Genomic DNA, 57,227 nt, shown 5'->3' with positions numbered 1-57,227 from the left:
AGGCGTATCGGCTTGCGCCACCTGTGACGGTTTTTTCTACCGCAACAAGCCGGTCGCCGTGATCGGCGGCGGCAATACCGCGGTCGAAGAAGCCTTGTACCTTGCCAATATCGCCTCGGAAGTCATCGTCGTCCATCGCCGCGATAAATTCCGTTCCGAGAAAATCCTGTCCGACAAATTGATCGAGAAATCAAAATCCGGCAACGTCCGCATCGAATGGAACCACGAGCTGGACGAAGTGTTGGGCGACGAGATGGGCGTCACCGGCCTGCGCATCAAAAGCACCCAGGACGGCGCGACCAAAGAACTGGACGTGCACGGCGTATTTATCGCCATCGGCCATACGCCGAACACCGATATTTTTGCCGGCCAACTGGAAATGGACCACGGCTACATCGTGGTTAAAAGCGGCATCCACGGTAACGCCACCGCCACCAGCGTACCGGGCGTCTTCGCCGCCGGCGACGTGATGGACTCGCATTACAAACAAGCCATCACCTCCGCCGGTGCCGGCTGCATGGCGGCATTGGACGCCGAAAAATATCTGGACGATTTGTTCGGTTAACTCGCCTTAGCGTTGCGGCAGCGAGCCGCAACGCTACCACTGGGTTTTCAAGTCGATTCGGCAACGATGCTCCGGCACAACCCCACCATTTCTGATGCCCGCAACATGACGTCTATAAATGCGGCTGAAAATATCCGGCCGATAAATACCGGGCGCATTCTTCAGTATATCCATGGCAGCAAGCGCCAACGACGGTTCCGATAGTCGCGGTAACAGTCGCCGAATTGTTGTTCCAGCATGCGTTCCTCAATCTCTATCCGGTGCGCCAGAGCCCAGCCCGAACACAGCAAAAGACTGAGCAGCGCCAGGCCATCGCCCATTGCCAATCCGGCGGCAGCCAACGCCATCAACAAGCCGGTATAGGCCGGATGCCGCAACAAACGATAGGGTCCGTCCTCGATCAAGCGATGCCCGTTCAAAATCGCCACATGGGTCGTAAAAAACCGGCCCAAACCGATCACCGCCGTATAACGCAGATACAAGCCACCGGCAAAAATTGCCAGAGCCAATATCTGCCGCGGCAGATAGGCCAGCGGAATCGGCAGCAACGCCAATTGTTTGCACAGCAGCGCCAATACCAGCCCGAGCGTGATGAACAACCATAGCCGGCCTTGCGAATGGTGCTCGTCGCAGGCGATTTCGCCATCCGCCGCCCGCTGCCGTCGAGCCAGACCGATCTCGGCGCCGACCCAAACCAGGCAAACCAAAAACCAAAAAATCCTCACCCATGTCATCGCTTGCCCTCCTCCGGCTAACGGCATAATCCTTTGCCTCGCGTCTCGTTACCTCGTGTAACATACCCCAATTTAGCGAGCGCCATGCAGCCCATTATCGAACTGAATCAGGTCTACAAGGATTACCCGCAAGCCGGCGGCCGGCAAACGGTATTGCACGGCATCGATTTGCGCATTGCCACCGGCGAATTCGTCGCGATTGTCGGCCCGTCCGGCAACGGTAAATCCACCCTATTGAACCTGATCGCCGGCATCGACCATCCCAGCCGCGGCGAAATCGTCGTCGCCGGCCACGCCCTGCAAAACCTCGGCAACGAACGCCTGGCAAGCTGGCGCGGCGAGCATGTCGGCATCGTGTTTCAGTTCTTCCAACTGCTACCGGCGCTGAGCCTGCTGCAAAACGTGATTCTGCCGATGGACTTTCTCGGCCGATTGAGCAAAACGCAACGCCGCGAGCGGGCGCTGCAATTACTGGACAGCGTGGGCTTGAGCGGCGCAGCCGACCGCCTGCCGAGCCAGGTATCCGGCGGCCAACAGCAACGGGCCGCCATCGCCCGCGCCCTGGCCAACGATCCGCCGTTGATCGTCGCCGACGAACCGACCGGCAATCTGGACAGCGCCAGCGCCGATGCCGTGTTCGATTTGTTCAGCCATCTGCGCGACCGCGGCAAAACCCTGCTGATGGTCACCCATAACGAGGCGCTGGCCGATGCCGCCAGCCGCAAACTGGAAATCCGCGACGGCCGGCTGCACGCCGATAGCCACTGGGAGCCGCGTTGAGCGCGCTGGCTTATAAATTCCGCGCCGATTTGTGGCGTCACAAAGGCCGCAGCCTATTGGCGGTCGCCAGCATCGCCATCGGCTTGTTCGGCGTCGGCACCATATTCGGCATGATCGATTTGTTGCTGGCGAAAATGGATGCCGCCCACCGCTTATCGCAGCCTTCGCACCTGAATCTGATATTACGTAGCGATGCCGATCCCGGCGTGTTACAGCAAATCGCGGCACTACCCGATGTTGCCGGGATCGAAGCGCTGAACCAATTGAATTTGCGGTTCCGGCCAACGCCGGAAAGCGCCTGGCAGAACGGCAGCCTGATCATCCGCAGCGATTACACCCGCCAGCTTTACGACAAGTCCGCTTTGGTCGCCGGCAACTGGCCCGTATCGGGCAAGCTCGCTATCGAAAACCTGTCGGCACAAAACAGCGGCCTCGGCCTTGGCGGCAACGTACAATTACAAACCGAACGTGGGGTGCTCAGCTTCCCGCTGGACGGCATCGTCCGCCATCCCTTCGTCAAACCGCCCAAATTCGGCGGCCAGGCCGTATTCTTCGGCTCGGTCGCGGATGCAAAACTATTCGGACTAGCCCCTCACGGTTTTCGCCAACTACTGATACGGATTCGGCAACCTTACAGCGAGGACAAGGCCCGTGCCGCCGCCGTCCAGATCCGCACCCTGCTCGCCGAACACGGCGTCGCCGCCAACGCTACATTACTGCAAGACCCGGACCGGCATTGGGGTCGGCCATTTCTGGCCGGTATCAACGGTGTGTTGGAAATCATGGCCTTGGCCGCGTTGGCACTGTCCGCCAGCCTGATCGTCAACACCGTCTCGGCCCATATCGCCCAACAAACCAGCCAGATCGGCGTGATGAAGGCGATCGGCGGCAGCCATCTCGCCGTCGCCGGTTTGTACCTGAGCGAAACCCTGTTGCTGGCGTTTGTGTCCATCCTGGTCGCCGCGCCGCCGGCGGCACTGGCCGCTGATCTGGGCTCGTGCCGGCTGCTGGCTATTTTCAATATCGACTGCGGCGGATTCGAACTCCCCTACCGTGCGCTGGCGTATCTGGTGGCCGGCGGTTTGCTGGTGCCGCTGCTGGCCGCAGCCGGGCCAGTATGGCGCGGAGCGACGATCACCGTACGCGATGCGATTGCCAGCTACGGCCTGGGCGCGGATTTCGGCAACGCCCGAATCGACCGCTGGCTACAAGGTTTGGCGGGCCGCTGGTTGCCTACCGTTTACGCCGCCGCGCTCGGCAATCTGTTCCGCCGCAAAACCCGACTGTTGTTGACCCAAATCGTCTTGGTCGTGGCCGGCGCGGCGTTTTTGAGCCTGACCAGTCTGATCGCCTCGGTCAACCTGACCTTGGACAACGAAATGGCCCGCAGCCGCTATTCCTTGAAATTGGGCTTCGTCAACGACCAACCCAAGCCAATGCTGCAAGAAGCGATCAAAGCCGCCGATCCGGACTGCACGATCGAAACTTGGCGCCGCCTGCCACTGGAACTCGGCCACGACCGCGGCATGTTCCGCCAAAAAGGCAGTATGGGCCTGCAATTGCTTGCACTACCGGCCGCTAGCGAAAACTACCGCCCCCGGATCGAGAGCGGCCGCTGGCTGCAGGCCGACGACGCCGGCCGGGCCGTACTGGTGCTGAATGCCGAAACAGCGGCCTTGAACGGCATCCAACCAGGCGACACCGTCGAAGCGACGATCGGCAGACATCGCCAAACTTGGCAAGTCGTGGGTTTGTATCGCTGGCTGGCCGGCAGCCAATATGCCGTGGAACCGGTCTACGCGCCGCTGGAGACCGTCGAAAAATCGGTTGGCGACGGTTCCGCATCGTTGGCGCTGGTGTCTGCACCCGTCGGGACGCGGGAGGAGGAATCCGGCCGCTTGCGCCTGCTCAGCGAAATGTTGCAGCAGCGCGGCGTCGTACTGGATATTTACAACACTCATGGCCGGCAGGAACAACGTGAATTCGCCCGCCACCAATTTCAACCCGTAATCGGTGCATTATCCGGCTTGGCGGCGATGCTGGCCGCGGTCGGCGGTATCGGCCTTTCCGGCGCGTTGGCCATCGGCGTGTTGCAACGCAGCCGGGAAATCGGCGTGTTGAGAGCGATCGGCGCGCCGTCGCCGACCTTGTTCCGGCTGTTCATGCTGGAAGGTCTGTTCCACGCCATTCTGGCTTGGCTGATCAGCTTGCCGCTCGGCTACTGGGCTGGCGAACCACTTGCCAAACAACTTGGCGAAACCATGCTCGGCGTCAGCCTGGACTATCAATTCGCTGCGGCGGCGGCTTGGTCATGGCTGGGCTTGATCCTGCTATTGGCTGCGGTGGCCTCTTATTTCCCGGCTCGGAAAGCAGCCACAATGGCAATCCACGACTGTTTGTCGCATTAAAAGCCGCCTTGGCGCCGAATCAGCTCGCATTTAACCGCATATTAGAATAAATTAAATCACTTGACCGAAGTCACTAAGCCGAATCGATTTACACCGGCCAGCGCAAGCGAAAAATCAAGCTAAACCCTAATCTGCTAGCCTTTAACCGATAGCTGGTGCAGAAAACGGCAGAGCGGACCATACTGGTTACGGCACCCTGCCCGATCCGTAGGATTGAATAGAACCCGTTTTTAAAAACATCACCTCGTTACCACCCACTTCCGAACTATGTTTTCCATATTTACCCGCAAACGCGAAATCGAAGAGTTGCAGCAACACCTGGCCAAAGCCAATCAACGTGTCGAGCGACAGGATAACGAGCTCGAACAACTGCGTCGGCGTTTACAAGCGGCCGACAATACCAACGCCGAACTGGAACAGCAGTTGCGCAGCCAGGCCGGTACGGTGCGGCATCTGCAAAACTTCGGCCAATCTTTAATCACGATGCAAGGCAGTTTGCTGACGCTGGCAAACCGCCTGCGCGACGAGAAAGACAATGCCGTCGAAGCGCAAGGCATCTCCCTGAACAGCAGCAACGCCATCGAGCGCATTTCCAAAAACCTGGCCAATCTGGCCGACGCCTCCAGCACTGCCGCAAAGCAAGCCGGGTCGCTGGATCAGAGCTCGCGGGAAATCATCGGCGTCGTCAAGTTGATCCACGATATCGCCGATCAAACCAATTTGCTGGCGTTAAACGCGTCGATCGAATCGGCCCGTGCCGGCGAACAGGGGCGCGGTTTTGCCGTCGTCGCCGACGAGGTGCGGACCCTGGCGCAAAGAACCGCCGAGGCCACCAATAAAATCGCCAAACTCGCCGAATCGATCCGGATTGCCAGCGGCGGCACCCGCGACCAGATGAACTCGCTGGCGGAACAGTCGCTCAGCTTCAGCGAAGACGGCCAGCGCGCCACCGGCACGATGCGCGAGCTGCTCGATTTTTCGGTAACGATGGAACAAGTGGTGGCCGCGTCGTCGTTACGCAGTTTTTGCGAGCTGGCAAAACTGGACCATCTGATTTACAAGTTCGAGCTGTACAAAGTGCTGTTCCATTTATCGCAAAAATCGGTGCACGATTTTGCGCAACACACCGAATGCCGCTTGGGCAAATGGTATTACCAGGGCGAGGGCAAGGCCTGTTTTTCGCAATTACCCGGTTACCACGACATCGAGCAACCGCATATTTCGGTGCACGCCAGTGCCATCAACGCACTAAAAGCGCATGCTGCCGGCGATAACGAAACCATGCTGCGCGAGGTCGGGAATATGGAAGACGCCAGCCTGCAAGTGCTGGCAAATTTGGAAAAGATGGCACATAGCGCGGAGCTGAACAGCAATTTGCTGTGTCAGGCCAAACACGCCTGATCGTGCCGGTCCCGCCCCGCTACGGAGCTTGAGCCAGCGGTTATACCACTGGCTCGGGAGCGAAAAAAATATTCGATAAATCGATAAAAATTTCGATGCGGTCGCCGCGCCGACGTTCCTGCCGTCTTTGCTCGCTTGCTACCTGAGCGTTGGCGCTGCGTCGGCGATCGTTCAAATAATCCCGGAAGTTATAGGGTCTTACCTGGATTTCACTACCGTTGAAGGGCTTACCGTTCAGTCGTTCGATGACCTTTAAGCCGAACTGTTCCGAGTTGATCATGGTCAAGCCATGGTATTCCAGCGCGTTAGTCCGTTTGTCCCGAATCACCATGACTTCGGCTTTCAACACCTCGCCGCTGTCCGCTTCACCGCCAACGGCCGAGGCTATCAGGCTGTACAATTCGTTGGGTCGGGAGTTAACCGGAATATCCTTGAAAAATAAGATCATAAAATTGCTCGAAACATTAACGGCAGGCTCTAATGCTCTCCGGCTCGACGTCGAACCCGGCCGAACCGGAAATCATTTTAGTCCGTAGCCGGGCTAACGCAACACGCCCATATCCGCCAAGATTTTGTCCCGCACCAATTGCCCCGACAACGTCACCATCGGCATGCCGCCACCCGGATTGACGCTGCCGCCGACGAAATACAAATTCGGCAACTGGCCGCTGCGTTGCGGCGCTTTGAAGCCCAGATTTTTGTTGCGGTCGGCCACGACGCCGTAGATGGAGCCCAGATTCGAGTAATAGCGGGCCTCAATATCCAGCGGCGTCCAGTATTCTTCGGTGACGATGTGCCGGCGCAGATCGGTCAGTCCCATCCGTTCCAGCTTCAGCAATACCCGTTCGCGTAGAGCCAAGTAATCCTCGGCGCTTAACGGTTTCTCCGGGTCCAAATGCGGAATGTGCGGCAGAATCTTGATGATTTCGCAACCGGCCGGGGCCTGCGCCGGGTCGGTTTTGCAGGGTGCGACCAAGTAGATGGTGGGGTCGTCGGATAATCGGTGGCTGTGAAACACCGCGTCGAAATGCGCCCGCGAATCGGCGGAATAAAAGAAATTGTGGTGGGCCAATTGCGGATAAATCCGGTCCACGCCCAGGTGCAATACCAGTCCGGAACAGCTCGGTTCGAAGCGCTGCATTGGTTTCAGCTCGGCCGGGGTGCTGTTTAGCAACTTCTGCATCGCCGGGATCACTTCCATGTTCGAAACCACGATGTCGGCCGGCAACCGTTCGCCATCGGCCAGACGCACGCCGGTCGCCCGGCCGTTTTGGCGTTCGATTTCGGTGACTTCGACATTCACGCGTATCGTCACGCCCAGTTCCAACGCCAGTCGTTCCATGGCCTGGGCCAGACCGTACATACCGCCTTTGACGTACCACAAGCCGTAGCCGTACTGGATATAAGGCATCAGATTCATCAGGGCCGGCGCGTCGTAGGGCGAGGAACCGACGTACTTGATGAAATAATTCAGAATGTCGACCAGTTTCGGATCCGAGACGAAACGGCGGACCCCTTGGTTCATGGTGCGGAATACGTCGAATTTCAAACTGCGTAGCGGGCCGTAGAATTTCAGCAGCTCCCAAAATCCGTCCAGGCCTTTGGCGAAATAACCGGCTTCGGTTTCTTGGGTGAGTTCTTGCGAATACGCCATGAAACGCTGAAATTCTTGGTAGACCTGCGGACCGAGCTTGTCCAGTTCCCGGCGCTGGTGGTCCGGGTCTTCGCACAAGTCGACGACGGTGCCGTCTTCGAAGAAATTGCGCCAGTGCGGTTCGACTTTTTCGATAGCGACATAATCGGCCATGCGTTTGCCGGCCCGCTCGAACAAGGCTTCGAACACGTGCGGCATGGTCAGGATCGATGGCCCCAAATCGAAGGTAAATCCGGCCTGGGTCATGATATTGAGTTTGCCGCCGACCTTGTCGTTCTTTTCCAGCAACTCGACCTGAAAGCCTTCGCTGGCTAACGAGATTGCCGCAGACAAACCGCCGAGGCCGGCGCCGATCACCACGACTTTTTGATTCCCAAGGTTTTGCTTCATCACTATTTCCTATGCCAAGACAGCAGTAATTTCAGGTTGTGCCAGCGCTGGACCAGATCGAACGCCGAATACTCGCGAAACGCCTGCAAGGCCGGCCAATTGCGTTTTATGCGTTGCCGCAGCGAACCGCCGCCGTGGACGAAATCGAGGTAGCCTTGCAACGCCCGGTAATGTTGCGCCGAATACGGAAACCAGTTGGGTTCCTTCGGCAAATGGCTGCGACTGGTCAACCCCGACACCGGGTAGCTGAACGCCAGCAGGCCTTCCGCACCGTGGTAACGGCCGAAACCGCTACGTTTGACGCCGCCGAACGGCAAGCCGGCATGGCCGATATTCTTGATCACGTCGTTGACCGCCCAGTTGCCGACTTGCAGTTGCTGAGCCACCCGTTCGGCTTTAGCGATATCGCGGCTCCAGACCGAGGCATTCAAACCAAACTCGCTGTCGTTGGCTAGCGCTACCGCATCGGCTTCGCTGTCGAATGCCATCACCGGCAGCAAGGGGCCGAAACTCTCTTCCCGCATCACGCGCATGCCGTGGTGCACATTCCACAACACCAGCGGCCGGACGAAGTTGCCGTCGCAAACCAACGGCCCGGAAGCTACAGCGCCTTGCGCCAGTGCGTCGTCGTAGTGCGCCTTGATCAGTTCGATTTGCCGGCCGGAAACCATCGCCCCCAACTCGACATCGGCACCGGTACCGACCCGCAGTTGTTTGCTGGCGTCGAGCAAGCGCTGCAGAAATTGGTCGTGGCACTGGCGTTGCAGGTACAGGCGTTCCACCGAGACGCAAACCTGACCGCTGTTGCTGAACGCGCCGTAAACCGCGGCAGCGGCGGCCCGATCCAAATCGGCGTCAGCGAACACCAACATCGCGTCCTTGCCGCCCAATTCCAGCAAGACCGGAATCGGATGCTGCGCCGCCTGGCGCATCACCGCCTGCCCACCCGCCAAACTGCCGGTGAAAAACACCAGATCCGGGCCGGCGTCGATCAATTGGGCGCCGACCGAACCATCACCAGGCAACCATTGCACCAAATCCGGCGGCAAATCCAGACGTTGGAACAAATCGACAATCAGTTGGCCGACCGGTAGGCTGAGTTCCGAAGGTTTCAAAATCACGGCATTGCCGGCGAACAAGGCAGTCAACAGCGGCGCCACCGACAATTGAAACGGGTAATTCCACGGCGAAATCACCGCGGCGACGCCGACAGGCCGGTAACAGACCTTGGCAGTGGCGCCGGGAAAAGCGAATGGCGACGTCGCCACGCCGCGTTCGGCCAAAATATCCGGCGCGTGTTTACGGTAATACGCCAGCAAATCCAGCAGCGGATAGATCTCGCCGAGCAAGGCTTCGCAAGCCACCTTGCCGGAGGTCAGCCGCAGGCAATCGACGATGGCGTCGAGTTCGGCCAGGAGCAGTTCTCCGAATTTCGCCAGAATCCGGCAGCGTTGCTTGACCGGCGTTTCGCTCCAAATACTGGCCGCGGCACGGGCGCGCTGCAGGGTCCGGCGGATGTCGTCCTCGGTGGCGACCGGGTATTCGCCGAGCAAGCGGCCGTCCAAGGGCGAAAAAGCCTGTAACGTCGCCACGGCTAGCAAAACCGGTCAGTAAACAAACCTGGCACCCTGCTGTTACGACTTCAGCCAGCGGCTGTGCTGGATCTCGGCAAACGCGGCACCGTGCTTGCGGGAAATCATGTTCGCGGAGATGCGCGCCGATTCGTAAATCGTCGGCAAGCCGCTGCCGGGATGGGTGCCGCCGCCGACCAGGTAGCAATTATCCAGCTCTTCGAAGCGGTTATGCGGCCGCCAGTACAGCATCTGGCTGAATTTATGCGCCAGACTGAAGGTGGCGCCTTTGTAGACGTATTCGTCCCGCTCCCAGCCGCCCGGCGTGATGATTTTTTCGCATTCGATATGGTCGCGAATGTCGGCCAGACCCAAGCGCGCGCCCAGGCTATCCAGTACTTGTTCGCGCACCGTCTGGCAATGGGCTTCCCAATCCAGCCCGCTGTCGTTGTTCGGCATCGGCGCCAACACGTACAGCGCCGATTTTCCGGCCGGGGCGAGACTCGGATCGTTGACGGAGGCGTTTTGCACGTAGAACGACAAATCCGCACTCAAGGTCTTATTGGCGAAAATATTGTCGATGTTGGTCCGGTAGTCCTTGGCGAAGACGATGGTGTGATGCGGCAAGTCGTAACGTTTATCCAGCCCCAGGTAAAGCATGAAAGTGGAGCAGGAGTAATCGAGCTTTTGCAATTTCTCCGGCGCGTATTTTTTCAGGCTGCCGGCCGGCGCCAGCCGGCTCATGGCGTGGGCGAAATCGGCATTCACCACCGTTTCGTCGCCGCGCACCTGGCTGCCGTCGTCCAGGATCACGCCCTTAACGGCACCGTCTTCGACCCATAACGACTTGACGCCGGTCGAGGTATGAATTTCGCCGCCGTTTTCGGTGACGACTTGCGCCATCGCCGCGGCGATGCGGTTCAAGCCGCCGGCCACGTGGTAGATACCGTATTCGTGTTCCAGATAAGGCAACATGGTGAACAGTGCCGGACATTCCCACGGCGACATGCCCAGATATTTGGACTGGAAACAAAAAGCCAGCCGCATTTTTTCCTGCGTGAAATAACGGCCCAGATTGGCGAACACGCTTTTCGGGAACGCCAGCCACGGCAACGCCTTGATCAAATCCGCCGATAAAAACGAACTCAGGTTCGAATAGTCGCGGGTGATACAAGGGTAAAGCGCGTTGAAGCGTTTGCGCTCGAGTTGCAAGAACGCTTCGTAACCGGCCGTACCTTCGTCGAACACCCGGTTCAACTCGGCCCGCATGTTTTCCCGGTCGGAATACACTTCGATCTGACGGTCGTCGTACACCAGTCGGTACATCGGCGACAGCGGTAGAAACTCCAGGTAATCCTCACTCCGCCGTCCGCACAATTCGAACATTTCGTCCAACACGCCTTTCATCAACAAAAAGGTAGGACCGGTATCGAAGGTAAAACCGTCGAGGCGAATCGGCCGATTGCGGCCGCCCACTTCCGGATGCTTGTCGTAAATCGAGACTTTGAAACCGCGCTGGCTCAGGATCATGCCTGCGCACAAGCCTCCCGGACCGGCGCCGACGATGATGATGTGTTTGGATTGGCTCATGTTCAGACTGGGGATTGCTATCGATTTCCTTGAAATATGCCGGTAATGTATCAGCAAAAATCGAAAAAGCGATTTTTGATCGGCCTGGCGCAATCAAAACAAGCTTGCGGTTCGCTCCGGGAACACGGGAATAGCGGGGATTTTTCGGGGGCGGCGGACACGAATCAACCTGTCGCGCCTGGCAGATCCGTTGCCGATGTTGCGCGCATAAAAAAGCCCACCTAAGTGGGCTTCGTCCGGTTCTATTTTTTATGTGTTGGACGCCTGCCGGGTAATCCGACAGTTTAATGGCTCGCGCTTGTTATTGTTGTTCTACCAGCAAGCTGGTCGCTTTCCTCCCTCCCCCATATGGCAGGCTCCGGCTCTTGCGAAGCGGGTTACCTACTCAAGGTGGGCGCATTGTAGGGGATAAAAAAACCGTTGTCCAGAAAAACTGCGACGTTTTGTCGCACGCGGCGCCAGCCCTTGTCTGGCGTGGCCTCCCGCCGCTCGGAACCGACGAATTTACCGACGCCAACGCAAAAAAAAGCCCCGAAACAACGGGGCCGAAGTTAAAGAGGGGGAACTGTGCTTCCAACTGGGCCAGGTATTCGCTCCGGAACCCTATCGCCCAGCCAATGCTCATAGTTCGGGGTTAGTTATAGAAGCAGCCGGGACCAAAAACCTTGACCGCAATCACAGATGCCATAATGTTTAGCAGTACAAACCGAAAAATTAACGACAGAAAGCGGTAAGCGTCACAAAAACGGCCAAGCTTTCCGTGCATGGCCGGCATTTAGCGGACAAACCTCGACCAAACCGCCATGGGCCGGCTTTCGACTAACCATCGGATTTCCATGATCTCAGAGTTCATTCACTATTTGGGTACCCGCGCGACCAGCCCAGGCGCCCGCCGACTAGGTTATGCCGGCGAGACCGCGGCGCTGGAAACCCGCCACCGCCGCTGCCGCAAAGCTTGGCAAGCGCATTTGGCCGCCACCCGTGCCGCCTTGCTGAACGCCGCCGAACGCGCCGGGCCGAATCGTGCCTGCGCACTGATCGTCGGCGGCGGTAGCGTCCACGACCTGCCGGTGGCCGAGTTGCTCGACCAATTCGATCGCCTCGTGTTATTGGACATTTGCTTCGGCCCCGGCGCTCGGCGACTCAGCAGACGCTGGCCGCAACGCGTGCATTGCTGTCCTCACGACGTTACCGGTATCGTCGACTGGTTGGCCAAACACCGCCGCTTGCCACCCGCCGAATTGTTATCGCACCCGGCGTTACCACAACTCGACATACCGCCGGATTGGGTGGCGTCGGTGAATTGCCTGACGCAATTGCCGGTATTACCGATCGCTTACTTGGCCTCGCGAGTAACCGACGAAAATCTGCTCGAGGCCTTCGGCCGCGAACTGGTGCAAACCCATCTACGCTGGTTGCAGGCATGGCAAGTGCCGATCTGCCTGATCACCGAAGTCGAAGACCGCCACTTCGACCGCCATGACACCCTGACCGGCCGGATGGACTACCGTAGCCTGCTGCACGGGTTTCAAACCGACGCCGCATGTATCGGCCAATGGCCCTGGCAGATTCATCCGCCGGGAGAGCTGGCCGGCGGCCGGCACGAGATCCGAATCGTCGAGGCCTGGTGTACTTGACCCGTAATCCGCCAGACCTGCATACCGCCCTGCAACGCCCGCAAGCAAAACGGACAGAGACAATCGCTATAAAGCTGCCGAATCTTGTTGCGCGCGTCGGACGACAATTCGACACTGACGCACTCGCAACGACGAATGTTGTTGGCGTTACAGCCGAAATGGCGCCGGCAGCGCGGGCACTGTTTGGGTTTGCCCTCGCTATCGGTAGTTATGCTGCTCGCCATAAGCCCTCTTTGCATGTCCGCCGGGCGCAAGCGGATTTGCCCGTCGCGGAAGCGCCCCAGTCGCTCACTCCCACGCCAACGCCCCGCCGCTCTGGTATTCGGTGACCCGGGTTTCGAAGAAGTTTTTTTCCTTGCGCAGGTTGGCCTGCTCGTCCAGCCACGGTAGCACATTAGCGGCACCGGGAAACGGCTCCTCCAAGCCGACTTGCCGGGCGCGGCGGTTGGCGACGTAGCGGAATTGCTCGACGTGCAAGCCGGCGTTGTAGCCCAGAATCGGCTGGCGCAGGATGTAACCGGCATAGGCCGCTTCGGCGGCTTCGGCTTCGTCCCACATTTGCCGCAGCGCTTGCGGGTCCAATGCCAGGTTTTCTTCCTCCAGCAACTGCCGTACTACGCGGATGCCGAAGGCGCAATGCAGCACTTCGTCGCGCATGATGAACTGGAGCTGCTCGGCGGCGCCCTTCATCAAACCGCGCCGCTGCAAGGCAAACACCGGGCTGAAGCCATTGTAAAACCAGCAACCCTCGAACACGGCGGCGAAAAACAGATAGGCCATGGCAAACTCGTGCAGCGCCTCACGGTCGGTCAACGGCCGCCCGGATTGCAGCACGCCGTGCAGGCGGCGGTTGGCCAGCGCGATTTTGGCGTGGATTTCCGGTACCACCCGGTAGCGGTTGTAGATTTCGCGCTGGTCCAGCCCCAGGGTTTCGATGCAGTGCTGGTAGGTCCAGGTGTGCAGCGCTTCCTCGTAGACTTGCCGGGCCTGGTAGATTTGCAGTTCCGGCGCGCTCATCTTTTCCATCACCGCCAGGCCGATGTTGCGCATCGCCAGAATGTCGGAGGTGGTCAGATAGGCCAGCACGTTCTCGAACACGTGGCGCTCGGCCGGCGTCAGCGCGTGCTGGTAATCGTGCAGGTCTTGCGCCATCGAGATTTCCAGCGGCGTCCAGTGGTTGCGGTTGGCGTTCAGGAAAAACGACCAAGCCCACGGGTATTTGAACGGCGCCAACTGGTTGACGTCGGCCTGGCCGTTGACCACCCGCTTCTGCCCGGCCTCGATCGGCGGCAAGGCCGAATCGGTCCGCTGCACGGCGCTGGCGACGCCTGCGTCGGCAGCCGGCGCGACCGGCAAATCCCAATCGTCGAATGCTAACCCGGCCTTCATTGGCAGGCCTCGCAATCCGGATCGGCAATCGAACAGACTTTCATATCGTTCCCACGCTCGGCGTGGGAATGCAGCTCGAACCGCTCCGCGGTTCCGGACGCCGGAGCGTCCTCCTTCGGGTTCCCGCGCGAAGCTTGCGAACCATAATCGCTGGCACCGCCGGTTTTCTCCATCGCCGTCGCGCCCAAAGTACGCAAGTAATAGGTGGTCTTCAAGCCGCGTTGCCAAGCCAGCCGATACAGGCGGTCCAGCTTGCTGCCGGTGGGCGCGGCGAGGTACAGGTTAAGCGACTGCGACTGGTCTATCCATTTCTGGCGGCGGGCGGCAGCTTCGATCAGCCATTCCGGGTCGATTTCGAACGCCGTGGCGTAACGCGCCTTGACCTCCGCCGGCACCCGCTCGATGGCCGCCAGCGAGCCGTCGAAATATTTCAAATCGGCCACCATCACTTCGTCCCACAAGCCCAACGCCTTCAACTCGCGCACCAGCGCGGCATTGACCACGGTAAATTCGCCGGACAGATTGGATTTGACGTACAGGTTTTGATACACCGGTTCGATGGACGCCGACACGCCGACGATGTTGGCGATGGTCGCGGTCGGCGCAATCGCCACGCAATTGGAATTGCGCATGCCGACTTGGCCGATGCGCTGGCGCAAGGCCTGCCAATCCAGTTGCCCGCCGGCGGGCACACCCAAATCGCCGCGGGTTTCGCTCAAGCGTTCCAATGTATCCGGCGGCAGCAAACCTTGTTGCCATAAGCTACCGGCGAAGCTACTGTAGCGCCCGCGCTGCTCGGCCAAATCCGCCGAAGCCCGGTAGGCGTGGTAGCAGAGCATTTCCGCCGAACGGTCGGCGAATTCCAGCGCTTCCGCGCTGGCGTGCCCGACGCCCAAACGCTGCAGGCAGTCGGCAAAACCCATGATCCCCAGGCCGACCGGGCGATGGCGCAGGTTGGCGTTGCGGGCCTTGGGCGTGGCGTAGTAGTTGATGTCGATGACGTTGTCCAGCATGCGCATCGCGGTGGCGACGGTGCGTTGCAGTTTGTCGGCGTCCAGTTGCCAGACGCCGTCGCGCTCGACCAAATGCGCCGGCAGATTCACCGAACCCAGGTTGCAGACGGCGGTTTCGTCGGCGGACGTATTCAGCGTGATTTCGGTGCACAGGTTGGAGCTGTGAATCACGCCGGCGTGTTGCTGCGGCGAACGCAGGTTGCAGGCGTCTTTGAAAGTAATCCACGGATGACCGGTCTCGAACAGCATGGTCAGCATCTTGCGCCACAGCTGCACCGCGCCGATGCGTTTGTACAATCGGATTTCGCCGCGCTCGGCCTTGGCTTCGTAGGCTTGGTAGGCCTCGGCGAAGGCGGCGCCGTACAGATCGTGCAAGTCCGGCGCGTCCACCGGCGAAAACAAGGTCCAGTCGCCGTTGTCCCGCACCCGCTGCATGAACAAATCCGACACCCAGGCGGCGGTGTTCATATCGTGGCAACGGCGGCGCTCGTCGCCGGTGTTCTTACGCAGCTCCAGAAACTCCTCGAAATCCAGATGCCAGTTTTCCAGATAGGCGCACACCGCCCCCTTACGCTTGCCGCCCTGGTTGACCGCCACTGCGGTGTCGTTGACCACCTTCAAAAACGGAATCACGCCCTGGCTGTGGCCGTTGGTGCCCTTGATGCGGCTGCCCAGCGCCCGCACCGGTGTCCAGTCGTTGCCCAGGCCGCCGGCGTATTTTTGCAGCAGCGCGTTTTCCTTGATGCCTTGGTAAATGCCGTCCAGATCGTCGGAGACCGTGGTCAGGTAACACGACGACAATTGCGGATGACGGGTGCCGCTGTTGAACAAGGTCGGCGTCGAGCACATGAAATCGAAGCTGGACAGCAACCGGTAAAACTCGATGGCGCGGGCCTCGCGGTCGATCTCGTTCAAGGCCAGCCCCATCGCCACCCGCATGAAAAAGCATTGCGGCAGCTCGATGCGGCGACCGTCGATGTGCAGGAAATAGCGGTCGTACAGGGTTTGCAGGCCCAGGTAATCGAATTGCAGATCGCGCTCGGCCAGCAAGGCCGCGCCCAATACCGCCAAATCGAATTCGGCCAGACGCGGGTCCAGCAACTCGGCGGCCACGCCGGCGGCGACGAATTCGGCAAAGCAGCCGGCGTAATGTTCGTGCATGTCCGCTTGGGTCCAGGCCGTACCGGTCGCTTCCAGGCGCAGATTGCTGAGCAGCAAGCGCGCGGCGACTCTGGCGTAGTCCGGGTCGGTTTCGATCAAAGTGCGCGCCGCCAGCACCAGCGCCTGGCGCACCGCCGCCAGCGGCATGCCGTCGTACAGATTGGGCAGGGTTTGCGCCCACACCCGTTCGGCATCGGCGCCGGTCAAACCGGCACACGCCTCGCGGCATAAGGCGGTGAACTCGGCGTGATCCAATGGCCGGCGTTGGCCGGCGTCGTCCACCTGCAGGGCTGGCGTGTCATCTGCTTGGAGTTGTTGCGCGGCACGTTGCTCGGCGTGCTTTTCCCGGTACAGCACGTAGGCGCGGGCCACGTCGTGGGCGCCGGAGCGCATCAAGGCCAGTTCCACCTGATCCTGAATGTCCTCGATATGCACACTGCCGCCACCAGGCAAACGCCGGGTCAACGTTTCGACCACGCTGGCGGTAAGTTGCGCCACCTGCTCGCGGATGCGCGCCGAGTTGACGCCATGCTGGCCCTCCACTGCCAGAAAGGCCTTGGTAATGGCAATGGCGATTTTTTCCGGCTGAAACGCCACCACCGCGCGGTTGCGGCGGATTACTTCCAGGCCGGCGTGCGGCGGTAACGGCGGGGGTAACGAGGCGGCTTCGCCGGCATGGGCATAATGGGCGGACGCGCGGACGGCGGCGGTTTGCATGCGATTCTCCTTGCTTTTGGGCGGGAAGCGCGAAGCCGCAACGGAAAGGCGCGCGGCGCGAACCCGAAATCGCCCGACCCGCAACGCTTGCCATCGTCCTCGGAGACACCCCGCTCCCGGTTGATTGAAGTTTCGAGGGCAGGTCTCCTGGCTCTCGGGTCGCCGCCTCGGTTCAGCCTTCCCGGACTCGCGTCCAGTGGCATCGTTGAACAAAGACTCGCCGATTACAGTTGCGGGGGCAGCTCCGGCTTTCCGGCGATCATGCGAAAAACGCAAAAGCGCCGACCGGATTCCCTTTTAATCCCCTTCGGGGGGAACCGTCTCGGGGCGGGAGTTTAGGTAGAGGGATGCGGCTTGTCAAGGCAAAAAACCTACATACAGTGTTTTTTCATAAAAATTTTCACAATATATAGTAATTGGTAGTCACCCATCCAAGCCTGGGCATATTAGCGTGCCGCATCCGCGCAAGGACTTGGGCCACGGACTGGTCAACAAACTATTGAAGCAGGCAGGATTGAAATGAGATACCCGATAGCGATAGAAAGCGGCGACGAAACCCACGCCTACGGCGTCGTGGTGCCCGATTTGCCCGGTTGTTTTTCAGCCGGCGACAGTTTGGACGAAGCGATAGCCAATGCTAAGGAGGCCATCGAATTATGGATGGAGACGGTCATAGAAGACGGCCTAGCCATCCCGGAAGCCGCGCCGATTGCCAAGCATCAAGCCGACCCGGAGTTTGGCGGCTGGATTTGGGCGGTCGTCGAAGTGGATTTATCCAAATTGTCGGGCAAAGCCAAGCGGGTCAACATCACGCTGCCGGAACGGGTGCTGGCAGCGATCGACCAAGCCGCCGCGCGATTCGGCGACACCCGCTCCGGATTGCTGGCCAAAGCGGCATTGGAATATGTCGAGAGGCATCCGGCGGCTTGATTGGGTTGTTGTCGCTGGCGCGACGGCTTGATTGAATGCCGGTTCCCGCTCCGGCGGGCGGGTTTCTTTTCTTTGCTTGTCCAAAGAAAAGAAACCAAAAGAAAAGACACCCGGATGCCGCTTTTTCCCTGCGCTCCGAAGGATTTGGCGAGGGTTTTCGGAAGGGCTGTCCTAGCCCTCCGAAAACGAGCGGCATCCATGCCGCTCCCCTATCGGGCTAATCCCGCCAAATCCTCCGGTGCTCGGCGCGGCATAACGGGAGAAAACCCCGTCGTGAAATTCGAAACCGACTAGTATTTGCGAGGTTTTGTAGGGCGCATTAGCAATAGCGTCATGCGCCGAATGCTTGAAGGCCAACATACGGCGCAATACGGCTACGCCTATTGACGCCCTACAATTGCGACTTACGGCCTTTGCGGGAATTCGAGCGCGTGCCAGGTTTGTTGATAGAGAATTGGTTGGGGTGAGAGGGGAAGATGTCGCTGGCGCGACGGCTTGATTTTAATGTCGGTTCGCGGACCGACAGCCGCGATACTTTCTTTTGCGTCGCCAAAAGAAAGTATCCAAAGAAAAGGCGACCCGGATGCCGCTTGTATCCTGCGCTCCGAAGGATTTGCCGAGGGTTTTCGGAAGGGCTGTCCTAGCCCTCCGAAAACGAGCGGCATCCCTGCCGCTCCCCTCTCGGGCTAATCCCGCCAAATCCTCCGGTGCTCGGCGCGGCATAACGGGAAAAAACCCCGCCGTGAAATTCGAAACCGACTAATATTTGCGAGGTTTTATAGGGCGCATTAGCGATAGCGTTATGTGCCGAACGCTTGGAGGCCATCATACGGCGCAATACGGCTGCGCCTATTGAAACCTTACAAATACGCTTTACGACCTTACAAAGTTGTTTGATAGCAGAAAATATTTATTGAAATTTTTTTATCGAAATATCAGATCGTTTTGCTTTAGATAAGGAATTACAAGCCTAGTGAATCAAGAATGGCCGTCCATTAGAGTTATGCATTTAAAAGGAGGGTTACGCTGTATAAATGATGCCAGCCCTAAATGCGAAATTTATCCACTTACAAATAAACACTCTTATTTGTTTAAAGTTCCGCAATATAGCTTGGTTTACAGCGCTATAGAGTCATTAAATCAAGAGATTATTGGGATAGAGTTTATTGACAACTCACTTCAGATTAACGGCGCTGACCTCCCAGAGTGGAGAGTCTACAACAAATCTTTCATTAACAGATGGAGTAACGCAGAGAGCGCCGAGTTATGGAGGCGAATAGGAAATAGCGCATATGGAATAAAAGATGGGTACCTTTGGGATTTAACAAACAGGATATCACATCAGTTACGAGTATGCGGATGGAGAATCAAAGAGCTTTCTGACAGATACCATGATCAGCTAACGGCAGTAATTGAGCGCGGCGAGCATGTTAACGAAATCAAGTTCAAGGACAATTTCACATGGCTGTGTTATTTGGCTATTCAAACATTTCTGATAGATGCATGCATACTAAGAGACTTTCTCGCTGAATTTATTTCAAGCTATATAATTGAGTCTGCTGCCAAGAATAACAAACGGATAACCACCATGTCCTCATTATTAAGAGAGGTGAAAAAGCTTCCAAAACAGGATGATCCACTGGTTAATGAGTTGCTGTCAATAACAGGTGAACTTGGATGGCTAAAATCTTTGGGCGACTATAGAGATTTAGTTGTGCATTCAGCCCCGATTGATCAAGCAGAAACAATACTATTTGCAAAAAACAGATTAGTTAAGTGTTGCGGCAAAATAACACCTGTTATTGAATGCCCAATTCCGCAAAATCCGTCCAAGTCATATAAAACACGCCATAATCGCTCATTATTCGATGACTTTGATGAGCTTATAAAAGCTCTAGCTGGATTGACCGATACACACAATTCTAGTATTGATGGACTAAGCTATTGCCATTCTATGCTAGGTTATTTATCAAGTTTTGCTTATAAAATTGGTTTGCGATCAAAGCTAAAGCCAACTTTAAAAACCATCTACAGTTCAGACATCGTGGGTGATTTCGTATATAAAAAATATGACAGTCCGCGTAGGTCCGATTAGCGAAGCGTAATCGGACGAATGTTATATTTTACAAAATCAACCTCGTAAAATTTTTCATAGAAAATAAATTGAAGGTTTTTATTAAAACTGATTCATTATGAACAACATGAACTCCGAGTTCTCTATTCACGAAACTAACTTGTCTTCAGATATTTATTCTTGAAAACAGCCGGACAACATGCGTCCGATTACGCTTCGCTAGATCCCGAGTTTATAACCTTCGATTCTGGGATGGTTTTCTCCCCTGATGCCGCGCCGAGCACCGGAGGGTTTGGGCGGATTCGCCCGACAGGGGCGATGCATGGATGCATCGCGTTTTCGGAGGGCTATGGATAGCCCTTCCGAAAACCCCGTCCAAACCCTTCGGAGCGCAGGATCAAAGCGGCATGGGGTGTCGTTTCTTTTGGGTACTTTTCTTTGGACAAGCAAAGAAAAGTACCTCGGCTGTCGGGCCGAGACCCGACTTCAAAATGCCGTCGCGATAGCGACACCAAACGACTAGCCAGCGTAGAATTTACCCCCGGATTCCGCTTCGCGTCATCCAGGCTACACATCTAACCAATATAAGCGCCACCTCATTCATAACGACTCCACAACCGCAAAACCTTAACTTGTTCCTCGCCGCCTAATACTTGGTAAATCAAACTATGCTGAATATTGATGCGCCGGGAATAAGCCCCGGCTAAATCGCCGACCAGTTTTTCGTAAGGCGGCGTTTTGAAACTGATCATTTTTTAGAACGGCTAAGAGTGGTAAGGCCTTGTCCTTCAATCCCGCCACCGCGAGTTTATGGGCGTCTTTCAAATCCCCGTAATCAACAAATCCACGGCCGCCAATATCTCGCTCCGCAATGCCACCAACTCCGTCACCTTGGCACCCAGATTATTCGCGGGAATGGCCGCCATTTCCTGCACCACTAGCAGGTATTGCTGTTGTTCGTATTCAAACACCGGATTCAAATGGGTGATGGGCTTCTGCCCGGATAGGTTGATGGCAGGAACCACTAACCGGGTTTTCAGCGCATCGAGAAAATCGTTCTGTACGTCGAGTAAAAAAGGATAGCGGCCCTGGGTTTGCTGGTTGGTATTGCGGTACAGGGTGAACTGCGCCATCAAAAACTCCGCAAGCTATCGCTGAAACAGCCCTCGGTTTCGATACGTTGGTTATAGTCTTCGATAGCTTGGCGGTTTTCCTGCAGCCATTGCTGCCGTTGCTTGTCGCGTATGGCTTCGGTCAGCGCGCGCTCCAGCGTGGCGGATAAATTGATCTGCAATGCCTTGGCCTGATTCAATAACTCGCTGTTGATACTGAGATTGGCGGCTTTTTTGGGGGTAGTCGGGTTAACGGCCGGTTGCATGGCTATTCCTCGCGTATTTTTAATGCGCACAGTGTATGCGCAATCTAAGGCTTTGGCTATTCAATTTCCGAGACAAGGCCATAAGGTGCGCGCAATATAGGGTGCTGCCGTCAGGCCCACCGTTCGCGACAGAAGCGCCTCCTTGCGTCGGCACATGCTACATTATTTAGAACCGTGCCGTTGATATTGGATATTCGCAATAGTTCGGGATGTTCAATCTATTTCAGATGACATCCCAGGACTCCGCGAGCCTTCACTCCACTTACATCCGCTGGAAACTCCCATCTAACATCTAAAACTCCTCACCCTACCACCGCACCCGCATGCGCCACCAACCAACTTAAATATTCCAACTCGGCATCCTCGTGCCGGCAGGCCAGGTACATGGTTTTGCTTAACGGCAGGCCGGCGAAGCGCAGGCCGGTCAGGTTTAGCTTGGCGGATTTGTCGGCCAGCAGCCATTCCGGCAGCAGGCAGACGCCGCGGCCGGCGGCGGCCAGTTGCAGCATGATGTCGGTTTCCTCGACCTGGATGTGGGCGGCGGGTTCGATGCCGGCCGGCTGCAACACTTTGCGGAACATGTCCAGCCGCTCGCGCGCCACCGGGTAGGTCAGCACGGTTTCGCCGCGCAGATCGCCGGGCTGGATTTGCCCGCGACCGGCCAGAGGATGACTGTCGGCGACGATCAACACCAGCTCGAAATCGAACAGCGGCTGGTAGCTGAGCAGGCCGTTGTTCAGCGGGTCGGAGGTCAGCACCGCGTCCAGCTTGTACTGGCGGATGGCCTCGAACGACTCGAAGCGGTAGCGCGAGGTGACTTCCACGGTCAAATCCGGCCAGGCGCGCAGATAGGGTTGCAGGATGTTGCGGAACCATTCGTAACAGGCGTGGCACTCGATGCCGATGGTGAGTTTGCCGGTTTTGCCGGCGGCCAGTTGGCTCAGGTGGTTCTCGGCGGACTCGACGGTGGCGATCACCGACTCGGCCACTTCCGACAAGTAGCGGCCGGCCTGGCTCAGCACCAGCGAGCGGCCTTGCTTGTACCACAGCGTCACGCCCAGGCGCTGTTCCAGGTTTTTGATCTGGTGCGACAGCGCCGATTGGGTCAAATGCAGGGTTTCGGCGGCGGCGCTGAGGGTGCCTTGGCGCTTCAACGCCAGCAGGATGCGCAGATGTATCAATTCCATATCGATGAGTTAGTCTCATAAATCGATGAATAATCATCGATTATCTTCATTAGAAAGCCTCTTTACAATGCCACGCCTGTTAAAACTTCAACAATAGGCGTTTATTCATGACAAAAATTCACAACTTGGGATTTCCGCGCATCGGCAAAAGCCGCGAACTGAAATTTGCGCTGGAGCGCTATTGGCGCGGCGAAATCAACGGCGGCGAACTGCTGGCGCTGAGCGCGGAACTGCGCGCGCGGCATTGGCATTTGCAGGCCGGTTGCGGCCTGGATTACTTGCCGGTCGGCGATTTTTCGTTGTACGACCACGTGCTGGACACCAGCGCCATGCTCGGCGCGGTGCCGGAACGCTTTAACTGGGCCGGCGGCGAAGTCGATCTGGAGACGTATTTCCGCATGGCGCGCGGCCGCGGCGCGGACGGGGAGGCCTGCCGCGCCCTGGAAATGACAAAGTGGTTCGACACCAATTACCACTATCTGGTGCCGGAGCTGGCCCCGGACCAAGCCTTCACGCTGTCCAGCAGCCGGCTGTTCGACGAAACCCGCGAGTTGCTGGCCCTGGGCTACCGGCCCAAGCCAGTATTGCTGGGACCGTTGAGCTGGTTGTGGCTGGCGAAAACCGCCGCGCCGTTCGAGAAACTTGAACTGCTGTCGCGCCTGTTGCCGGTGTATGCGCAAATCCTGCAACGCTTGGCGGAACTGGGCGCGGAATGGGTGCAGATCGACGAACCGATCCTGGTTTTGGACCTGCCGGAGGACTGGCGCCAAGCCTTTGCCGCGGCTTACGCCACCTTGCAACGGCCGGCGCCTTACATCCTGCTGACAACCTACTTCGGCGGCCTGGGAGACAATACGGCGTTGGCTTGCAGTTTGCCGGTGGCCGGCTTGCACGTCGATCTGACGCGTGGCGCCGAGCAACTGCCCGAGGTGCTGGCGAACATCGGCGACGCCAAGCTGCTGTCGCTGGGCCTGATCGACGGCCGCAACGTCTGGCGCGCCGATCTGGCGGCGGCGTTGGCGACGGTACAGCGCGCTCGGCAAGCGTTTCGCGGCCGGCTGTGGCTGGCGCCGTCCTGCTCGCTGCTGCACGTGCCCATCGATCTGGAACGGGAAACCGCGCTGGACCCGTCGGTAAAACTGTGGCTGGCGTTTGCCAAGCAAAAACTGACCGAGCTGGAACTGTTGCGGCTGGCGCTTGAAGAAGGCGTGGACGCCGCCCAACCGGAATGGGGTACGGCGCAAGCGGCGCTGGCCGACCGCCGCGCCGCCAGCCAAACGGGCAATGCCGAAGTGCGCGGCCGGCTGGCGAATACCGCGCCGAATCTGGACCGGCGCGCCAGCCCGTTTCCGGTGCGCAAAGCCTTGCAGCAACACCGGCTTAACCTGCCGGCATTTCCGACCACCAGCATCGGTTCGTTTCCGCAAACCCCGGAAATCCGCAAGGCCCGGCAGGAATACAAACGCGGCGACCTGAGCGAAGCGGACTACAGCGCCTTCATCGAACGCCAGATCAAGCAATGCATCCGCGAACAGGAAACCTTGGGCCTGGACATGCTGGTGCACGGCGAGCCGGAGCGCAACGACATGGTCGAATACTTTGGCGAACAATTGGACGGCTTTTTGTTTACCGGCCATGGCTGGGTGCAATCCTACGGCTCGCGCTGCGTCAAACCGCCGATCATCCATGCCGACGTGGCCCGGCCCCGACCGATGACGGTGGCCTGGAGCCGCTACGCCCAATACCTGACCGACCGGCCGGTGAAGGGTATGCTGACCGGGCCGGTGACGCTGCTGAACTGGTCGTTCGTGCGCGACGACCAGCCCAGGGAGCACACCGCCTACCAACTGGCGCTGGCGGTGCGCGACGAGGCCGCCGACCTGGACAAGGCCGGCATCCGCGCCATCCAGATCGACGAACCGGCCTTCCGTGAAGGCTTGCCGCTACGCCGCACCGACTGGCCGGCCTATCTGGCGTGGGCAGCGCGGGCGTTTCGCATAGCCGCTTCCGGCGTGGACGACGCCACCCAGATTCACACCCACATGTGCTATTCGGAGTTTAACGACATCATCGCCGCGATCGCCGATCTGGACGCCGACGTGATTACCATCGAAACCTCGCGCTCCAACATGGAACTGCTGGAAGCTTTCGCCGATTTCCGCTACCCGAACGACATCGGCCCCGGCGTGTACGATATCCACAGTCCCAACGTCCCGGCGGCCGAGGAAATGGAACAACGCCTGCGCACCGCCGCCGAACGTGTCCCGCCCGCGCAACTATGGGTCAACCCGGATTGCGGCCTGAAAACCCGCCAATGGCACGAAGTAAGGCCGGCGCTGGCCGCCATGGTCGCGGCCGCCAAGACTTTACGCGCTAGGGTGAGCTGAGTGGTCAATCGCTAAGTTTGAAATCGCCTCCCAGAAGCTTAAACGCCTTTGAAAAACAGTAATGGGTTTTTGTAGCGCTGGGGGAGGAATCAATATTGCCTGCGTACCGGATAGCCAAGGTCCGATATTCGCCGCTGGAAACTGGCTCCGCGGGTGACCCGGCTAAAGTGCGGTTTCACGCCGGGTTTTCGCGATATCAAGCGTGATAAGGTGAAACTGGTCAACGGCAATCCGCCCGAGGGTCTGAAACGCCGCTATAGCAATACCGATATGGCGGCTTGATATAAGCGCGACGCCGGATTAGTCTCGGCCAGGACTTGCGGTAGAAATTCTGCATTGCGCCGACGTCATAAAATCGCTTGCCAATGCCGGACATAGGTTTGCCCCAAAACTATCGGAGGTCTCTAGCGCATTCATCTGCTTACTGTCCGGCACAAAATGGCGGCAAACCCCAATATTGCCCCGGCAAATGCGGAGTTGAAAAAACCATGGGGTTTTAGCTATCAACGATAACGGAAATTTGTAAACAATTGCCTCACCGGGCCCCCAAACAAAAAAAGGGTTTGCATCGCTGCAAGCCCTTTATGTATTTGGCTCCCCCGGACGGGCTCGAACCGCCGACCTAGTGATTAACAGTCACCCGCTCTACCGACTGAGCTACAGGGGATTAATATCTTTCAACTTCTCAATAATGGCGCGCCCGGAGAGATTCGAACTCCCGACCGCTCGGTTCGTAGCCGAGTACTCTATCCAGCTGAGCTACGGGCGCTTAATTGAGCCGCCTATTATTATTTTTTTTTAACTCCGTGTCAAACTTTATTTTCTTGTTACTACTTAATAATGGCGGAGAGAGAGGGATTCGAACCCTCGATGCGCTTTTGGCACATACTCCCTTAGCAGGGGAGCGCCTTCGGCCTCTCGGCCATCTCTCCTAAAACTGCATCAACCTTCAACGCTTCCCGCTTCGGATTGTTCTTTTTTAATTCTTTCGTAAATTTCTTCTCTGTGAACCGAGATGTCTTTGGGCGCATTAACCCCAATTCTTACTTGGTTACCTTTTACCCCGAGAACCGTAACAGTCACATCGTCACCAATCATCAAGGTCTCTCCCACTCTACGAGTCAAGATAAGCATACTATCTCCCTACATTGTTAATGCGCTTGTTACTGCCACATACTCGAATCGACAATTATATTCTTTTTCCCAGAAAAGGGAAGAAAAAATACATTAGCGCTTTTATATTATCCTTGCGTTCAAACCGGAAAATTACCGCTAGTTAACCAAAGCTATCATTGCCCGGACTGACCGACACGGCACACACTCAGACTACTGGACTATCTTAATCCAAACCGAACACTTTGTCCGATACCTTTGCAACACGGAGCGAACACATGCACGCACCCCGAAACACGATAAAGCGATTACCGCACTTGTTAGCCGCGGTCCTCCTGCTAACCACACCCTGCGTGATTGCAAAAAACGCAAAGCACGATCGCGAGCACGCCCCCAAAACCATACAACACCAACCCGACGAGGACCTGTTAAACGATAGCGAACGCGAAGCCAAACCATATCAACACTACCGATTTAGCGATGCAGATCGCGAAAGCATCCGAGAATACTACGAACAACAATACCGTAGCGCCGATTGCCCTCCTGGGCTAAAGAAAAAGCGCAATGGCTGCTTGCCTCCAGGACAGGCGAAAAAGTGGGCAATCGGCCGCCCTTTACCTAGAGACGTAGTCTATTACGAAGTACCGCCAAACCTCACCGGCCCTTCGCCGGCGGGTTACAGATTGGTTCGCGTGGCGTCCGATATTCTGATGATTGCAATCGGCAGCGGCATCGTGGTGGATGCCATCACCGATTTAAACCGAATGCGTTAAGACGCGCTTGCCGGCCAGTTCGATCAGCTAATAACCGTATCCCAAATCGCGAATCTTCTTTAACTCGCCGTCTTCGAACTCCAACAGCTTTTGGAATTTTCGCCGGCCAAAGTTATAAGTCCATTCTTCGATCAACACTTCTTCGAACTGGTCGATCTCGAGCGCACCGTAGGGATGACGCAAGCGGCTACCGCGTATCGCCCGACGCTGCTCCACCGCATCGGGCTCGCCACACTTGTCCAATACTTCCGACTTGTAATCGCCGACTTGAACCAAGCGGTGTCCGCAGCGCATCGCCCAGACATCGCTTGCAGCCAGCAGGGCCAGCACGGCGAACAAAATCAGCTTGATATGCACGCGACGCCCTGTTGTTAAGGATTCACGGCGTAACTTTGCGAATAACCGCTACCTTTGCTGCAGACATTGCGGCTGGTCGGAGATTCGCAGGAAATATCGGTAAATTCGGCCTTCAATTCTCCCGCCTTGTCCGGGACGAAATAAAACCGGAAATTGGGGTCCGCGCTGATGGCGATGTCTATCTTGGCGTTTAGTACCGGTTTATTGTTGAACGTGACTTTCAATTGGTCGATGAAATGCGACTTCCGGATAAAACGCGTCATCTGGTCCATCTGCATCCCGGTCAAATTGGGATGGCTGATCATCAACTGGGTCTGCGCCGGCTGGCCGGCTTGGAAGCCGTCGTCGATTCTGAACTTGACCTTACCTAAGCGCTTCATCGCCTCGTCGAGGTCGGCGCCTATCGGCGCGGAGCAACCGCCGCTGGCTTTGACGAATTTTTTGGTCATGGTCAATTTGCCGTCGTTGGTTTCGGCGATGGCCCGGATATTACTGTAAGTGTTCACCCGTATCCGCATCGCCAAGTCGGCCTTGCCGCTTTCCGGAAAAAACTCGAATTCGCCGACGAACGGAAACGGGTTCTTATCGACAAACAACCAGACTTTGCGGATGTATTTGTCTTTGCTTTGCGGGAACTTGCTGACCACCTTGACCGGCACGATCGCCGGATCCTCCGCCCGGTAAGGCGCATCCAATTCGATCACGGCGTTGTTCTCCTCGATCGTTTTGCCGGAGAAAAACTGGCTTTTCAAAACCGTACTCCAGGTTTCATCGTCGCCTTCTGCACGAGCGCCGGGCGCGGCCAGCACCATCGCCAAGCTCAAACACACTATCTGTACAAACTTATGCATGTATCAATCTCCCGATAGATTTAATCTTCCCATTCCAACTCGGCGAACGCCGTCGTCACGTTCTTGCGATGGAATTGCTCGAATAACTGCCAACGGTTTTTAGCGGTTAGGCCGACCTGCTCCACCGCCTGCTCCAAGGTCTTACCCTGCTTGACCATGGCGCGGATCTCGGTAGCCAGCTCCGACAAATAGGCTTTCTCCGGCAACATTGCCGCCGGCCAGTCTTTAACCAGACGCCCATGCCCCGGAATCACCAGCTTATAGCTATTTTTCTGCAGTTTCTCCAATTCGGCGAGCCAACCCTTGATGCTGCCGTCGATGACCGGGATGTGTTCCAGAAACAATAAATCCGCCAACCAAAGCGTGTCGGTCGTTTTATCGTAAACGCTCAAATCGTTATCGGTGTGGGCACTGGGATGAGCCGTCAACAGCAATTCTCGATTCCCCAAATTCAACGTCATGGTCTGCTTGACTTGCAAATCCGGCGGCACGATATTGTCCTGGTTGACGTGAATGTCCAACAGTTCGGCGGCCCGGCTCAAATAATGGTCGCCGCGGGCGGCCATGGCCCGGGCCAGTTTATGGTGGCCGACGAATTGCACCCCCGCCTCTTTAAAAGCCCGATTACCGTAAATATGATCGGGATGCACATGGGTATTGATCACATAACACACCGGCTTTGCCGTGGCTTGCTTGATCGCATTGCGCAAGGCGATGCCCTGCTGCGGGCTACCGCCGCTGTCGATCACCGCGACGCAACGATCGCCGACAATAAAACCGATGTTGGCGATTTCGCCATGGTTTTCGCGGTCCGGCCAGTGATGTTCCGATAGATGCAGATAAATGCCGGGAGCTACTTGCTCCACTTTCAACAAAGGCCCAGCGTGAGTCGCAAAACTCAACGCCATCCCGCAAATAAGCTCAAACCACCTCATACCGCGAGCTCCTGACCGGCCAGCCGTTTGAAAAACTCGGTTTCGGAAATAATATCGCGGTTGGTTTCCACTCGATCCAAGTAAACCAAGCCTTGCAAATGGTCGAACTCGTGTTGGAACACCCGTGCCGGAAAATCGGCCAACGTCAACCGGCGAGGCAATCCTGATTCGTCGCAGAACTCCACGGCAACCGCGCGGTAACGCGGCACCAAGGCCCTGACGCCGGGCACACTCAAACAGCCCTCCCAATCTTTGACCATCGTGGTGTCCACCACGTCGAAACTCGGATTAACCATTATCACCGGCGCCATTTCCGGCGCCAGCGGATAGCGGGCAGTCGGTCGCGAGGCCACGATGACAACTCGCTTGGACTCGCCCAATTGCGGCGCGGCAATGCCGACACCGTTGGCGGCCAGCATGGCACTTCGCATATTTTCGATAAGTTCGTGGAACTCGCGGGTGTTAAAGTCGTCAACTGGCGCGGCCTGTTGACGCAACACTTCGGCCCCCAACTGTTGTATTGGTCTGTTTTCAGTCATAACTGCGACGAATATGGTCTCGGCATCCGATGGATCAGCAATTTTACCGGCCCAAGTATACTGCTGTTAACGGCAATCCACTCGTCTTTACTTTGCAGGGCTTTTTTGTGATATTACCGAAGAGCCCGAGCCGTAAGGTCGAGTTTCCGGCTAACAGCCATCCAATAAAGACAAGCTTTACCACTGGAGATACTATGAAAAAATTAAGCAAAACCCCGTTAGCCGTAGCGATGGGCGCCAGTTTACTGCCCACTCTGGCCGGCGGCATTGCGCAAGCCGACAGCAACCCGTTTGCGTTGTCAGAATTGAGTTCGGGTTATATGGTGACTGCCGAAGCCAAACCTGAAGCCGGCGCCGACAAGATGAAAGACGGCGCCTGCGGCGAAGGCAAATGCGGCGCGGCAATGATGAAAAAAAGCACTGACACTAAAGCCGCTACCGAAGGCAAATGCGCCGGCAACAAACCCGCACCGGCCGCCGACAAAGCTGCGGAAGGCAAAAAAATGGAAGGAAACTGCGGCGCCAACATGAAATAAGCGCCGGCGGCGCCGGTCTGTTCTCGCCGGCGCCTTAATCGTTCAAACTGAAAAGCTTTCCCCGCAACCGCAGGTCGCTTTGACATTGGGATTGCTGAATTTGAAGGCTTCATTGAAACCTTCCTTGGCATAATCCAACTGAATACCGGCCAATTTATCCAAATCCGCCTGCTTCACCAGCACTTTCACGTCGTGTTGGTCGAATACCACGTCATCGGCTTCGGCCTGGTCGGCGTAATCCAGTACATAAGCGTAACCGGAACAACCCGACGTTTTGACTCCCAAGCGTAAGCCCACACCCGAACCGCGCTTTTGCAATTGTTTCTGAATCTGCCTCGCGGCGCTCTCTGTCACGATAATGCTCATTGAATTAAATCTCCTGATGTCTTTCCAGCGAGGCGTTCAACACCTCGACAAAGCGATCGATCTCGGTTTCGGTATTATCCTTGCCCAAACTGACCCGTATCGCCGATTTGGCCAAATCGGGCGCTATGCCCATGGCCGCCAAAACCGGGCTGATTTCGCCGGACGCCGCCGAACAGGCCGAGCCGCTGGATACGGCAATATTGTGCTGATCCAATTGCATCAACAGCATTTCGCCATTTAGTCCGGCCACCCCGAATTGCACGGTGTTCGGCAATCGCTCCGCCGTTTCGGCGAAAATCACCAAACCCGGTATCGTCTTTAAACGCTGTTCCAGTCGCTGCCGCAACTGCGCCAGCTTGGCCGAACGCGCCACCATCTCCGCTTTCGCCAACTCAGCCGCCTTGCCAAAACCGACGATGGCCGCGACATTTTCGGTACCAGCCCGCCAACCGTATTCCTGGTCGCCGCCTCGCTGCAACGGACTGAGATTGAAATCTTCGGCGACGACCAGAGCCCCGCAACCTTTAGGTCCATAAATTTTGTGGCTGGACACCGATAACAGGGCAACGCCAAGCTGCCTGAACGATAACGGCACTTTACCCAACACCTGCACTGCATCGGTATGGACGTTGACGCCGAAACCGCGCAGCCGCAGCACCGCCTCGGCAACCGGCTGCACGGCTCCGGTTTCGTTATTGGCCAGCATCAATGACAGAAAATCACCCGGCTGCCAATCCAAACCCAACAAACTCTCGACTGAGACCTGACCATTGCTAGCAACAGTCACACGGCGTAAGTCGCAATGCGCCGACCTGTTGGCTGCGGCATTCTCGAATACCGACGGATGCTCTATCGCCGAAATCGTCAAGCGCCTGCCGCGGGCACTGGTCAAAGCCAGGGCATTGGCTTCGGTACCGCCGCTGGTAAACACAATGTGCTCTGCGGGTGCATCGAGCAGTGCGGCCAATTGCTCTCTGGCGGTATCGACCGCAGTGCGGGCGAAACGCCCGAGCTTATAAAGACTGGAAGGATTGCCATACATGGCACCCAAATAAGGCGCCATGGCCTCCACCACGCGCTCGTCACACCGCGTAGTGGCGTTGTGATCGAAATAGATCATTAAGCGCTACGTTTTTCCTGGCGTGTCTGCAATTCGATGACGTGCTCGATTTGCCGGCCCTGGCGTTTGGCAACGTCGCTTACGAATTCACGTTCCAACAACTGCCCCAGACTGATTTCTTTCAAATAGGCCCTAATCTGTTCGCTCAGTCCCATCCACAAGTCGTGAGTCAGACACGGCTGGTCGTTGTGGCAATTGGCTTTGCCGCCGCACTTGGTCGAATCGACCGGCTCGTCGACGGCTTCGATGATATCGGCAATATTGATGTCGCGGGCGCCGCGGCTCAGTGTGTAACCGCCGCCCGGGCCTCTAACCCCTTTGACCATACCGGCTTTACGCAAGCGGGCGAACAATTGTTCCAGGTAGGACAGCGAAATGGTTTGCCGAGTCGCAATGTCGGTCAACGTGACTGGATTGGACTGGCTGTGGTAAGCCAAATCCAACATCGCAGTAACCGCGTAACGCCCTTTTGTCGTGAGCCGCATGCCAAACCCCTTAATAAACTAATGAAAATAAAGGCGACTATAAATAAACCCACTAAATTGGTCAAGTATTTGTCTGTGAGACATTTCGTAGCTTTGCTTAAGCCCCGACCGCACTGTCGGGCAAGGTGGTTGGGACTAGGGTTGATCCTTGATTTCGCAATCGTCCAGCTTCGGCACTTGATGGCGGCGGCAATCGATACCGGCGTCGCTCAAGACTTTCTGCATTTCATCCAACTGCTGGTCCAGATGGTGGATGTGATCCAACATCAAATTGATGGCATTGGCAATCGGGTCCGGCATGTCGGCGGTCGCGCCGTAAGCATCGAAACCGATTTTTTGCGCCATCGCATCGCGCCGCGCCTTATCCTGCCTGGTCTTGGCATCGACGATATGCGCAGGAATACCGACCACCGTGACGCCGGGCGGCACCGGTTTCACCACCACCGAGTTAGATCCGACCCTGGCGCCGTCGCCGATTTCGATCGGCCCCAACACCTTGGCGCCCGCCCCGATCACAACGCCGTTGCCCAAGGTCGGGTGGCGCTTGCCTTTGTCCCAACTGGTGCCGCCCAGCGTGACGCTGTGGTACAACGTGCAATCGTCGCCGATGACCGCGGTTTCGCCGATGACGACGCCCATGCCGTGGTCGATGAAAAAGCGGCGGCCGATCTCCGCACCGGGGTGAATTTCGATTCCGGTCAACCAGCGACCAAGGAAGGAAACGTAGCGCGCCGCCCAGCGAAAACCGCGCAACCACAAAGCATGACTGAGACGGTGAATCAATACCGCATGGAAACCGGGATAGGTAGTGACGACTTCGAACACCGATTGAGCGGCGGGATCGCGCGCGAACACGCACTGGATATCTTCTTTTAGTCGAGAGAACATATGCCTACTTGGTGTTATGGTTTTGCGAGAACCGCAGAATACCCCGCAGGATATCCAGCTCCTTGGTATCCAGCTGAGTCCGGTTGAAAATCCGACGCAGTCGCCGCATGATCGACCGAGACCGCTCGGGATGCAAGAAGCCAATATCGGCCATGGTCTGCTCCAGATGTTCGTAGAACGCTTCCATTTGCGCCGCCGTTGCCAGAGGCTCTTCGCCGCGGTCGCCGATCGTACTGGCGGATGACTGCCCCGAGGCCAAAAACAGCTCGTAACATACTACTTGCACCGCCGCCGCCAGATTCAACGAACTGTATTCCGGATTGCATGGAATTCGCAGAAGGTAATGGCATAAATCCAGTTCGTGGTTTTTCAAGCCGGAATTTTCCCGGCCGAACACCAAAGCGATATTCGGCCGCGCAACGTCGCCGGCTACCGCCCAGGTTTCGGCGGCCTCGCGCGCGGTCACGCTGGGCCAACTGATGGTTCTGTCCCTGGCACTGGCACCCAGGACAATCTGGCAATCGGCCAAAGCATCCGCCAGCGAGCTGAAACAACCGGCATGGCGCAACACATCGTCGGCTCCGGAAGCCCTGGCGGTGGCGTCGGCATGGGGAAAGTATTTGGGCGAGACCAATCGCAACTGGTCCATACCCATATTTTTCATGGCGCGCGCTACGGCGCCGATGTTGCCGGGGTGGGAAGTCTCCACCAAAACCACTTTGAAATTAGACAGCAATGCCCACCTGCCGCGGTTAAAAAGGCGCGATTCTAACAAAATTTGCTATTCTATCGAGGTTTTCCAACTGCTCATTTTCAATTCGACTATGCATCCAATGCTCAACATAGCCGTCCGCGCAGCGCGGAACGCCGGCGATCTGATCCAACGCTCCTCACTCAATATCGAAAAGCTCACCGTAGACCAAAAAAGCCGCAACGACTACGCCTCCGAAGTCGACCGGGCAGCCGAGCAGGAAATCATCAAAGTCATTCGCACCGCGTTCCCCGACCACGGCATCCTGGCGGAAGAAAGCGGCGAGGCCAAAGGCAACGATTACACTTGGATTATCGACCCGTTAGACGGCACCACCAATTTCCTACACGGTTTTCCGCACTATGCCGTTTCGATCGCCTTGAAAAACAAGAATAAATTAGAGATCGGCGTTATTTACGACCCGACCCGCGACGAACTGTTCACGGCCGAACGCGGCGGCGGCGCAATGCTGAACAATCGGCGCATTCGGGTTACCAAACAGAACACGATGCGCGGCGCGTTGATCGGTACCGGCTTCCCGTTCAAGACCATGGACAACATCGAACCTTACCTCGGCATGTTCAAGGCAGTATGCGCCGACGCCGCCGGCATTCGCCGCGCCGGAGCCGCCGCGCTGGACATGGCTTATGTGGCCTGCGGCCGGCTGGACGCTTACTGGGAGATCGGCGTCAAAGAATGGGACATTGCCGCCGGCGTGTTGCTGGTGCAGGAAGCCGGCGGAGTCGCAACCGACTTTTCTTTTAACGACAAATATTTACAGTCCGGCAACATCATCACCGGCAACCCGAAGATGCACCAATTGATGTATCAAATCATCGAGCCGCACGTCCCAGCCCGCTTGAAATAAGGCGCAATTCTGCAATTAGCCTAAAATTGTTATCGTTTCGCCTTTTCTTTTATACTTACCGGCTAATCAAAAATTAAGAGGCCACCATGGAAAAACCCTTTATCCTACACATGCTGACTACAGCCAAAAACCTGAGCCCGTTCGACGTCAATATGGCGATGGATGCTGGCTGGATTTCAGCGGTGCCGTATATCAACGTCGAACCGAGCGAAGTCCGGGGTTTGGTTCAAGACGCTATTTTCTCGCGTAGTCCGAAAGGCTTGTTACGCACCGCCATTTTCATCGGCGGCCGCGAAACCAAACAAGCCATGGACATGCTGAAAATGGCGAAAAATTCCATGGTTCCGCCATTTGAAGTTTCGGTTTTCGCCGACCCCAGCGGGGCATTCACCACTGCTGCCGGCATGGTAGCCGCGGTCGAAAAAGAATTGGCCGAAAAATTCGGCACAACGCTGGAAGGCAAGAATGTTCTGGCATTGGGTGGCACCGGCCCGGTCGGCCAAGCTGCGGCGGTGATCGCCGCCCAGGCCGGCGCCAACGTTCGCATTATCGGCCGCCAACTGGATAGAGCCGAGCGCACCGCAGAGTTGTGCAGCGAAGAATTCGGTGACGGCAAAATCTCGATTGCCGCCGGTGCTGATTCCGACAAAGCCGAGTACATCAAAACCGCAGACGTCGTCTTTGCTACCGGTGCCGCCGGCATCGAACTGCTCAGTGCCGAAATGATCGCGAGCGCTCCGCAACTGAAAGTCGCGGCCGACGTCAACGCGGTCCCGCCGTCCGGTATTGCCGGCGTCGACGCCTTCGACAACGGCAAACCGATTGCCGGTTCGGTCAGCGGCGCAGTCGGCATTGGCGCATTGGCGATAGGCAACATCAAGTACCAGGCGCAAAGCCGCTTGCTGAAACGTATGCTGGAAAGCGATCAGGCGCTGTTTTTGCACTTCGAGCATGCTTTCGAAGTCGCGCGCGAGTTTATCAAATCCAGCAAGTAACCGACTCCAATCCAGTCCGCCACTATTACAGGGTAAGGTACCAATGCCAAAACGTAGCATACTCCACATGTTCGACCCGATGCCAAACAATAGTCCGTTTGACATCAACATGGCGTTAGACGCCGGTTTCGATGTGCTCATTCCTTACGCCAACGTCAAACTGGAGAACATACCCAACCTGACTCAGGATGCGGTGTTCTCACGGAGTCCGGCCGGCAACAAAAGTACCGCCCTGTTCATCGGCGGCCGCGATATGGGATTGGCTATCGATATGCTGCAAGCCACCAAACCTGCCATGGTCCCGCCGTTTCAAGTATCGGTATTTGCCGATCCCAGCGGCGCTTGCACCACCGCCGCCGCACTAGTGGCGTGCGTGGAAAAGGCGTTGAGAGATCACTACGGACTGGAGTTGAAAGGTTTGAAAACACTGGTGTTCGGCGGGACCGGTCCGGTAGGGATCGCAACCGGAGTGATCGCGTCGTTGCAAGGCGCGGAAACCTTGCTAGTAGACCATTTGTCAGTCGAGACCGCCAAGGATGCGGCCAAACAATACAACCGGCGTTTTGGCTCCAGCATGGGAGCAGCTGTGGCACGCAACGACGAAGAGAAATCCGAATTGATCGCCGACGCAGACATCGTGTTCTGCACCGCAAAAGCCGGGATTCGGGTTATCAGCTCGGCCGTACTGGCGCACGCCAAACAACTCAAAGTTGCCGGCGACGTCAATGCGGTACCGCCGCTGGGCATCGAAGGGATCGAACTGAACGATTTTGCCGCCCCGCTTACGCTAGCGACCTTGTCGCCGAAAGCGGTAGGTGTTGGCGCTCTGGCCGTAGGCAATATCAAGTATCAATTGCAACACGAGCTGTTGAAACTGATGCTGGAGACCGAAAAACCGGTCTTTCTGGACTTCCGCGAAGCTTTCGTCAAAGCGCGCACGCTGGTTTAGCACCGGACCTGACAAGGGCTGGACTGATAGTCCGGCCCGCGCGCGCCATCACACCGCATCCAAATAATTGAATTTCACCGCCAATCTGGTCAACTCCACGTCATTTTTAATCTGGAGCTTGCGGTAAACCCGGTAACGGTAGGTGTTGATCGTCTTGTCGCTCAAGGCCAGCGCTTCCGACATTTCCTGAATGCTTTTCCCGTTCAGAATCATCCGTACCACTTCGGCCTCGCGCTGGGACAGCTGTAAAAACGGTGAAACGTCGGCGCCCGGCAAAAATTGAAACGCCAAATTGCTGGCCACGTCCTGGCACAAATAGCGTTTTCCGGACATCACGGTTTTAATTGCTGCGACCATTTCGTTAACCGGCGAAGCTTTGGAAACGAAGCCCACCACCCCCAATTTCAATAACTGTTGCGGAATCGGCCCGTCGTTATGGACCGATAACGCAATAATCTTGGCATTGGGCTGAGTTTGCAAAATCCGCCGGCACGCCTCGAACCCGCCCATCCCCGGCATATTGATATCCATCAAAACCACGTCCGGCGGATTCTGAGCGACGATTGGCAACGCCTGTTCACCGCTATTGCATACGCCAACCACGGAGATATCCTTCTCCGCCGCCAGCAGCGCCTCGATACCGCTCCTGACCAATTCATGGTCGTCCACGAGTAATACTTTAATCATAACTTCCTTTGCAACGATCTTTATCCGCTCAAGTTTCCCAAATTTCCTGTCCAACGGCAACGTCAAGCGGCACCATTGTGGCGTTAAACGCTCCCTGCGTCGTCGTTTGCGCGATTTATCGGTAAAATACCGCTCTTTTGATAAACCAACCCAAAGGTCGCCATGCGCACTTCCCAATTTCCTCTAAGCACCGTCAAAGAAACGCCCGCCGACGCCGAAATCGCCAGCCACAAACTGATGATTCGCGCCGGCCTGATCCGCAAACTCGCCGCCGGCATTTACACTTGGCTGCCGCTGGGTTTGCGGGTGTTGCGCAAGGTCGAGCAAATCACCCGCGAGGAAATGAACAAGGCCGGCTCCCTGGAAGTGTTGATGCCGGCGCTGCAACCGGCCGAACTGTGGCAGGAAACCGGACGCTGGGAAAAATACGGCCCCGAGCTGGCGCGCATGAAAGACCGCCACGACCGCGATTTCTGCCTGGGCCCGACCCACGAGGAAATCATCACCGACCTGGCCCGCCACGAACTGAGAAGCTACAAACAGTTGCCGGTCACCTACTACCAAATTCAGACCAAATTCCGCGACGAAATTCGCCCTCGCTTCGGCGTGATGCGCTCGCGCGAATTCATCATGAAGGACGCCTACTCCTTCCATCTGGACCAGGAATCGCTGCAGCAAACCTATGACGTGATGTATCAAACCTATACCAACATCTTCAACCGCTTCGGCTTGAAGTTCCGCGCGGTGATGGCCGATTCCGGCGCGATCGGCGGCGCGGTGTCGCACGAGTTTCACGTACTGGCCGACTCCGGCGAAGACGCCATCGCGTTTTCCGACGCCAGCGATTACGCGGCCAACGTCGAAAAAGCCGAAGTCCGCCGCCCGCCGTTAAATCGGCCCGAGCCCGGCCGAAATCTGGAAAAGACCAAAACTCCGGGTAAAAAAACCATCGCCGAAGTCTGCGAATTTTTAGGCACCACCGCCGACAAAGTGCTGAAAACCCTGATTCTGGTACAGCGCCCGGCCGATCCGCAAGACCGCAACGTTTATTACATGATTCTACTGCGCGGCGACCATGAACTGAACGAAATCAAATTGAGTAAAATTATCGGTAACTTCGACTTTGCCAAAGACGAAGAGATTGAAAGCCTCATGCATTGCCGCCCTGGCTACATAGGCCCAATTGCCAACGAGACAACTCCCTGCCATATCATTGCCGATTACGCCGTCGAAAATATGAGCGACTTCGTCTGCGGCGCCAACGAAGAAGGCATCCACTACACCGGCGTCAACTGGAGTAGGGATCGGAAATTGATGAACGAGTGGCTGCACGACATCCGCCAAGTCGTGGACGGCGACCCTAGCCCGGACGGCCACGGCAGCTTGACTATCGCCCGCGGCATCGAAGTCGGCCACATTTTCCAACTGGGCACCAAGTACAGCGAATCCATGAACGCCGCCATCGTCAACGAAGCAGGCAAAAACCAAACCATGATCATGGGCTGCTACGGCATCGGCATTTCCCGCGTCGTCGCGGCCGCCATCGAGCAAGGCCACGACGAGCGCGGCATCATCTGGCCCAACGAACTGGCGCCGTTCCAGGTCGCCATCTGCCCGATGAACATGTACAAATCCGACCGCCTGGTCGATACCGTGGAAAAGATCTACCAGGAACTGCAGGACGCCGGCATCGAAGTCTTGCTCGACGACCGCAAGGTCCGCGCCGGCTTCATGTTCTCCGACATGGAACTGATCGGCATCCCGCACCGCATCGTCATCGGCGACCGGGGCCTGGACAGCGGCACCGTCGAATACCAGGGCCGTACCGACCCGGAAAGTCAGGAAGTTCCTTTCTCCGAGCTGGTCGGGTTTATCAAAGCCAAACTGGCATAAAGCCGACCCTATCGCACAAAAAAAGGGCGCCAAATGGCGCCCTTTTTCTTACCCGACCGAACCGCTTCAGCGCATCAAAGTAAACATCGCCTTGACCGCACCGCACTTCGGGCAACCCCAGTCTTCCGGCACATCTTCCCAACGCGTGCCCGGCGCTACGCCGTTACGCGGATCGCCCAACTCCTCGTCGTAAATGTGGCCACAGGTTTTGCATTTGTACTTTCTGAACTCTGCCATTGCTTAATCCTCGGTTGTAACAACGTTTAATAAACGGGCGAAATTGTAGCTTATGCTCGCCCGCCAAAAAACCACGAATATTGGAAGGAATCGACCACCTGGCTTTCCGTTCGAACCCCTAACAAATCGGCTCTGACGCGCCATTTTCGCGGGAGCCCTGACCTGAGTGCTAGGTAATTGAATTGTAATTTGAATTCTTGACCGGAAACGGGTATAAACGCCCACCGAGGGGGATCGATATTTTTCACTTTTTTGAGGGATTAACATGAAACACTGCGCTTTCTCGCATCATCTTAAGCAGAGCCTGCTACTGCTGGGCTTGGCAATCACTACGCCTATCGCTTCGGCAGCGGCATGGAGCGGCACAGCCAATTACACCGCAGCTCCCGGAGCCACCGGCGACGAAGCCGTCGTCGGCCCGTTCGACACCTACGACTTCGGCTTGGGCGTTGGCTTGGTTAAAGTCAATAACGACGGCACGCTGAGCGGCTATTTCCAGACCTATGTCAACGACCACATTCTGACCAATGCCGGCGGCATCAACGTGCCGCAACTTAACGTCAGCGGTGCGTCTGGTAGCGGCAGCGGCTTCGAATTAACCGTAGTCGCCAATTTTACCGGCACCTATTCCGTATTGCCGGGCGGAGTGCAAAGCATCTCGCTGACCGGGGGCAATGTTGGCCTGTATTTCGACACCACGCCTGACTTCAGCTTCAGCGCCGATAGCGGCTTTAACGATGGCACTGCGATTTTATCCGGCACGCTGACCGGCGGTAGCGGATTTATCTCACTATCTTCCGGCAAAGGCATCGAACAGCTGGATCTGAGTTTTTCGGGGATTTTCGGCAGTTCCAATTCCAGCGTTTATAGCGCGCCGATCGGCGGCGGCAGTGCTTTGTTTTCAATCGATTTGAAAAACTCGACCTTGCTTCCCGGCATCACCAGCGTGCAAGGCCACAACAAAAGCGAAGGCGCCTTGGCAGCCGTCGACGGCTCCATCAACCTGACTGCAGTGCCGTTGCCGGCAGCGGCGTGGATGTTCGGCGCAGGCTTGGTCGGCCTGTTGGGCACGGGTCAACGAAAAAAAACCGTCGCCTAAACCACTCCGGTTAGGACTTCGCGGCTTTGCTGCCCCGGCGCTTCAATCGGGGCAGCAGATTCCGGCCGACTCGCAACATCAAAAATCAGGCATTCCCGCGAATCGCAAACACAAACCGAACAACCCTTCCCATTCGTTGCCACCGGCCTGCCCCTTGATGCAACGGTCCACCTCTGCACCGGCCCGTAAAATCCCCTGTAACTGTTCGGCCCGCAAGCGCCGAGACGCCTCTTGCACCAAAGATTTGCGTTTATCCCAAATCTGAAACTTCTTAAACACCGCTTCCGGATTAGCGCCACGCCGCAACTCGGCTTTGACCAGCAACAACATCCGGGTTTCCCGGCAAATCGCCCATAACACGATAGAAGCGGCGGTGCCTTCAGCCTGCAAGCCGTTCAATATTTTTAAAGACCGGTTCAATTTTCCCTCCAGCAAGGCATCGGTCAATTTGAACACGTCGAAACGGGCGCTGTCGGCAACGTCGTCCTCAATCATGGCTTTGCTGACCAAAGCCGCACCATGCAAGATGTAAAGCTTTTCGATCTCCTGCGCGGCCGCCAATAGATTGCCCTCGACACGAGCGGCCAGGCTCTTCAAAGCCTCGTTGTCCAGCCGCATGCCCCTGCGTTCGGCGCGGCGCTGCAACCAGTTTAACCACTCCTGCCCCTGCAGCGGCCAAACCTGGACGATGACGCCAACGGCGTCCAACGCTTGAAACCATTGCGACTTTTGCGCCGCCGACTCCAGTTTGCCGGCCGTCACCAGCAGCACGGTATCGTCCGGCAGGTGTTGGCAATAGGCGATCAAAGCCTTGCTGCCTTCCGTTCCAGGCTTCGCCGAAGGCAGGCGCAGATCAATTAATTTTTTGTCGGAAAATATGGATAGCGAATCGGCTTCCAGGCTAAGTTGCGGCCACTCGTGGCCGGACTCGACCGAAATCACTTCGCGGGTGGTGTAACCGGCCGCGCGGGCAGCCTGGCGAATGTCGTCGGCGGCTTCGCCCAGTTGCAAAGGTTCGTCGCCGCTGACCAGATAGACCGGCGCCACGGATTTTTGCAACGCCGCAGCCAACTGTTCGACTTTCAAGCGCACGTTTTTTACTTCTGGTTGTCGATCGCCACCCGGGCGCGGGCCAGGATCATCCGGGCCGCCTGCTTGTAAATCTCGCCGCGGATCAACTGTTCCTCGTTGGTTTTCGCCAACACCGCGGTCTGGTCGTTGAAAAATTCGCGGGATAATTCGATGACTTGTTCATCCATCATCGCAGTCTCCTTATCGTCGAAGAACTGGAAGCGCAGATAATATTCCAGCTCGGATTCGCTGGATTTACCGGTGGAGCCGATAGACAGCACCCGGCTGCGCATGTCTTCTCTCAACACTTTGATGACGACACCGGCCTCGTTCGGCGTCGGCGCCAATTTGCCTTTCGAAGCCCGCATGATTTGCTGCATTTCGTTTTGCAACGGTCCGGAAGCGCCGAAAATGTAAAGACTCTTCAGCGCGGCCGGCATCTCGATCGAGCCGCGCAAATGGTAGCCGCAACCGGCTTGCGCCAACAATGCCGCCAGAACCAGATATCGAAACAAGCGCTTCATCGGCTTTTTACCAACGCAATTAAACAACGATATTCACCAGTTTTTGCGGCACGACGATCAGCTTTTTGACCGGCTTACCCTCGAGGAAGCGCTGCACATTGGCATCGGCCAAGGCCAAGGTTTCGATCTGTTCCTTGGAGGCGCTGACCGCAACCGCCAATTTGCCACGCAATTTGCCGTTGACCTGCACCACCATCTCAATGCTGTCCTGCACCAACGCCGACTCGTCCAGTTCCGGCCATGCTGCGACGACGATATCGCTGTCACGACCCAGATCGTTCCACAGTTGCTGCGCCGCGTGCGGAATGATCGGCGCCAACATCAACACGATGGCTTCCAGCACTTCCTGGCGTACCGCCCGGCCGTTGGCGCTGTCGTCCTCAAATTTGTTCAACGCGTTGACCAGCTCCATATTGGCAGCAATCGCGGTGTTGAAGGTGTGGCGACGGGCCATGTCGTCGGTCACCTTTTGCAAGGCCTGGTGCAACTGGCGGCGCAGGGCTTTTTGATCGTCGGTCAAGGCCGCTTTATCCAGCGTCGCTTGCGGCAAACCGGCTTCAACGTGCAGATACACTTGCCGCCACAACCGCTTCAGGAAGCGAAACGCACCTTCGACGCCGGCGTCGTTCCATTCCAGCGATTGGTCCGGCGGCGAGGTGAACATCGTATACAAACGCACGGTATCGGCGCCGTATTTGTCGATCAGCACCTGCGGATCGACGCCGTTGTTTTTTGACTTCGACATTTTTTCGATCGCGCCGACCGTGACCGGCGAACCGTCTTCCAATAACTTGGCGCCGACGATCTTGCCCTTGGCGTCGCGCTCGACTTCGATCTGGGTCAGGTTGAAATACTTTTTATGGCCGTGTTCGTCGAATTGGTAAAAAGTCTCGGCGACCACCATGCCCTGGGTCAGCAGATTTTTGAACGGCTCATCGCAAACCAGCAAGCCTTCGTCGCGCAGCAATTTGTTGTAAAAGCGCGAGTAGAGCAAATGCAGAATCGCGTGCTCGATACCGCCGATGTAATGGTCGACCGGCAGCCAGTAGTTGGCGCGCTGGTCCAGCATCGCCGTGTGGCAGTCGCTGCTGGCGTAGCGGGCAAAGTACCAGGACGATTCCATGAAGGTATCGAAGGTATCGGTTTCGCGCCGGGCCGGCTTGCCGCATTTCGGGCAGGTGGTGTGCGGGAAGGTCGGATGCGCGGCCAATGGCGACTGCGAACCGTCCAGCACCACGTCGCGCGGCAGGGTCACCGGCAATTGCTCGTCGGGGACCGGGACGGTACCGCAGTCGTCGCAATACACCACCGGAATCGGCGCGCCCCAATAACGTTGGCGGGATACGCCCCAGTCGCGCAATCTAAAGTTGGTTTTGCGCTCGCCCTTGCCGAGACCGGCCAATTTGGCGGCGATGGCGTCGAAGGCTTGTTTGAAATCCAGACCGTCGAATTCGCCGGAGTTAAGCAACACACCTTTGTCGGTGAAGGCTTTTTCCGCGACGCTATCATCGCTGCCGTCAGCAGACGCAATCACTTCTTTAATCGCGATGCCGTAGCGTTTGGCAAATTCGTAATCGCGCTGGTCGTGAGCCGGGACCGACATCACGGCACCGGTGCCGTAGCTCATCAACACGAAATTGGCGATCCAGACCGGCACCGACTCGCCGGTCAGCGGATGAATCGCGTTGTAACCGGAGGCGATGCCGCGTTTTTCCATGGTTTCCATCGCCGCTTCCGAGGTTTCCATCTGCTTGCAGGATTCGATAAATTCGGCAATCTCGGCATTGGTTTCGGCGGCTTTTTTAGCGACCGGGTGTTCGGCGGCTACCGCAACATAAGTCACGCCCATTACGGTGTCGGGACGGGTGGTGTAGATGCGGATCGGCGACTCGAAACCGTCGACGGCAAAATCCATTTCCACACCTTCGGAACGACCGATCCAGTTGGCCTGCATCGTTCTGACCTGTTCCGGCCAACCCGGCAGTTTTTGCAGATCGTCGAGCAACTCCTGGGCATAAGCAGTAATTTTCAAAAACCACTGCGAGATTTCTTTTTTCTCGACCTGGGTATCGCAACGCCAGCAGCAGCCATCGATAACCTGCTCGTTGGCCAACACAGTCTGGTCGTGCGGGCACCAGTTGACCGGCGCCGTTTTTTTATAGACCAGGCCTTTTTCCAGCAGGCGGATGAAGAACCATTGTTCCCAGCGATAGTATTCCGGATCGCAAGTCGCCAGCTCGCGGCTCCAGTCGTAGCCGAAGCCCAGACGTTTGAGCTGGTCGCGCATGTAATCGATATTGGAATAGGTCCAATCGGCCGGATGCACCTTGTTTTGCATTGCGGCGTTTTCCGCCGGCAGGCCGAAAGCGTCCCAGCCCATCGGCTGCAACACGTGTTTGCGTTGCATGCGTTGGAAGCGGCTGATCACGTCACCGATCGTATAGTTGCGGACGTGACCCATATGTAGCTTGCCGCTCGGATAGGGGAACATCGACAAGCAGTAGTATTTTTCCTTGCCGGTATCCTCGGTTGCGGTAAACACGCCTGATTTTTCCCAATCGGCTTGGACTTTTTCTTCGATCGCCGCGGGGTTGTAATGCTCTTCCATCCTGTTCGTCTTTTGCTGTAAAAAGGCGCTAGAATACCTTACAGGCGCTTAAATCTAAAGCGCGAATACTATAATAAAAGCGGGAGTAAGCATGGGCGAAAACAAACTGATCGACGCATACGACGACTTGATGGGCCATCTGTACGAAGCGATGGACGACACGCTGCATTCGGTAGCCGACGCGCTGGAAATCGCCAAGAAAAAAACCGCCGCGCTGGGCGGCCATACCCAGGAAGAAATCAACAAAATCGCCGACTATGTGATGCGCGACGTCGAACACGTCGCCACGTCGCCAAGCCTGAAGGAAGAAAACGACTCGCTGTCCGAGTGGCTGAAATTCGACATCGAACTGATCGAGAACTTCGCGCTGGAAGCCTTTCTCGACATTGCCGACAAGACCCGGGTCAAGCTGGCGGCGCTGGAAATGGAAGCCAAACTGTACCACCCCTACCAGAGCGGCGAAGTGGCCGGCCCCGGCACCTTCACCTGCGACGTTTGCGGCAAGCAAATCGCCTTCAAATCCACCAGCATCATCCCGGCCTGCCCCGAATGCAAAGGCAGCAGTTTCAGCCGTTGTTGATATTGCGGGCTCAAACCTTATAATGCGGGCTTTATTTTTCCTTGATCGAGGGCGATTATGCGCAGGGTGATTTTCAATCAGAAAGGCGGCGTCGGTAAATCCACCATTACCTGTAATTTGGCGGCGATCAGTGCCGTTGAAGGCAAAAAAACCCTGGTAATCGACCTCGACGTCCAAGGCAACTCGACGCAATACCTGCTGGGCAGCAAGGTCGCGGATTCCGATAAAACCATTGCCCACTTTTTCAAGGACAGCCTCGGTTTGGGCCTGTTCGGCGGCGGCAAGGAAGGCCTGGACGGCCTGATCCACGAAACGCCCTTCCCCAACCTGTACGTGCTGCCGTCGCATTCCGACCTGGAAGGCCTGCAAAGCCGGCTGGAGTCGCGGCATAAAATCTACAAACTGCGCGAAGCGTTGGAACGACTGGAAGGCTTCGAGCACATCTATATCGACACGCCGCCGATTCTGAACTTCTACAGCCTGTCTGCGCTGATCGCAGCCGAAAGATGTCTGATCCCGTTCGACTGCGACACCTTCGCCCGCGAAGCACTTTACACGCTGATGCGCGCGATCACCGAAGTCAAAGCCGACCACAACCCGCATCTGGAGGTGGAGGGCGTCGTCGTCAACCAATACCAAAAACAAGCCAACCTGCCGCGGCAACTGGTCGAAGACCTGATCGCGGAAGGCCTGCCGGTACTGGAAACCAAAATCTCCACCTCGGTTAAAGTCCGCGAATCGCACAGCGATGCCCAACCGCTGGTCCACTACGCCCCGTCACACAAACTGACCGAAGAATACCGCGCCTTGCATTTGGAAATTCACCAATAGCCCATCCCGCGCGCTATAAAACCTACAAGGCCAGGCCCAGCCTGGCTTTTTTACGCGCTGTTGTCCGTTACGCCCAAAGCAATTGAGCCATCCCTCCGATCCGTTTCGATACGGCCAGCGCCCGTCGACCAAACAAGCTTCACGATTCTGATAAACTGAATATCACCTGATCGACGCACCGATTTGGCGCCGATCGATTAATCGTCAAATCGGACTTGGCTTACACTCACATCGGTCATCCCGTCCTATGAGGCAACGCACCGCAGATAAGCGTAATGTGTTAACTATCGAGTCCCACAGAGTGTTATACGCTGTGGCATTCGGTATTGTGATTATTTTTCTGGCCTCTATCGGTTTCAATCTCCACCTCCGCCAACAGCAAAGCCTGGATAAGGCTCTGCGCGAGGATTCCCAGCGCATTTCCACAAAAATCAACGAGCGTTTGAACGCCTATGCCCAGCTATTGAAAGCCGGCGCCGGCCTGTTTGCGGCGTCCAACAGCGTCGAAAGAGCCGAATGGAAAAATTTCGTCGAAAAGCTCGACCTCGATCAAACTTACCGGGGCATTCAAGGCGTCGGATTTTCCGAATTGATTTCCCGAGCAGACTTGCCAGCCCATATTGCCCAGATCCGCAACCAGGGCTTTCCCGAATATGTGGTCAATCCGCCCGGCGATAGAGAGCAGTATTCCAGCATTATTTTTCTGGAACCTTTTTCCGGCAGAAATCTAAGGGCGTTCGGCTACGACATGCTATCCGAGCCCACCAGAAACGAGGCGATGCTGCGGGCGCGAGATATTGGGGACATTGCATTCTCCGGCAAGGTAAAACTGGTGCAGGAAACCAAAACCGACGTCCAAGCGGGAGTATTGGCTTATTTGCCGGTTTTCAAGAATGGTGCTATCACCCAAACTTTAGACCAGAGACGCGCGTCGCTGATCGGCTGGGTGTATAGCCCTTACCGCATGAACGATCTCATCAAACCCATCGTCGAGGGCGAACTGTCCGCGTTGGATTTACAAATTTTCGATGGCGAAAAAACCACTGAAAATTCCTTGTTCAATAGCGCACCCGACATGACAGCGGACGGGTATACCGCAGCCAATCCGCTATTGACGCATGACGTCAATCTCGAAGTCGGCGGACACACTTGGATCTTACATTTTACGGCCCTGCCCGGCTACGCAACCATCAACCACGTCGCTAAGCCGTGGCCCGAGTATTTCGGCCTGGTGTCCATCGCTTTTTTGACATTGGGACTGTTTTGGCTGTCTGCAAATACGCGGATTCGCGCCCACAAGATCGCTCGCAACCTCACCGACGATTTACGGGAGCAAACCGAACGCTTGAAAGCCAACCAGCTATTACTCAAAGAATCCGAAAGCCGCTTTCAGTCGGTTTCCAATGCCGCACCGGTACTGATTTGGGTTGCCGGTGCCGACGGGCGCTGCAATTGGTTCAACAAGGTATGGCTGGATTTTACCGGGCGGACCATGGAACAGGAATTGGGCCAGGGTTGGACGGCCGGGGTGCATCCGGACGACATCGATCGCTGTCTCGAAATTTATACCGGCCACTTCGACCGGAGAACCTCCTTCCACATGGAATACCGCTTGCGGCGTCATGACGGCGAGTACCGCTGGCTCCAGGATAACGGCGTTCCCCGTTTCGACGCCCTGGGAAATTTTCTGGGCTATATCGGCAGTTGCTTCGATATGACCGAAAACATCCTGGCCTTGGACAAAGCCAGAGAAAGCGAGGAACGCTGGCAGTTTGCGCTCGAGGGCGCCGGCGACGGCGTCTGGGACTGGAATATCGGCGCCGGCCTGATCGTCTATTCAAAACGCTGGTACGAAATTCAGGGTTTCGAAGAAGGGTCGATGAAACCCAATATCGACACCTGGCGGCAACTTGTCCACCCAAACGACCTGGCGATAGCCGAGGCGGCGTTGCAAACCCACTTTAGAGGCGAGTCGCCCAATTTCAGCTGCGAGCACCGGGTCATCTGCGGCGACGGCCATTACAAATGGATTCTGGGACGCGGCATGGTAGTCAGCCGAGATGCCCAAGGCAACCCGTTGCGGGTGATCGGCACCCATACCGACATCACCGAAAGAAAGCAGCAGGAACAGGAGTTAAAGCAGCTGCTCCGCATCATCAACGAAAGCCCTGACTATATCGGTACCGCGGACATGTCGGGCAATTTGCTGTTCCATAACCTCATGGCGCGGCGAATGGTGGGGCTGGACGACAACGCCGACCTTTCCAACCGCAAGATCCAGGACATGCACCCGGAATGGGCTGCGCAGAAAATTCTGGAAGAAGGCGTTCCGGCCGTTCTGAAACACGGTTACTGGAAAAATGAAACCGCTATTCTGAACCAGGACGGCCGAGAAATTCCCGTCTCCCAAATCCTGCTTCTGCACCGCGACGAAGCCGGCAATCCGCAAATGTTGTCCACCATCATGCGCGACATTACCGAACAGAAGCAATATCTGGTGTCGCTCGAAGACGCCAAACAAGTTGCCGAAGGCCTGGCCAAAACCAAATCCGAATTCCTCGCCAACATGTCGCACGAGATCCGCACGCCGATGAACGGCATCATCGGCTTATCCAAACTGGCGCTGGATAAAGAGTTGCCTGTCGAAGTCAGAGACTACCTGGAAAAGATCAACGCGTCGTCAGAGAGCCTGCTGGGCATCCTGAACGACATTCTCGATTTCTCCAAACTCGAGGCCGGAAAGCTCACAATCGACCAACAACACTTTAACCTTAAAACCTTGCTCGATAACCTGTACAGCCTGTTCTCGCACCGTGCCGCCGAAAAGGCGCTGGCCTTGACCATCGATATCGCTGAAGACACACCCGCCGAGCTGATCGGCGATGCGTTGCGCCTGCAGCAAATCCTCGCCAACCTGATCGGCAACGCTATCAAGTTCACCGAGCGCGGACGGATCGGCATCCACATCAAACCTTTAGCGCAAGAAGGCTCGTCGGCCCGGCTAAGTTTCGCTGTGGCCGACAGCGGCATCGGCATTACCGAGGAAGACCAAAGCCGGCTGTTTCAGCCCTTCAGTCAAGTGGACGGTTCCGCCACTCGCCGCTTCGGCGGTACCGGCCTTGGTCTGGCCATCACCAAACAACTGCTGGAACTGATGGGCAGCCAACTGAAAATCGACAGTACGCCGGGGCAAGGCTCCACCTTCCACTTCGTGCTGCCGACCGTTTTGGCTTCAGCGCCCTCGCCTCATGTCATCGACCGTCGTTCCGAACGGCGCAGCGCCGGCGCATTGAGTCAAGATCTGCGGCAAAAAGGTCTGGCGCTGGCCGGCGCCCGGATTTTGGTCGCTGAGGACAACAAGATCAACCAGAAAGTGGTCACGGAATTCCTCAAACTCGCAAACGTTGAGGTCGACATTGCCAACAACGGCGCCGAGGCGCTGGAGTGGCTGGAGCGCCAAGAGTTCGACGCCATCCTGATGGACGTCCACATGCCCGGCATGGGCGGTGCCGAGGCTACCGGCAGGATCAGGGCAAATCCCAAGTACGTCGAACTGCCGATCATCGCGCTGACAGCCGGCGTTACCGAAACCGAACGCGAAAACTGCCTGCAGATCGGCATGACCGACTTCCTGCCCAAACCGCTGGATCCCGAGCAGATGATCGCCGTACTCAGCCGTTGGATTAGGCGGCCGAATCAGCCGCAGCGGCCATCGGCTGCCGGCCAAATTCCGGACAATGCAGGTGCCGACATAGCGAAACCGTTGTCGCCGGATACCACAACCGCGTTCTCCAACCCGGCACCAGAGGCCGAATGGCCGAGCATTCCCGGCATAGACTCCGCTCGTTCTCAACTCAATTTATTCGGCGACCGGGAGCTTTTTATCGAGTTACTGGCGCTCTACGCCGGCGAAAATAACGAAGTGATCGCCAGTTTGAAAAGACATTTCGCCAACCGGGATTGGACTGAGGCCAGACAGGTTGCGCACCGACTCAAAGGCCAAATAGCCAACCTCGGCGCCAGCGATGCCGTCGCCAAGGCCGCGGCACTGGAAGCGGCCTTAAAAGCAAACTCGCCCGGCACCGAGGAAGCCTATGCGCAATTGATAGCGGAAAACGACCGTCTATTGGCCGCCATCACCGGCTGGCTAAAAACGAACGCCCGGATTCAAGCAGGCAACCATGCGAACTAAGCCGATAGTCCTGGTCATCGACGACGATCCCCTGACCCACAGGATCATGGAGCGGATACTCGCTTCGATTTGCACCGTGCGCGGCACCAAAAGCGGGAAAGACGGCGTGGCCATGGCCATTGCCCAACAACCGGATTTGATTTTGCTGGACATGGTCATGCCCGATTTTTCCGGCCAAGAGGTGATCAAGGCCCTGAAATCGCACAAGGACACGCAAGACATCCCGACCATTTTCGTGACGGCGGAAACCAATTTTCAAGTGGAAGCCAATGCGCTGGAAATGGGCGCGGTGGATTTCATTACCAAACCGGTGAATCCCTTAGTGCTGATTGCCCGGGTCAAGACACACTTGCGCTTACGTCGCCGGGAATTGGAGCTGACAGCGCTTTACGCCGAACTCGATCGAAAGAATCAGCAACTCAAAGAACTGTCGACGCACGACCCACTGACGGGGCTCTACAATCGGGTGATGCTGTTCGATTTCATCGAGAAACAGTTCGCCTATCTCATCCGCTACCAGTCGCCCTGTAGCTTGGTCATGCTCGATCTCGACCATTTCAAAGCGATTAACGACGAGTACGGGCATTCGATGGGCGACACCGTGTTGACCGCAATCGCCCGGCGATTGTGCAACCGCCTTAGAAACTCGGACTTGGCCTTTCGCTACGGCGGCGAAGAGTTCCTGGTGATCCTACCGCAGGCCGGAATCTCGCAGGCCAAAGAACTGTTCGAACAAATCCGCCAAGACATCCATGACGATGCGATGGGCGGTTTACCCCAAGGCAAGGTCACCGTAAGCGTAGGTATTACCGAATTGAGCTCCGACGGCGATAGCGTCGAAGAAGCGACTAACCGCGCCGATCATGCCCTTTACGAATCCAAACACCGGGGCAGAAACCGCGTCACCGTGTTTTGATTCGCGGCGACCGTCGCCGACTTTGCCGCAGATGCGGCAAAGCCCATCAACCCGCCATATCCAACACCGAATTGTCCAGCTTCGCATTCAAGCGGCTGAACGCTTTGTGCAGAACTTCCCAGCCGATAAACGACACCACCAGCCAGCCGCCGGTACGCCGCTCCCATTCGGTATCCAAGAGCACCCCGGCCTGGACCAGGCTGACGAACGCCGCATCGCTGGGCGCTTCGATATAGGCCAGCGCCGCCGGCAAATGCGCGGCGGGCACCAGTCTGGCGCACGGCTGGTCGTTGTTGGCATGACGGTCCGTGTACATCACATAGCCGGGATCGATACCCAAGGCTCTGAGCTCGTTGCAATAATCGGCAAACCCGTAAAACGGAAACGGCAATGTCAGACTCATGGTTAAACTCCGGATAGTACTGATCCAACCGCCGGTCAAGCGTCGCCTTGACTAGGCGCTTGCTGGCGCAGCAGGCCGCCATGGCGGATATCGACGCCGTCCAGCATAAACACGGCATGTTCGGCAATGACGCGGCAATGCTCGGCGCACCGCTCCAAAATTTTCATCATTTGCATGATGTCCAGCGCCCGGCGGATCATGCGGGCGTCGTGCAGCACATAGGCCAATTGGTGTTTGATCCCTTCCTGCAATTCGTTTTCGCAGAGCTGGTCGCATTGCAACAGCGCGTAGGCTTGCTTGGAATCGCGGTTTTCGAACACCACCATCAACTTGTCCAGAATCAACTTGACCAAGCCGCCCATCTTGACAATGTCGGCCAGCAATTTTTCGTTTGGATCGCTGGTATTCGGATCGAACAACACCGTGATCAGTCTGGCAAATTCGCCGATTTCGTCGCCGATTTTGGAAAACTCCGCCGAGATCTTCGATACCGACAACACCAGACGCAAATCGTTGGCCACCGGGCAATGCCGGGCAATCACGCTCAATACGCCGTCGTCGATCTTGCTTTCGAAATGTTTCAGCTTTTTTTGGCGGGAAATGACTTTTTGCGCCAGTTCGGCATCGCCGTAATCCATGGCCTGCATCGCTTGCTCCAACTGGTAAATCAGCAAGTCGGTCACTTCGAGCAACAGACCGTACAAATGATTCAGGTCGTTGTCGTATTCGTGCAAGGTATGCGGATTGCCGCTGGTGTCGGTCGGAGTCGTCATGGCCAAGCCTCTATCGGGTTAACGCGCAGTTTTTACACCCCAATTTTAACCAGCCAAAATGACAGGAATGTGACGCGCGCCGGCTGGCGCGGCCTCGCCTGATACAGGCCTGGAGCGGATGACGGAATTGTGACAAGCGGGCGTCGCCGGCAAAATCGGCGGGCGGCAACCCTTACCCGACAAGTCGTCATACTGCTGTCATAAACAGCCAGAAAAATACGCTTATCCGCTACCGATCTCAGCGTGTTTTATGACTGCATCTGTATACCGAACCATCTGGATTTCCGATTTGCACATCGGCTCCACCCAATGCCACGCCGAAGCGCTGCTGGATTTTCTGAAACACAACGACAGCGAAAAACTGTATCTGGTCGGCGACATCATCGACTTTTGGGCCTTGTCGAAAAAGATGTACTGGCCGCGCGAGCACAACACCATCATCCAGAAAATTCTGCGCAAAGCCCGCCACGGCACCCAGATTATCTACGTCCCGGGCAACCACGACGAAAACGTGCGCGAATACGACGATTACGTATTCGGCGACATCGTGGTCAAGCGCTCCGACATCCACACCACCGCCGCCGGCAAACGCTTCCTGATCGTGCACGGCGACGAATACGACACCATCGCCAGACACCACCGCTGGCTGGCCAAGATCGGCAGCGTCGGTTACGACTGGCTGATCGAAATCAACCGCTTCCTGCGCATCTGCCAAAAACTGATCGGCTACCGATCGCATTTTTCGTTGGCCGCCTTCGTCAAATTCAAGGTCAAAAACGCGGTGCAATTCATCTCCGATTATGAGGAAAGCATTGTCCGCACCCTTAAAAACCAGGGCTTGGACGGCGTGATCTGCGGCCACATCCACCACGCCGAAATCAAGGAAATCGAAGGTTTCACCTACGTCAACACCGGCGACTTCGTCGAAAGCTGCACCGCCATCGTCGAACACGCCGACGGCCGCCTGGAGTTGGTGAACTGGTTGAAACAGGAAAAACCGAACCCGGAAGCGCACGCGGAACCTGGCCTGCCCCACGCCGGCTAGGCATCGTCCCACCCGCCCCGGTGTAATACGTTTCACCAAAACTTCCGCAAACCGTCACCGTATCTTAACCTGCGGCTCCGGCTTATCCCGCAAAATGCGACCGGGCTTGCAGAATCGGTTGTTACAACCGGTCCCGCCTCGGCGCTACCCCCTTGAACCAGCGGCGGGATTTTCTGCGAGTCGGCCAGGCGCCAAGCCTGTTCGCTGTTATTGCCATACAGAGACTATCCGACCATGATCGCAACTCCACTTAGCCGCTTGCCGCTGCTGGCGGCGCTAGGCGTACTCGCCACTTCGGTTACTGCCGAAGCCGCCACCCCGGTATTTATCAACGAAATCCATTACGACAACGCCGGAACCGACACCGGCGAGGCCATCGAAATCGCCGGCCCGGCCGGCACCAACCTCAGCGGCTGGTCGCTGGTACTGTACAACGGCAACGGCGGCGCCAGTTACAACACCAAAGCGCTGAGCGGCGTCATTGCCGATCAGACCGGCACCGGCTTCGGCACGCTGAGCTTCAGTTACCCGACCGACGGTATCCAGAACGGGTCGCCGGACGGCATTGCGCTGGTCAACGGCAGCACGGTCGTACAATTTTTAACTTATGAAGGCAGCTTTACCGCAGTCGGCGGCCCAGCCGCCGGCAAAGTCGGCGTGGATATCGGCGTCAGCGAGTCGAGCGTCGCCGTAGGCCAGTCCCTGCAGTTAAAGGGCGCCGGCAGCAGCTATGAAGATTTTGCCTGGACGACGGCAGCGGCCAATAGCTTTGGCAGTCCCAACGCCGGCCAAACCTTCGGCGGCATTACGCCGCCACCGCCCACGTCACAGTGCGGCCAGCCGGCAACCTTGATCAGCGCGATTCAGGGCAGCGGCGGCGTCAGCCCGCTAAACGGCACGGTGCAACACGTCGAAGCCGTGGTCAGCGCCGACTTTCAAGGCAGCGGCAATTTGAATGGTTTCTTCGTCCAGCAAGGCAGCGATGCCGACGCCAATCCGGCCACTTCCGAAGGCCTGTTCGTGCTGGCCAATACGCCGATCAACGCCGGCGACCGGGTCCACATCGTCGGCAGCGTCGCCGAAACCTTCGGGATGACCCGGCTGGAAAACGTCACTGCTGTTGAAGTGTGTTCCAGCGGCAACGCCTTACCGGAGCCGGCGGCCGTCAACCTGCCTTTCGACAGCACCAATAACGACCCGGAACGTTGGGAAGGCATGCTGGTACAACTACCGCAAACCCTGACCGTGACCGAGAACTACAATCTGGCCCGTTACGGCGAATTTCTGTTGTCGTCCGGCGGCCGTTTGTGGACGCCGACCCAAGTCGCCGCGCCCGGCCAAGCCGCCAACGATGTTGCTGCGCAGAATGCGTTAAACCAATTGTTGGTCGACGACGGCAGCAACCAGCAAAATCCCGATCCGGTGATCTATCCGCAACCGGCCGGCTTGAGCGCGGCCAACAGCCTACGCTCCGGCGATACGGTAGCCGGCGCCACCGGCGTATTGGCTTACGATTTCGGCGTCTACCGCTTGCAGCCGACCCAACCGTTGGCGTTTAGTGCCAGCAACACGCGTCCGGCCAACCCAGCACCAACCGGTTTGGGTTCGTTGAAAGTCGCCAGCTTCAACGTGTTGAATTACTTCAACGGCAACGGCTTGGGCGGCGGTTTCCCGACCGCGCGCGGCGCCAATACCTTGGCCGAATTCAACCGCCAGCGCGCCAAAATCATTCCCGCCATCCATGCGCTGAATGCCGATGTGGTGGGCTTGATGGAAATCGAAAACGACGGCTACGGCAGCACCAGCGCCATCGCCGATCTGGTCAACGGCTTGAATCAACTGGCCGGCGCCGGCACCTACGCCTTCGTCAATCCGGGCCTGAGCAAAGTCGGCACGGACGAAATCGCGGTCGGCATCATTTATAAGCCGGCGAAAGTCACAGCGGCCGGTAAGGTGGCGATTCTGGATTCGTCTGTTAACCCGCAATTCATCGACAGCAAAAACCGCCCCACCTTGGCGCAAACCTTTCTGGACAAGGCCTCCAACAAGCTGCTGACGGTCGCGGTCAACCATTTGAAATCCAAAGGTTCAGCCTGCGACGACGTCAACGACCCGGATACCGGCGACGGCCAGGGCAACTGCAATCAAACCCGCACCGATGCCGCCCAAGCCCTGGCTAGCTGGCTGGCCGGCGACCCGACCCAGCAAGGCGCGGCCAACAGCTTGATCGTCGGCGACCTGAACAGCTATGCCCAGGAAGACCCGATTACCGCACTGAAGAACGCCGGCTACCGCAACCTGCTGGAAACGATGGTCGGCAACCGGGCGGCGTACAGCTACGTGTTCGACGGCGCGGCCGGTTATCTGGACCATGCGCTGGCCAATAGCGCGCTGGCGCCGCAAGTCAAAAGTGCTAGCGAATGGCACATCAACGCCGACGAACCGCGCGCGCTGGATTACAACACCGAGTTCAAATCGGCCAATCAAGTCACCAGCTTTTACGCGGCGGATGCCTACCGTTCCTCCGACCACGATCCATTGCTGGTCAAACTGTTCGTCCCCGGCGATCTGGATAACGACGGCGATGTCGACAACAGCGACGCCGGTCTGGTTAAGGCTCAAATCGGCCAATGCGTGGGCAAGACAGGGTTTAACGCCGAAGCCGATTACGACATGAGCGGTTGCGTGACGTACGCCGATTATCGAATCTGGTACGGCCATTTCAACAGCTATACCGCCTCCATTCGCGCCCAATAACTCCGGCTGGCCACCGGCAAACCGTTTGCCGGCGGCCTTGATTAATTTTTAGGATCACAATATGCAAAACTTGCTTCGTATTCTGGCGCTATGCGGCGCCAGCCTGTTGCTGACCACGGCCCATTGCCAGGCAGCCACCCTCTCCTTCAGCCTGGAAACCGCCGCCAATTCAATCCGGGTCGGCGATGTATTCGCTATCGATCTGGTCGCGCACGATCCGTTCGCGGCCGATAGCAGCGACGAGCTGTTGGCTTTCGGCTTGAAAGCCGCCAGCTCGATCTCGGGCCTGGTGGAATTTCAAAGCAGCAGCATCAATCCGCTGTTCTCCGACGACAGCTTGCTGGTCAATCTGCACGCCGCCGGCTCGGCGTTTCCCGGCATCGGCAGTGACCCCTCGACCGCATCGACGTTCAATCTGGCGACTTTGCATTTCAAAGCGCTGGCCGCCGGCCAAGTGACGTTGGCGATCGCCTCCGATTTATCCGACTTCAATCAAGGTCTGATCTTTTTGAACCAAGGTCCGGTAGCGATCAATGCCAGCCGTGGTTTTGATATTACCGCGGTGCCGTTGCCGGGGGCTTTGGTTATGTTTATTAGTGGGGTGGTGGTGGGTTTGGGTGGGTTTCGGCGGAAACGATGCTAAAACTTGATGCAATCCGATTTGGTTTTGTGTCGCTGACGCGACGACTGTTTTAATGTCGGTTCGCGGACCGACAACCGCGATACTTTCTTTTGCTTGGCCAAAAGAAAGTATCCAAAGAAAAGGCCACCCGACATTCCGCCTTAATCCTGCGCTTTTGCGAAAACCATCCATGGTTTTCGCCCTGCGGGCCAGCCTATCGGCTGTTCAAATTTGCTCCAGGCAAATTTGTCGCTTTTGCCGAGGGTTTTCGGAAGGGCCATCCTTGGCCCTCCGAAAACGCACGGCATCCCTGCCGCGCCCCTGCGGGCTATTCTCGCCAAAAGCTCCGATGCTCGGGGCGGAATAACGGGAGAAAACCACTCCCAAAGTCTAACGAAAATTCAAAAAACGTAGGGTGGGCAACGCTTTTTTGCCCACCGTCAACGGTATATATTCTATTCCGCGTGGGCACAAAAACCGTGCCCACCCTTATATCT

General features: G+C 56.9%; 53 protein-coding genes, 3 tRNA genes and 1 riboswitch (1 of these 57 running past the window's edge). Of the genes, 24 read left to right on the top strand and 32 right to left on the bottom strand.

Features of this window, described 5'->3' with window-relative positions; translation table 11 throughout:
- A protein-coding gene (trxB, locus tag C2U68_RS02725; RefSeq protein WP_140910972.1) for a thioredoxin-disulfide reductase crosses the window boundary here: on the top strand, nt 1–565 show its 3' portion. The gene continues 392 nt to the left of window position 1, outside the view; only the last 565 of its 957 coding nucleotides appear in the window; the start codon falls outside the window, past its left edge; the stop codon is at nt 563–565.
- A gap of 161 nt (nt 566–726) precedes the next feature.
- On the opposite strand, the gene C2U68_RS02720 is transcribed toward trxB, so the two are convergent.
- Nucleotides 727–1,299, bottom strand: coding sequence for a methyltransferase family protein (locus tag C2U68_RS02720; RefSeq protein WP_140910971.1), 573 nt, complete (start codon nt 1,297–1,299; stop codon nt 727–729).
- A gap of 84 nt (nt 1,300–1,383) precedes the next feature.
- Here C2U68_RS02720 and C2U68_RS02715 point away from each other — a divergent pair, with 84 nt between their 5' ends.
- From C2U68_RS02715 to C2U68_RS21710, 3 genes are all read left to right on the top strand, one after another.
- Complete coding sequence (locus tag C2U68_RS02715; protein ID WP_140910970.1) at nt 1,384–2,079, top strand: ABC transporter ATP-binding protein; 696 nt, start codon at nt 1,384–1,386, stop codon at nt 2,077–2,079.
- Nucleotides 2,076–4,487: an ABC transporter permease gene (locus C2U68_RS02710; RefSeq protein WP_140910969.1), complete on the top strand. Its 2,412-nt coding sequence runs from the start codon at nt 2,076–2,078 to the stop codon at nt 4,485–4,487. The genes C2U68_RS02715 and C2U68_RS02710 overlap by 4 nt, the downstream gene beginning before the upstream one ends.
- Before the next feature lie 267 nt (nt 4,488–4,754).
- A complete protein-coding gene (locus tag C2U68_RS21710) occupies nt 4,755–5,888 on the top strand; it encodes a methyl-accepting chemotaxis protein (protein WP_140910968.1) in 1,134 nt (377 codons plus the stop codon).
- 40 nt (nt 5,889–5,928) lie between these two features.
- Here the strand turns inward: C2U68_RS21710 and C2U68_RS02700 are convergent, their stop codons facing one another.
- The 4 genes from C2U68_RS02700 to C2U68_RS02685 all read right to left on the bottom strand — a co-directional run bounded on the left by C2U68_RS02700 (nt 5,929) and on the right by C2U68_RS02685 (nt 11,093).
- Nucleotides 5,929–6,336, bottom strand: coding sequence for a hypothetical protein (locus C2U68_RS02700; protein WP_140910967.1), 408 nt, complete (start codon nt 6,334–6,336; stop codon nt 5,929–5,931).
- A gap of 93 nt (nt 6,337–6,429) precedes the next feature.
- On the bottom strand, nt 6,430–7,932 hold the full coding sequence (locus tag C2U68_RS02695) for a phytoene desaturase family protein (RefSeq protein ID WP_140910966.1): 1,503 nt from the start codon (nt 7,930–7,932) through the stop codon (nt 6,430–6,432).
- Nucleotides 7,933–7,934: 2 nt separating this feature from the next.
- A complete protein-coding gene (locus C2U68_RS02690; protein ID WP_140910965.1) occupies nt 7,935–9,524 on the bottom strand; it encodes an aldehyde dehydrogenase family protein in 1,590 nt (529 codons plus the stop codon).
- 42 nt (nt 9,525–9,566) lie between these two features.
- On the bottom strand, nt 9,567–11,093 hold the full coding sequence (locus C2U68_RS02685) for a phytoene desaturase family protein (protein WP_140910964.1): 1,527 nt from the start codon (nt 11,091–11,093) through the stop codon (nt 9,567–9,569).
- An 836-nt stretch (nt 11,094–11,929) separates the two neighbouring features.
- Here C2U68_RS02685 and C2U68_RS02680 point away from each other — a divergent pair.
- Nucleotides 11,930–12,730: a hypothetical protein gene (locus tag C2U68_RS02680; RefSeq protein WP_140910963.1), complete on the top strand. Its 801-nt coding sequence runs from the start codon at nt 11,930–11,932 to the stop codon at nt 12,728–12,730.
- Here the strand turns inward: C2U68_RS02680 and C2U68_RS21750 are convergent.
- The 3 genes from C2U68_RS21750 to C2U68_RS02665 form a co-directional block, all read right to left on the bottom strand.
- Entirely contained in the window at nt 12,664–12,954 is a 291-nt protein-coding gene (locus C2U68_RS21750; protein ID WP_140910962.1) for a cysteine-rich CWC family protein, read from the bottom strand. The two genes, C2U68_RS02680 and C2U68_RS21750, sit on opposite strands and share 67 nt — an antisense overlap.
- A gap of 64 nt (nt 12,955–13,018) precedes the next feature.
- Nucleotides 13,019–14,119 (bottom strand): ribonucleotide-diphosphate reductase subunit beta, encoded by a 1,101-nt coding sequence (locus C2U68_RS02670; protein WP_186289474.1) that lies wholly within the window; start codon nt 14,117–14,119, stop codon nt 13,019–13,021.
- Nucleotides 14,116–17,010, bottom strand: coding sequence for a ribonucleoside-diphosphate reductase subunit alpha (locus C2U68_RS02665; RefSeq protein WP_140910961.1), 2,895 nt, complete (start codon nt 17,008–17,010; stop codon nt 14,116–14,118). The genes C2U68_RS02670 and C2U68_RS02665 overlap by 4 nt, the downstream gene beginning before the upstream one ends.
- Nucleotides 17,011–17,129: 119 nt before the next feature.
- Nucleotides 17,130–17,347, bottom strand: a riboswitch (cobalamin riboswitch).
- Between the two features lie 72 nt (nt 17,348–17,419).
- Here C2U68_RS02665 and C2U68_RS21745 point away from each other — a divergent pair.
- From C2U68_RS21745 to C2U68_RS02645, 3 genes are all read left to right on the top strand, one after another.
- On the top strand, nt 17,420–17,533 hold the full coding sequence (locus C2U68_RS21745; protein WP_140911167.1) for a type II toxin-antitoxin system HicA family toxin: 114 nt from the start codon (nt 17,420–17,422) through the stop codon (nt 17,531–17,533).
- Nucleotides 17,530–17,940, top strand: coding sequence for a type II toxin-antitoxin system HicB family antitoxin (locus tag C2U68_RS02655; protein ID WP_140910960.1), 411 nt, complete (start codon nt 17,530–17,532; stop codon nt 17,938–17,940). The genes C2U68_RS21745 and C2U68_RS02655 overlap by 4 nt, the downstream gene beginning before the upstream one ends.
- Before the next feature lie 973 nt (nt 17,941–18,913).
- Nucleotides 18,914–20,035, top strand: coding sequence for a hypothetical protein (locus C2U68_RS02645; RefSeq protein ID WP_140910959.1), 1,122 nt, complete (start codon nt 18,914–18,916; stop codon nt 20,033–20,035).
- Between the two features lie 575 nt (nt 20,036–20,610).
- On the opposite strand, the gene C2U68_RS21490 is transcribed toward C2U68_RS02645, so the two are convergent.
- The 4 genes from C2U68_RS21490 to C2U68_RS02620 form a co-directional block, all read right to left on the bottom strand.
- Nucleotides 20,611–20,766: a type II toxin-antitoxin system YoeB family toxin gene (locus C2U68_RS21490; RefSeq protein WP_260839189.1), complete on the bottom strand. Its 156-nt coding sequence runs from the start codon at nt 20,764–20,766 to the stop codon at nt 20,611–20,613.
- A 69-nt stretch (nt 20,767–20,835) separates the two neighbouring features.
- Nucleotides 20,836–21,147 carry a CcdB family protein gene (locus tag C2U68_RS02630; RefSeq protein WP_140910957.1) on the bottom strand — a complete coding sequence of 104 codons (312 nt, stop codon included), beginning with the start codon at nt 21,145–21,147 and terminating at the stop codon, nt 20,836–20,838.
- Nucleotides 21,147–21,392: a type II toxin-antitoxin system CcdA family antitoxin gene (locus C2U68_RS02625; RefSeq protein ID WP_140910956.1), complete on the bottom strand. Its 246-nt coding sequence runs from the start codon at nt 21,390–21,392 to the stop codon at nt 21,147–21,149. Before C2U68_RS02625 ends, C2U68_RS02630 begins: the two co-directional genes overlap by 1 nt.
- 302 nt (nt 21,393–21,694) lie before the next feature.
- Nucleotides 21,695–22,579 carry a LysR family transcriptional regulator gene (locus C2U68_RS02620; RefSeq protein WP_140910955.1) on the bottom strand — a complete coding sequence of 295 codons (885 nt, stop codon included), beginning with the start codon at nt 22,577–22,579 and terminating at the stop codon, nt 21,695–21,697.
- Between the two features lie 107 nt (nt 22,580–22,686).
- Between C2U68_RS02620 and metE the strand changes: the two genes are divergently transcribed.
- Together metE and C2U68_RS21485 are read left to right on the top strand one after the other, a co-directional pair.
- The gene (gene metE / locus C2U68_RS02615) at nt 22,687–24,966 is read left to right on the top strand and encodes a 5-methyltetrahydropteroyltriglutamate--homocysteine S-methyltransferase (RefSeq protein ID WP_140910954.1); all 2,280 of its coding nucleotides are present in this window, start codon (nt 22,687–22,689) and stop codon (nt 24,964–24,966) included.
- Nucleotides 24,967–25,119: 153 nt separating this feature from the next.
- Complete coding sequence (locus tag C2U68_RS21485; protein WP_260839188.1) at nt 25,120–25,248, top strand: hypothetical protein; 129 nt, start codon at nt 25,120–25,122, stop codon at nt 25,246–25,248.
- A gap of 309 nt (nt 25,249–25,557) precedes the next feature.
- Here the strand turns inward: C2U68_RS21485 and C2U68_RS02610 are convergent.
- The 4 genes from C2U68_RS02610 to csrA all read right to left on the bottom strand — a co-directional run bounded on the left by C2U68_RS02610 (nt 25,558) and on the right by csrA (nt 26,100).
- Nucleotides 25,558–25,633: transfer RNA gene (locus C2U68_RS02610), tRNA-Asn, on the bottom strand.
- 25 nt (nt 25,634–25,658) lie between these two features.
- Nucleotides 25,659–25,735 (bottom strand) — tRNA-Arg (locus C2U68_RS02605).
- A 72-nt stretch (nt 25,736–25,807) separates the two neighbouring features.
- A tRNA-Ser gene (locus C2U68_RS02600) sits at nt 25,808–25,898 on the bottom strand.
- Nucleotides 25,899–25,908: 10 nt separating this feature from the next.
- Nucleotides 25,909–26,100, bottom strand: a complete 192-nt coding sequence (gene csrA / locus C2U68_RS02595) for a carbon storage regulator CsrA (protein ID WP_054758195.1) — start codon at nt 26,098–26,100, stop codon at nt 25,909–25,911.
- A 332-nt stretch (nt 26,101–26,432) separates the two neighbouring features.
- Here csrA and C2U68_RS02590 point away from each other — a divergent pair, with 332 nt between their 5' ends.
- Nucleotides 26,433–26,852, top strand: a complete 420-nt coding sequence (locus C2U68_RS02590) for a DUF1236 domain-containing protein (protein WP_260839187.1) — start codon at nt 26,433–26,435, stop codon at nt 26,850–26,852.
- Between the two features lie 27 nt (nt 26,853–26,879).
- Here the strand turns inward: C2U68_RS02590 and C2U68_RS02585 are convergent, their stop codons facing one another.
- Genes C2U68_RS02585 through def form a run of 4 tightly spaced genes read right to left on the bottom strand, consistent with a single transcriptional unit; the run spans nt 26,880 to nt 29,534 of the window.
- Nucleotides 26,880–27,209 (bottom strand): DUF2845 domain-containing protein, encoded by a 330-nt coding sequence (locus tag C2U68_RS02585; protein WP_260839186.1) that lies wholly within the window; start codon nt 27,207–27,209, stop codon nt 26,880–26,882.
- A 14-nt stretch (nt 27,210–27,223) separates the two neighbouring features.
- Nucleotides 27,224–28,060, bottom strand: a complete 837-nt coding sequence (locus C2U68_RS02580; RefSeq protein ID WP_140910953.1) for a quinoprotein dehydrogenase-associated SoxYZ-like carrier — start codon at nt 28,058–28,060, stop codon at nt 27,224–27,226.
- A 20-nt stretch (nt 28,061–28,080) separates the two neighbouring features.
- Entirely contained in the window at nt 28,081–28,995 is a 915-nt protein-coding gene (locus C2U68_RS02575; RefSeq protein ID WP_140910952.1) for a quinoprotein relay system zinc metallohydrolase 2, read from the bottom strand.
- Nucleotides 28,992–29,534: a peptide deformylase gene (gene def, locus C2U68_RS02570; RefSeq protein ID WP_140910951.1), complete on the bottom strand. Its 543-nt coding sequence runs from the start codon at nt 29,532–29,534 to the stop codon at nt 28,992–28,994. The genes C2U68_RS02575 and def overlap by 4 nt, the downstream gene beginning before the upstream one ends.
- Nucleotides 29,535–29,728: 194 nt before the next feature.
- Between def and C2U68_RS02565 the strand changes: the two genes are divergently transcribed.
- A complete protein-coding gene (locus C2U68_RS02565) occupies nt 29,729–30,070 on the top strand; it encodes a hypothetical protein (RefSeq protein WP_140910950.1) in 342 nt (113 codons plus the stop codon).
- A gap of 42 nt (nt 30,071–30,112) precedes the next feature.
- On the opposite strand, the gene C2U68_RS02560 is transcribed toward C2U68_RS02565, so the two are convergent.
- The 5 genes from C2U68_RS02560 to C2U68_RS02540 form a co-directional block, all read right to left on the bottom strand.
- A complete protein-coding gene (locus C2U68_RS02560; RefSeq protein ID WP_140910949.1) occupies nt 30,113–30,436 on the bottom strand; it encodes a HesB/IscA family protein in 324 nt (107 codons plus the stop codon).
- Between the two features lie 4 nt (nt 30,437–30,440).
- Nucleotides 30,441–31,556, bottom strand: coding sequence for a cysteine desulfurase family protein (locus C2U68_RS02555; protein WP_140910948.1), 1,116 nt, complete (start codon nt 31,554–31,556; stop codon nt 30,441–30,443).
- Nucleotides 31,556–32,041, bottom strand: coding sequence for a Fe-S cluster assembly transcriptional regulator IscR (iscR, locus tag C2U68_RS02550; RefSeq protein ID WP_140910947.1), 486 nt, complete (start codon nt 32,039–32,041; stop codon nt 31,556–31,558). Before iscR ends, C2U68_RS02555 begins: the two co-directional genes overlap by 1 nt.
- 135 nt (nt 32,042–32,176) lie before the next feature.
- The gene (gene cysE, locus C2U68_RS02545; RefSeq protein ID WP_140910946.1) at nt 32,177–32,929 is read right to left on the bottom strand and encodes a serine O-acetyltransferase; all 753 of its coding nucleotides are present in this window, start codon (nt 32,927–32,929) and stop codon (nt 32,177–32,179) included.
- A 4-nt stretch (nt 32,930–32,933) separates the two neighbouring features.
- Nucleotides 32,934–33,665 (bottom strand): RNA methyltransferase, encoded by a 732-nt coding sequence (locus tag C2U68_RS02540; protein ID WP_140910945.1) that lies wholly within the window; start codon nt 33,663–33,665, stop codon nt 32,934–32,936.
- Nucleotides 33,666–33,753: 88 nt separating this feature from the next.
- Here C2U68_RS02540 and C2U68_RS02535 point away from each other — a divergent pair, with 88 nt between their 5' ends.
- The 3 genes from C2U68_RS02535 to C2U68_RS02525 all read left to right on the top strand — a co-directional run bounded on the left by C2U68_RS02535 (nt 33,754) and on the right by C2U68_RS02525 (nt 36,492).
- Complete coding sequence (locus C2U68_RS02535; RefSeq protein WP_140910944.1) at nt 33,754–34,548, top strand: inositol monophosphatase family protein; 795 nt, start codon at nt 33,754–33,756, stop codon at nt 34,546–34,548.
- Nucleotides 34,549–34,634: 86 nt separating this feature from the next.
- On the top strand, nt 34,635–35,543 hold the full coding sequence (locus C2U68_RS02530) for an NAD(P)-dependent methylenetetrahydromethanopterin dehydrogenase (RefSeq protein WP_140910943.1): 909 nt from the start codon (nt 34,635–34,637) through the stop codon (nt 35,541–35,543).
- Nucleotides 35,544–35,586: 43 nt separating this feature from the next.
- Nucleotides 35,587–36,492 carry an NAD(P)-dependent methylenetetrahydromethanopterin dehydrogenase gene (locus C2U68_RS02525; RefSeq protein WP_140910942.1) on the top strand — a complete coding sequence of 302 codons (906 nt, stop codon included), beginning with the start codon at nt 35,587–35,589 and terminating at the stop codon, nt 36,490–36,492.
- 48 nt (nt 36,493–36,540) lie between these two features.
- Here the strand turns inward: C2U68_RS02525 and C2U68_RS02520 are convergent, their stop codons facing one another.
- Nucleotides 36,541–37,179 carry a response regulator gene (locus C2U68_RS02520; protein ID WP_140910941.1) on the bottom strand — a complete coding sequence of 213 codons (639 nt, stop codon included), beginning with the start codon at nt 37,177–37,179 and terminating at the stop codon, nt 36,541–36,543.
- Between the two features lie 162 nt (nt 37,180–37,341).
- On the opposite strand from C2U68_RS02520, the gene C2U68_RS02515 reads away from it, so the two are divergent.
- Nucleotides 37,342–39,072: a proline--tRNA ligase gene (locus C2U68_RS02515; RefSeq protein WP_140910940.1), complete on the top strand. Its 1,731-nt coding sequence runs from the start codon at nt 37,342–37,344 to the stop codon at nt 39,070–39,072.
- Between the two features lie 66 nt (nt 39,073–39,138).
- On the opposite strand, the gene C2U68_RS02510 is transcribed toward C2U68_RS02515, so the two are convergent.
- Complete coding sequence (locus tag C2U68_RS02510) at nt 39,139–39,309, bottom strand: rubredoxin (protein WP_140910939.1); 171 nt, start codon at nt 39,307–39,309, stop codon at nt 39,139–39,141.
- Between the two features lie 265 nt (nt 39,310–39,574).
- On the opposite strand from C2U68_RS02510, the gene pepA reads away from it, so the two are divergent.
- Nucleotides 39,575–40,408 (top strand): flocculation-associated PEP-CTERM protein PepA, encoded by an 834-nt coding sequence (gene pepA / locus C2U68_RS02505; RefSeq protein ID WP_140910938.1) that lies wholly within the window; start codon nt 39,575–39,577, stop codon nt 40,406–40,408.
- Between the two features lie 78 nt (nt 40,409–40,486).
- Here pepA and holA read toward each other — a convergent pair whose 3' ends face one another.
- Genes holA through leuS form a run of 3 tightly spaced genes read right to left on the bottom strand, consistent with a single transcriptional unit; the run spans nt 40,487 to nt 44,611 of the window.
- Nucleotides 40,487–41,500 (bottom strand): DNA polymerase III subunit delta, encoded by a 1,014-nt coding sequence (gene holA / locus C2U68_RS02500; RefSeq protein WP_140910937.1) that lies wholly within the window; start codon nt 41,498–41,500, stop codon nt 40,487–40,489.
- Nucleotides 41,501–41,505: 5 nt separating this feature from the next.
- A complete protein-coding gene (gene lptE, locus C2U68_RS02495; RefSeq protein ID WP_140910936.1) occupies nt 41,506–42,003 on the bottom strand; it encodes an LPS assembly lipoprotein LptE in 498 nt (165 codons plus the stop codon).
- Nucleotides 42,004–42,022: 19 nt separating this feature from the next.
- Complete coding sequence (leuS, locus tag C2U68_RS02490) at nt 42,023–44,611, bottom strand: leucine--tRNA ligase (protein ID WP_140910935.1); 2,589 nt, start codon at nt 44,609–44,611, stop codon at nt 42,023–42,025.
- A gap of 91 nt (nt 44,612–44,702) precedes the next feature.
- On the opposite strand from leuS, the gene C2U68_RS02485 reads away from it, so the two are divergent.
- The 4 genes from C2U68_RS02485 (at nt 44,703) to C2U68_RS02470 (ending at nt 51,130) form a co-directional block, all read left to right on the top strand.
- Nucleotides 44,703–45,191, top strand: coding sequence for a zinc ribbon-containing protein (locus C2U68_RS02485; protein ID WP_140910934.1), 489 nt, complete (start codon nt 44,703–44,705; stop codon nt 45,189–45,191).
- 57 nt (nt 45,192–45,248) lie between these two features.
- Nucleotides 45,249–46,022, top strand: coding sequence for a ParA family protein (locus C2U68_RS02480; protein WP_140910933.1), 774 nt, complete (start codon nt 45,249–45,251; stop codon nt 46,020–46,022).
- A 301-nt stretch (nt 46,023–46,323) separates the two neighbouring features.
- A complete protein-coding gene (locus tag C2U68_RS02475) occupies nt 46,324–50,214 on the top strand; it encodes a CHASE domain-containing protein (RefSeq protein WP_186289473.1) in 3,891 nt (1,296 codons plus the stop codon).
- Nucleotides 50,204–51,130 (top strand): diguanylate cyclase, encoded by a 927-nt coding sequence (locus C2U68_RS02470; protein ID WP_140910931.1) that lies wholly within the window; start codon nt 50,204–50,206, stop codon nt 51,128–51,130. The genes C2U68_RS02475 and C2U68_RS02470 overlap by 11 nt, the downstream gene beginning before the upstream one ends.
- 46 nt (nt 51,131–51,176) lie before the next feature.
- Here C2U68_RS02470 and C2U68_RS02465 read toward each other — a convergent pair whose 3' ends face one another.
- Both C2U68_RS02465 and phoU read right to left on the bottom strand, forming a co-directional pair.
- Nucleotides 51,177–51,533 carry a hypothetical protein gene (locus tag C2U68_RS02465; protein WP_140910930.1) on the bottom strand — a complete coding sequence of 119 codons (357 nt, stop codon included), beginning with the start codon at nt 51,531–51,533 and terminating at the stop codon, nt 51,177–51,179.
- Between the two features lie 35 nt (nt 51,534–51,568).
- The gene (gene phoU / locus C2U68_RS02460) at nt 51,569–52,306 is read right to left on the bottom strand and encodes a phosphate signaling complex protein PhoU (RefSeq protein WP_140910929.1); all 738 of its coding nucleotides are present in this window, start codon (nt 52,304–52,306) and stop codon (nt 51,569–51,571) included.
- Nucleotides 52,307–52,556: 250 nt separating this feature from the next.
- Between phoU and C2U68_RS02455 the strand changes: the two genes are divergently transcribed.
- The 3 genes from C2U68_RS02455 (at nt 52,557) to C2U68_RS02445 (ending at nt 56,751) form a co-directional block, all read left to right on the top strand.
- Nucleotides 52,557–53,351 (top strand): UDP-2,3-diacylglucosamine diphosphatase, encoded by a 795-nt coding sequence (locus tag C2U68_RS02455; protein ID WP_140910928.1) that lies wholly within the window; start codon nt 52,557–52,559, stop codon nt 53,349–53,351.
- Between the two features lie 234 nt (nt 53,352–53,585).
- The gene (locus tag C2U68_RS02450) at nt 53,586–56,108 is read left to right on the top strand and encodes an ExeM/NucH family extracellular endonuclease (protein ID WP_140910927.1); all 2,523 of its coding nucleotides are present in this window, start codon (nt 53,586–53,588) and stop codon (nt 56,106–56,108) included.
- 61 nt (nt 56,109–56,169) lie between these two features.
- On the top strand, nt 56,170–56,751 hold the full coding sequence (locus C2U68_RS02445; RefSeq protein ID WP_140910926.1) for a hypothetical protein: 582 nt from the start codon (nt 56,170–56,172) through the stop codon (nt 56,749–56,751).
- Nucleotides 56,752–57,227: the final 476 nt, after the last annotated feature.

Origin of the sequence: Methylomonas koyamae, assembly GCF_006483455.1 — a bacterium.
GTDB lineage: Bacteria > Pseudomonadota > Gammaproteobacteria > Methylococcales > Methylomonadaceae > Methylomonas > Methylomonas koyamae_B.
This window is presented reverse-complemented; position numbering and strand designations above follow the sequence as displayed.

Coding starts and splice junctions, on each gene's coding strand:
- C2U68_RS02720 (WP_140910971.1), bottom strand. CDS start 1,299: ATGACATGGGTGAGGATTTTTTGGTTTTTGGTTTGCCTGGTTTGGGTC.
- C2U68_RS02715 (WP_140910970.1), top strand. CDS start 1,384: ATGCAGCCCATTATCGAACTGAATCAGGTCTACAAGGATTACCCGCAA.
- C2U68_RS21710 (WP_140910968.1), top strand. CDS start 4,755: ATGTTTTCCATATTTACCCGCAAACGCGAAATCGAAGAGTTGCAGCAA.
- C2U68_RS02700 (WP_140910967.1), bottom strand. CDS start 6,336: ATGATCTTATTTTTCAAGGATATTCCGGTTAACTCCCGACCCAACGAA.
- C2U68_RS02695 (WP_140910966.1), bottom strand. CDS start 7,932: ATGAAGCAAAACCTTGGGAATCAAAAAGTCGTGGTGATCGGCGCCGGC.
- C2U68_RS02685 (WP_140910964.1), bottom strand. CDS start 11,093: ATGAGCCAATCCAAACACATCATCATCGTCGGCGCCGGTCCGGGAGGC.
- C2U68_RS02680 (WP_140910963.1), top strand. CDS start 11,930: ATGATCTCAGAGTTCATTCACTATTTGGGTACCCGCGCGACCAGCCCA.
- C2U68_RS21750 (WP_140910962.1), bottom strand. CDS start 12,954: ATGGCGAGCAGCATAACTACCGATAGCGAGGGCAAACCCAAACAGTGC.
- C2U68_RS02670 (WP_186289474.1), bottom strand. CDS start 14,119: ATGAAGGCCGGGTTAGCATTCGACGATTGGGATTTGCCGGTCGCGCCG.
- C2U68_RS02665 (WP_140910961.1), bottom strand. CDS start 17,010: ATGCAAACCGCCGCCGTCCGCGCGTCCGCCCATTATGCCCATGCCGGC.
- C2U68_RS02655 (WP_140910960.1), top strand. CDS start 17,530: ATGAGATACCCGATAGCGATAGAAAGCGGCGACGAAACCCACGCCTAC.
- C2U68_RS21490 (WP_260839189.1), bottom strand. CDS start 20,766: ATGATCAGTTTCAAAACGCCGCCTTACGAAAAACTGGTCGGCGATTTA.
- C2U68_RS02630 (WP_140910957.1), bottom strand. CDS start 21,147: ATGGCGCAGTTCACCCTGTACCGCAATACCAACCAGCAAACCCAGGGC.
- C2U68_RS02625 (WP_140910956.1), bottom strand. CDS start 21,392: ATGCAACCGGCCGTTAACCCGACTACCCCCAAAAAAGCCGCCAATCTC.
- C2U68_RS02620 (WP_140910955.1), bottom strand. CDS start 22,579: ATGGAATTGATACATCTGCGCATCCTGCTGGCGTTGAAGCGCCAAGGC.
- metE (WP_140910954.1), top strand. CDS start 22,687: ATGACAAAAATTCACAACTTGGGATTTCCGCGCATCGGCAAAAGCCGC.
- csrA (WP_054758195.1), bottom strand. CDS start 26,100: ATGCTTATCTTGACTCGTAGAGTGGGAGAGACCTTGATGATTGGTGAC.
- C2U68_RS02580 (WP_140910953.1), bottom strand. CDS start 28,060: ATGCATAAGTTTGTACAGATAGTGTGTTTGAGCTTGGCGATGGTGCTG.
- C2U68_RS02575 (WP_140910952.1), bottom strand. CDS start 28,995: ATGAGGTGGTTTGAGCTTATTTGCGGGATGGCGTTGAGTTTTGCGACT.
- def (WP_140910951.1), bottom strand. CDS start 29,534: ATGACTGAAAACAGACCAATACAACAGTTGGGGGCCGAAGTGTTGCGT.
- C2U68_RS02565 (WP_140910950.1), top strand. CDS start 29,729: ATGAAAAAATTAAGCAAAACCCCGTTAGCCGTAGCGATGGGCGCCAGT.
- C2U68_RS02560 (WP_140910949.1), bottom strand. CDS start 30,436: ATGAGCATTATCGTGACAGAGAGCGCCGCGAGGCAGATTCAGAAACAA.
- C2U68_RS02555 (WP_140910948.1), bottom strand. CDS start 31,556: ATGATCTATTTCGATCACAACGCCACTACGCGGTGTGACGAGCGCGTG.
- iscR (WP_140910947.1), bottom strand. CDS start 32,041: ATGCGGCTCACGACAAAAGGGCGTTACGCGGTTACTGCGATGTTGGAT.
- cysE (WP_140910946.1), bottom strand. CDS start 32,929: ATGTTCTCTCGACTAAAAGAAGATATCCAGTGCGTGTTCGCGCGCGAT.
- C2U68_RS02535 (WP_140910944.1), top strand. CDS start 33,754: ATGCATCCAATGCTCAACATAGCCGTCCGCGCAGCGCGGAACGCCGGC.
- C2U68_RS02530 (WP_140910943.1), top strand. CDS start 34,635: ATGGAAAAACCCTTTATCCTACACATGCTGACTACAGCCAAAAACCTG.
- C2U68_RS02525 (WP_140910942.1), top strand. CDS start 35,587: ATGCCAAAACGTAGCATACTCCACATGTTCGACCCGATGCCAAACAAT.
- C2U68_RS02520 (WP_140910941.1), bottom strand. CDS start 37,179: ATGATTAAAGTATTACTCGTGGACGACCATGAATTGGTCAGGAGCGGT.
- C2U68_RS02515 (WP_140910940.1), top strand. CDS start 37,342: ATGCGCACTTCCCAATTTCCTCTAAGCACCGTCAAAGAAACGCCCGCC.
- C2U68_RS02510 (WP_140910939.1), bottom strand. CDS start 39,309: ATGGCAGAGTTCAGAAAGTACAAATGCAAAACCTGTGGCCACATTTAC.
- pepA (WP_140910938.1), top strand. CDS start 39,575: ATGAAACACTGCGCTTTCTCGCATCATCTTAAGCAGAGCCTGCTACTG.
- lptE (WP_140910936.1), bottom strand. CDS start 42,003: ATGAAGCGCTTGTTTCGATATCTGGTTCTGGCGGCATTGTTGGCGCAA.
- leuS (WP_140910935.1), bottom strand. CDS start 44,611: ATGGAAGAGCATTACAACCCCGCGGCGATCGAAGAAAAAGTCCAAGCC.
- C2U68_RS02485 (WP_140910934.1), top strand. CDS start 44,703: ATGGGCGAAAACAAACTGATCGACGCATACGACGACTTGATGGGCCAT.
- C2U68_RS02480 (WP_140910933.1), top strand. CDS start 45,249: ATGCGCAGGGTGATTTTCAATCAGAAAGGCGGCGTCGGTAAATCCACC.
- C2U68_RS02470 (WP_140910931.1), top strand. CDS start 50,204: ATGCGAACTAAGCCGATAGTCCTGGTCATCGACGACGATCCCCTGACC.
- C2U68_RS02465 (WP_140910930.1), bottom strand. CDS start 51,533: ATGAGTCTGACATTGCCGTTTCCGTTTTACGGGTTTGCCGATTATTGC.
- phoU (WP_140910929.1), bottom strand. CDS start 52,306: ATGACGACTCCGACCGACACCAGCGGCAATCCGCATACCTTGCACGAA.
- C2U68_RS02455 (WP_140910928.1), top strand. CDS start 52,557: ATGACTGCATCTGTATACCGAACCATCTGGATTTCCGATTTGCACATC.
- C2U68_RS02450 (WP_140910927.1), top strand. CDS start 53,586: ATGATCGCAACTCCACTTAGCCGCTTGCCGCTGCTGGCGGCGCTAGGC.
- C2U68_RS02445 (WP_140910926.1), top strand. CDS start 56,170: ATGCAAAACTTGCTTCGTATTCTGGCGCTATGCGGCGCCAGCCTGTTG.